The following is a 57,671-nucleotide window of genomic DNA, read 5'->3' as shown; positions in this document are numbered from 1 at the left end:
CGGGCCCGGCGACGTAGTGCGTCGCCGGGAACAGGTGCACGGCGTCCTCCTTGCGCACCACGTCCCCCGTGAGGGGGTGCAGCGTGCTGAGCGCGTCGATCTCGTCCCCGAAGAGCTCGATCCGGATCGCGAGCTCCTCGTAGACCGGGATGATCTCGATCGTGTCCCCGCGGACACGGAAGGTCCCGCGGGTGAAGGCCAGGTCGTTGCGCGTGTACTGCATCGTCACGAACTGGCGCAGGAGGTCGTCCCGGTCGACCTGCTGCCCGACCTGGAGCTGGACCATCCGGTCGACGTACTCCTGGGGTGTGCCGAGGCCGTAGATGCAGGACACCGACGCCACCACGACGACGTCCCGCCGCGTGAGCAGGGAGTTCGTCGCGCTGTGCCGCAGACGCTCGACCTCGTCGTTGATGGAGGAGTCCTTCTCGATGTAGGTGTCCGTCTGCGGGACGTAGGCCTCGGGCTGGTAGTAGTCGTAGTAGGAGACGAAGTACTCGACGGCGTTGTTCGGGAGCAGCTCGCGGAACTCCGTGGCCAGCTGTGCGGCGAGGGTCTTGTTCGGCGCCATCACCAGGGTGGGACGCTGCACCTGCTCAACGAGCCACGCGGTGGTCGCCGACTTGCCGGTGCCGGTGGCCCCGAGCAGGACGATGTCCTTCTCCCCCGCCGTGAGCCGGTCGGTGAGGTCGGCGATCGCGGTCGGCTGGTCACCGGAGGGGCTGTACTCGGAGACCACCTCGAACGGGGCGACGGTCCGCTTCAGGTCGGTCACAGGACGCATGGGTCAACGGTACGACGCGGCACCGACAACTGCGGCGACGGGGTCCTCCGGAGCACGCCCCGTGCCGGCGTCACGGCTTCGAGGTGGCCTGTCACACGCGGGGCGCCGGGGCCGGCCGGTGGTCCGCCTCCCGCCCCTCGGCAGCCAGCCCGGCGGCGAAGCGGGCGAGCAGCACGGCGAAGGTCCGACGGTCGTCCTCGTCCCAGGAGGACAGCTGCTCCTCGATCACGCCGGCACCGGCCCGGCGGACGAGCTCGCGCACCTCACGGCCGCGACCCGAGAGCCGGAGAAGCACTGCCCGGCCGTCCTGCGGGTCGGGCGTGCGGTCGACCAGACCCGCGCGCTCGAGCCGACGGACCTGGGGCGTCACCGTGGACTTGTCCACCCCCTGCCACGCGGCCAGCGCGGAGGCACGCATCGGACCCTGGGTCGCGAGGGCCTCGACGAGCCAGGCGTCGGTGGGCGTCAGACCGGCGGTCTCCTCGTGCGCCCAGAGCCTGGCCTGGACGGCCGCGCGGCTCGCCCAGCGCAGGACCGTCGCGAACGCCGCCTGAAGGTCGGCACCCACCCCTTCAGCCTCGCCCACCGAGCCCTCGGCCTCGCCCACCGAGGCAGGCTCGCGCTCGGCACCGGACGGCGCCGGACGGGACCTGGAGCCTGCCGCGGAGTCCGCCGCTCTGCCGGCCGCTGCTCGCTCGTCATGCCCACGCCGGCCCTGCCGGCCCAATGCTCGCTCGTCCGGGACTCCCTCTTGCTCCTGCCACATGTTAGTGAGATTACACCAACTAGTTTCTTGAACTCTCAACATGACAGCGCTATATTAGTTTGGCATGGCCAACCAACCTGACGGCAGACGGAGGAGCGACGTGGTCGATCGGACGCAGGACACCGCACCGCGGGACAGGCGCGACGACGACTCTCGCCCGCGGGACAGGCACAACGATGACTCCCGCCGGCCGGAAGGCCGGCCGTGGCGGACCGAGGGGCTCTCGGACGGCGGTCGTCCCCCGGAGTCGCCCCGGTGGGGCCGGGTCGCCGTGTGGATCGCCGTCGCATGGCTGGCGTTCTTCGCGCTCGCCAGCTTCCAGGACGCGGCCACCTCGCGGGTGGCGACCGTCTCGTACACCGAGTTCACGCAACAGGTGAGCGAGGGCAACGTCGAGGAGGTCTTCTCCCGCGGCCAGAGCATCGAAGGTGTCCTGACCGAGGCGGCCGAGCTGCCGGAGGGCGACGCGACCTACCGCCAGTTCGTCACCGAGCGTCCGACCTTCGCGCAGGACGATCTGCTCGCCGAGCTCGAGGCGAGCGACGCCGTCGTCCAGGCCACCCCGATCACGCAGGAGCGCGGGCTGCTCTCCAACCTGCTGATCTCGCTGCTCCCACTGGTCCTCATCGTGGCCTTCTGGGTCTGGATCTTCCGCCGCCAGGCCAAGAAGATGGGCGCCGGCGGTGCAGGCGGACTGCTCGGCGGGAAGAAGACCAAGCCGGTCGATCCCGAAGAGGTGCGCGTCAACTTCGACGACGTCGCGGGGATCGACGAGGTCAAGGACGAGATCTCCGAGATCGTGGACTTCCTCAGGAACCCCGACAAGTACACCCGTCTGGGCGCAAAGGTCCCCAAGGGCGTGCTCCTCGAGGGCGGCCCGGGCACCGGCAAGACCCTGCTCGCTCGCGCCACGGCCGGCGAGGCACAGGTCCCGTTCTTCTCCGCCTCGGCCTCCGAGTTCATCGAGATGATCGTCGGGGTCGGCGCCTCACGGGTGCGCGAGCTGTTCGCCGAGGCGCGCAAGGTCGCGCCGGCCATCATCTTCATCGACGAGATCGACACCATCGGCCGGTCCCGGTCCAGCTCGCGCTCGATGGGCGGGAACGACGAGCGCGAGCAGACGCTCAACCAGATCCTCACCGAGATGGACGGCTTCTCCGGCACCGAGGGGGTGGTGGTCATCGCCGCCACCAACCGCGCGGACGTCCTCGACGACGCGCTGACCCGCGCGGGCCGGTTCGACCGGAAGGTCACCGTCTCGGCACCCGACCAGGTGGGGCGTGAGCAGATCCTCGCCGTGCACACCCGGGGCAAGCCGCTGGCCGCCGACGTCGAGCTCGCCCAGGTCGCCCGGACGACCCCCGGCATGACGGGCGCCGACCTGGCGAACCTCGCGAACGAGGCGGCCCTCCTCGCCGCCCGGCGCGAGCAGGACCAGATTCACGCCAAGGACTTCGCCGACGCGCTCGAGAAGGTCCAGCTGGGCTCCGAGCGTTCCGTGGTCATGCCGGAGGAGGAACGGCTGCGCACCGCCTACCACGAGGCAGGCCATGCACTCCTCGGCATGCTCCAGCCCGGCGCCGACCCCGTCCGCAAGATCTCGATCATCCCCCGCGGCCGGGCCCTCGGCGTGACCCTGTCAACGCCGGAGACGGACCGCTACGGCTACGACGTCGCCTACCTCAAGGGCCGGATCATCGGCGCCCTGGGCGGCATGGCCGCGGAGCAGGAGGTCTTCGGCGTGACCACCACCGGCGCGGAGTCCGACCTGCAGACCGTGACGGCGATCGCCCGCCAGATGGTCGGCCGGTGGGGCATGTCCCCGACGATCGGAGCCGTCCAGGTGTACCCGGACGAGGGCGACGCCCGGCAGAACGGCGCCTCGGAGTCGCTGCTCGAGGCCGTCGACGCCGAGGTCCGGGCGCTGGTCGACGAGTGCTACGACGAGGCGCGCCGGCTCCTGCGGGACAACCGCGACCGGCACGACGCGATCGTCGCGGCCCTGATGGAGCACGAGACGCTCGACGAGACGGAGGCCTACGCCGCTGCCGGGCTCACCCAGGCGCCGGCACGTCCGCTGCTCGTCGGCGCCGCACCCGGGTCACCCGGCCGGCCGGCGGACGAGTCGGCGGCTCACTGAGGCGGAGAGCTCAACCGGTGGCGTCCGCCACGTCGGCGGTCCCCTGACCGATCGCCTGGACCGAGGAGCCGGGGACCCAGGAGACGTCGCCCTGGTCGGCGTTGATGCCCCGGGCGGTGACGAAGAGCAGGGTCGACAGCCGGTTCAGGTACCGACCCGCCTCACGGTTGACCACCTCGGGGTACGCCTCGACGGCGCGCCAGACGGCGAGCTCGGCACGTCGTACGGCGGCCCGTGCCTGGTACATCAGCGCCGCTCCGAGCGTGCCGCCGGGCAGCACCATCCCGCCGAGGTTCTCGGAGCGCTCCTCGAAGTACTGGATCGCCCGGTCCAGCCGCTCGACGTAGCCGGGCACGATCGTGATCACCGGCTCGTCACCGAACGTCGACACCCCGAGGTCGGTGACGAGGTCGAGCAGGTCGTTCTGCACGCTCAGCAGGGTCGTAGCGATCTCCCGCTCCAACGGGGCTGCGGCCATGGCCACCCCGATCGCCGCGTTCGCCGCGTCGACCTCCGCGTACGCCGTCACCCGGGCGTCCGACTTCGGCAGCTCGCCGTGGCTCCCGAAGAAGATCCGCCCGGTGTCGCCGAGGTGCTCGGCCGGTCCTGGGTCGCCGTCGTCATTCATGGGTGCCACGATACTGACCGCAGGCGGTACCGCAGAGGCAGCCGGTGCACCGTCGTCGGTCCGGCCTCACCTGACGGAAGGAAACCCGATCGCATGGTCACCCAGCCGCCGGAGGATCTACCCGGGATGCCAGCGAAACCGTCCGAGGCGCCGCGCGGATGGTCGACCGTCGACAAGCCGGTCTTCTTCGTCGCCGTCGGGCTCGTGGTGATCATCTGTCTCCTCGGCGTGCTGTTCACCGAGACGGTCGGTGAGGTGGCGGGCGCTGCGCTCGGGTGGGTGACCACCACCTTCGGCTGGGTGTTCATCCTCGCGGCCGCGGGCTTCGTCGCGTTCTCTGTGGTGCTCGCGTTCGGTCGGTTCGGGAGCATCCCGATCTCCCAGGAGGGCGAGACGACCGAGTTCTCCCGGATGTCGTGGATCGCCATGATGTTCAGCGCCGGCATGGGCATCGGCCTGATGTTCTTCGGTGTGTACGAGCCCGTCACCCACCTCGCCTCGCCGCCCCCGTTCGTCGACGCCGCGCCGGAGAGCGCCCAGGCGGCCGAGTCGGCCATGGCCTACACGCTCTTCCACTGGGGCCTGCACCCGTGGGCCATCTACTCGGTGGTCGGTCTAGCGCTGGCGTACTCCACCCACCGGATGGGCCGCGGCAACCTCATGAGTGCGCCGTTCCAGGCCATCCTCGGGCGCGAGCGGATCGAGGACCGGGGCTGGGGCCGGCCCATCGACATCCTGGCGATCCTGTGCACGAAGTTCGGCTCGGCCACCTCGCTCGGCCTCGGGGCCCTGCAGATCGCCGCGGGGCTCTCGCTGCTGCGCACCGGTGAGTTCGAGGAGAACCCGAGCGCCCGCCTCCCTGTCATCATCATCTGCGTCCTGACCGTCGGGGTGATCATCTCGGCGGCGAGCGGGGTCTCGCGCGGCATCAAGTGGCTGAGCAACACCAACGTCGTGCTCGCCGCCGCCCTGCTGGTGTTCGTCTTCGTCGTCGGTCCCACCGTCTTCATCCTCGACCTCGTGCCCGCCTCGCTCGGCACCTACTTCGCCAACCTGGTGCCGATGAGCTTCCACTCGGCCGTCTTCGGCGGTGGTGACTGGCTCGCCAGCTGGACGATCTTCTACTGGGCCTGGTGGATCTCGTGGACACCCTTCGTCGGGACGTTCATCGCGCGCATCTCCCGCGGGCGCACCATCCGCGAGTTCGTCCTCGGCGTCCTCCTCGCGCCCACCGGCGTGAGCGTCATCTGGTTCGCGGTCTTCGGCGGGGCGGGCATCGACCTGCAGATCAACGGCGTCGACATCGCAGGCACCGGCAGCGAGGCCGCCGGATTCTTCGCGATGCTCGCCGAGTACCCGTTCTTCACCGGCGCCGCCCTCGTCGTCATGGTGCTCACGGCGGTGTTCTTCGTCAGCGGCGCCGATGCCGGCTCGCTGGTCATGGGCACGCTGTCCTCCTACGGACGCGAGACTCCCTGGACCCCGGTGGTGATCGTCTGGGCCATCCTGACCGGCGCGGTCGCCGCAGTCCTGCTCTTCGTCGGCGGCCTCGGTGCCCTCCAGACGTTCACGATCCTCGCCGCCACGCCGTTCGTCCTCATCATGGTCGGACTGTGCGTCTCGCTCTACGTGGACCTCCGCCGGGACCCCCTGCGCCTGCGCAGGGCAGCACCGGTCCGCCAGGCCATCGCCGTCCCGTCCGACGTCCCGTTCGCCGACCCGACGGCCGACGGGCCGCTGGACCGGGGACCCAGGTCGCCGACGGAGACCTAGGCCCGGCCGCGCCGGCCTCGGGCCCCTGTCCGGCGCGTCAGCCGCGGACGCGCGCGTCCCGCTCGGGCACGAGCCGCTCGCGCCACAGCCGGCCGACGGCGTCGACCAGCTCCTCGGCGGTGCCGGAGTTGTCGAGCCAGACGTCCGCGACGGCCCGCCGGGCGGCGTCGTCCGCCTGGGCGCGGACCCGCGCCCGTGCGTCCGCCTCGGACATCCCGCGGTGGTTCACGAGCCGCGCGACACGGGTGTCCTCGTCGGCACCGACGACCAGGACGAGGTCGTAGCGGTCCGAGAGGCCCTTCTCCACGATGAGGGGGACGTCGTGGACGACGACGGCGCCCGGCCCGGCCTCCGCCTGCAGCCGGGCGCTCTCCGCCGCCACGAGCGGGTGGGTGATCTGCTCGAGGCGCGAGCGGGCAGCCGGGTCGGCGAAGACCCGCGTCGCGAGCGCCCGCCGGTCGAGCGCGCCGTCCGGGCCTAGGATCTCGGTGCCGAAGGCGCCCACGACGGCGGCGAGGCCCGGCGTGCCGGGTGCCACGACCCGGCGGGCGAGCACGTCGGCGTCGATCACCGTGGCACCGAGGCGGGCCAGCTCGGCGGCGACCGTCGACTTGCCCGAGCCGATCCCGCCGGTGAGGCCGACGACGAGCATCAGTCCTCGGGGTCGTCGGGGTCGATGGGGGCGTGGTGGTCGAGCGCGACTATGCCACGCTTCCAGTAGCCGTCGACCTTGGTGTTGCGGCGGTCGAAGGCGGAGTCGTTGCGCAGCCAGCGACGCAGGGGCACGAGCGAGCCGGCCTCGCCGGCGAACCAGGCGAACCCGGTGCCGGGACGCACGGCCGCGGACCGGGCGGCGTCGGCGAGCACGGTGGTGCTGCCGGGATCGGCACCGGCGCGGTCCAGGACCTGCACGTGATGCTCGGGCCGGGCAACCTCGGCGAGGTACTCCCCCGCCGACGGGTGAGAGGCCTCGACGAGCACGTCCACCGGCACACCGGCCGGGACGAGCTCGAGCCATCGAGCCAGCGCGGGCAGCGCGGTCTCGTCGCCACCGAGCAGGAAGTGATCGGCATCGGTGGGGACCAGCTGGGAGCCGCGCGGGCCGCCGATCGCGAGCGGGTCGCCCGGGCGGGCGGCCGCCGCCCAGGCGGAGACGGGGCCGGCGTGCTCGTGGAGGACGACGTCGATGTCCAGCTCGCCGGGACGGACGGCGCGCGGGGTGTAGTCGCGCACGGTGGCCGGGACGGCCGGTCGCTGGATGCCGCCGTCGGGCCCGACCGTCGGCACGTGGAGCTCGCCCGTCGCCGGGTCCGGGACGAAGAGCTTGACGTGGTCGCCCGGTCCGGTGGCGACGAACCCGGCGAGGTCCGCTCCTCCGACGGTGAGTCGGAGCAGGTTGCCGCCGAGGCCGGTGCGGCGGAGCACCGTGAGGCGGCGGAAGACGAGCGGGTGGCGCAGGCGGTCGCGCACCAGGACGCGCTGGCCGGTCCGGTCCGCGTGTGCGAGGTTCTGGGTCATACCGGCACCATAGCCCGTCCCACGACCTCCAGGTAAGGCAGTCCTAACCTCGGACAGCAGCCCATCTGCTGCAGGTCTCGCCGCACCGGGGCAGGATGGGGAACGACACACGAAGCCGGGCAACGAGGGAGATGAGCATGACACTGACGAGCAAGGCCAGCACCACCTGGAACGGCAACCTCTTCCAGGGCAGCGGCCAGACCACGCTGGAGAGCTCCGGCAAGGGCACGTTCGACGTCAACTGGAAGGCCCGCACGGAGGACGGCACGAAGACGACGAACCCGGAGGAGCTCCTCGCCGCGGCCCACGCGACGTGCTTCTCCATGGCGTTCTCCAACGAGCTCGACTCCAACGGCACGCCCCCGACGAAGCTGGAGACGACGGTCGAGGTCACCTTCGACACCGAGGGCGGCCCCAAGGTCACCGGCAGCCACATCATCGTGCGCGCGACGATCGACGGGATCTCCGAGGAGGACTTCCAGCGCGTCGCCAACGCCGCGATGGAGGGGTGCCCGGTGAGCCAGGCGCTCAAGGCCATCGACATCACCCTGGACGCCACGCTGGCCTGACAGCCGGGCAGGAGAGCTCGACAGGCCGACGGCGCCGCCCGGGTCGGGTGGCGCCGTCGGCGTGTCTGAAGTGGTCTTCGACCACGACGGCGGCCCCTGGTCAGTCGCCGGCCGCACCGCCCCGGCGCCGGAACTCCGCACGTACCGCTGCGCCGTCCGCACCGCCGGCGAGCAGCGTCCACAGCAGCACCCGTGCCTTGCGCGGGCTGAGCGGCCCGGCCATGACCGCGCCGCGTGCGAGGAGGTCGACCTCGGAGCCGGCGTAGCCGTACGTGCGGGTGGCCGTCGTCCCGGAGCCGGTGCGCGAGCCCACCACCACCGGCAGCCTGAGGACGGCCCGACCGACGGCGTCGGCCACGGGCTCCGGGACGTGACCCGCGCCGGAGCCGGCGAGCACGAGCCCGTCGTACCCCGCCTCGACGACCAGGTCCACGACACCGCCGTCGTCGCCGATCCCGGGCTCGAGCAGCGCGACCCGGACCGCGGTGCGGGACGGCTGCGGGAGGGCCGGCGGTCGCGACCGCGCCGGGACCAGACCCGGCACGTACTCGCTCTCCACGACCCGGCCGACGGCTCCGCCGCCCGGCGAGGCGAAGGCGCCGGTACCAGTGGCGCGGGTCTTCGTGACGGCGGCCGCGAGGTGGGCGCTGTCGTCCATCACCACGAGCACGCCGAGCCCACGCGCACCCTCCGAGACGGCGACGGTCACGGCGGCCAGCACGTTGGCGGGGCCGTCCGCGCCGGCGACGAGCGGCGGACGCATCGCGCCGGTCAGGACGAGGGGCTCCGGCCGGTCCCACAGGAGGTCCAGGAGGTAGGCGGACTCCTCCATCGTGTCGGTGCCGTGCGTGAGGACGACCCCGGCGGCGCCGTCGGCGACCTGGGTCCGCGCCCAGCCGAGCGCAGCGACGAGATGCTCGGGAAGAAGCGACGCCGAGGGCAGGCGCTGCAGGGTCTCGGCCGTGACGTCCGCCATCTCGGTCAGACCCGGCACCACCGCGACGAGCGTCGCGGCGTCCAGGTGCGGCGTGACGCCCTCGCCGGAGCGGGCAGGGGTCATGGCGATGGTGCCCCCGAGGGCACCGACCGCAGCTCTCGGTCTCACGCTCCCACCCTCCCACGCCCGGGCACGCTCGACGGCCGCCGCGCGTCGTCCACCGACCTCGCCCCCTTCCCGCGCAGATCACCCGGGTAAACCCGTAGGCAGCGCGCGCCGATGGGCGTACCTTTCGGCTACCCGGGCATCAACGGTGATGCCCCGTCTCCTTCCGGAGGCTCTCGTGCGTACTCTCTACCGAGCCCTGGCCCTGCTGACCGCCCTCGGCGTGGCCGTCCAGGCGGCAGCGATCGCCTGGGGCGTGTTCACGATGATCAGCGAGGTCGAGGGCGGCGCCGTCATCGACTCGAGCTACGACCCCCAGGCGAACACGGGTCTCGCGACCCACAGCATGGGGGCCATGGTCGTCGCCGCCCTGGCCCTGCTCCTGCTGATCGTGTCCTTCCTCAACCGGTTCCCCGGCGCGAAGAAGTGGGCGGCAGCCACCTTTGCCGCCGTCGTCCTGCAGTGGGTGTTCGGGATCCTCGCCTTCTCGGTGCCTGGGGTCGGGATCCTCCACGGCGCGAACGCACTCGCCATCCTCGTGCTCGCCCTGCTCGCCTTCCGGGCCGCTGGGCGAGCCTCCGAGACCGTCCCGACGGCGGCTCGGCAACGCGCTCCCGTCAGGCCCTGATGACCGGTGTTGCCGGGCGGCCGTCGCTGCTGCGGCGCCCGGCGACCTGGGGCGCGGTCCTGCTCGCAGGGCTCCTCGCCGTGCTCGGCGCGGCGTGGGTGACGTCGCTCGTGCCGGGGACCGTCTCGGTCATGTCGATGGGCTACCCGGATCTCGGCGGCGGACCTCCCGTGGCTCACGAGATGCCGGACGGGACGAGCATGGCCGGGGCTGCGCACGCCGGTCACGACGAGCCCTCGGTCGCAGCCCTGGCCTCGATCGTCGACGTGACGGACCTCGCGGGCCCGCCCGACGGCGCACCGGACGTCCGGATGACGCTCACGGCCGAGGCCGGGACGATCGAGCTCGGCACCGGTGAACGGCTCGAGGGCTACACCCTCAACGGCAGCTCGCCAGGGCCGACGATCGAAGCCGTGCAGGGCGAGCTGGTCGAGATCACGCTCGTCAACGCCTCGGTGCCCGACGGGGTGACGCTGCACTGGCACGGCATCGACGTGCCGAACGCGGAGGACGGCGTGGCCGGGGTGACGCAGGACGCGGTCCCACCGGGCAGCAGCCACGTGTACCGCTTCGTCGTCGAGGACGCCGGCACGTTCTGGTACCACTCGCACCAGGTCTCCCACGAGCAGGTCCGCCGCGGCCTCTTCGGGGCCTTCGTGGTCCGCCCGGAGGCGCAGGGCGAGCTCGACGTCGTCCTCCCGGTGCACACGTACGACGGGCTGCGCACGGTGGCCGGGAGCTCCGGCACCTCGTTCCACGAGGTGCCCGGCGGCACGACGGCCCGCGTGCGGGTCGTCAACACCGACGGCGCCTCGATGCAGGTGTGGGTGGACGGGGCACAGTTCCGGGTCGTCGCCGTGGACGGACGCGACCTCAACGCCCCCACCGCGCTCGACGACGTCACGGTGCCTGTCTCCGGGGGCGGTCGCGTGGACCTGGAGGTGCCGGTGCCGGAGTCCGGGGCGGTGCTGATCGGCCTGGGCGGGGGCAGCCTGGTCGCGGTCGGGCCCGATGATCCCGGACGGGCACTCGCGGCGCCGCCGGCGGAACGGCTCGACCTGCTCACCTACGGCAGCCCGGCCCCGCTCGGGCTGGATCCGGCCGACGCGGACCGGCGCTTCGACTACACCATCGGGCGCCGGCCCGGCTTCCTCGACGGCCGGCCCGGGCTGTGGTGGTCCATCAACGGCCACCTCTACCCGGACGTGCCGATGTACCTCGTGCAGGAGGGCGACGTCGTCGTCATGACGATCACCAACAGCTCCGGCCAGGTGCACCCGATGCACCTGCACGGTCACCACGTGGTGGTGCTGTCCCGCGACGGAGTCGCGGCGACCGGGAGCCCGTGGTGGGTGGACTCCCTCGACGTGCACGACGGCGAGTCCTACGAGATCGCGTTCGTCGCCGACAACCCGGGCATCTGGATGGACCACTGCCACGACCTCCGGCACGCCGCGGACGGGATGGTCGCGCACCTCGCCTACGCCGGAGTGACCACGCCGTTCCTCCTCGGTGGCGAGGCGGCGAACCATCCGGAGTGACGCCGTCACGGCGCGGCTGACGCCGTCACGCCGCGGGCTGACGCCGATGATGCGGCGAGGCCCGCCGTCCCCTGGGGGGACGACGGGCCTCGTCGGTGGTTCACACGGACCCAGCGGTCCGACCGGCTGCCCGGAACGGGCGGCCAGGGCTCAGTGACCGGTGAGCTTCTCGCGCAGGGCGGCGAGGGCCTCGTCGGAGGCCAGCGTGCCCGCAGCCTCGGCCGGGGCCGAGCTGTAGGTGGTCGGGCCGGCGGGGGCGGAGCTGGAGCTCGAGGTGGTGCCGGTCTCGGCGGCCTCGGCGTCGGCGTCCGCGGCGGCGGCGACCTGCTTCTTGTGGGCCTCCCAGCGAGCCTGCGCCTGGGCGTACTCGTTCTCCCAGGCCTCGCGCTGCGCCTCGTAGCCCTCGAGCCACTCGTTGGTCTCCGGGTCGAAGCCCTCGGGGTACTTGTAGTTGCCCTGCTCGTCGTACTCCGCGGCCATGCCGTACAGCGACGGGTCGAAGTCGTCCGAGCTGGGGTCGACGCCCTCGTTCGCCTGCTTCAGCGAGAGGGAGATACGGCGACGGTCGAGGTCGATGTCGATGACCTTGACGAAGACCTCGTCACCGACCTTGGCGACCTGCTCGGGCACCTCGACGTGGCGCTGGGCCAGCTCGGAGATGTGGACCAGGCCCTCGATGCCGTCCTCGACGCGCACGAACGCACCGAAGGGGACCAGCTTGGTGACCTTGCCGGGCACGACCTGGCCGATGGCGTGCGTGCGGGCGAAGGCCTGCCACGGGTCTTCCTGGGTGGCCTTGAGCGACAGGGAGACGCGCTCGCGGTCCATGTCGACGTCGAGGACCTCGACGGTGACCTCCTGGCCGACCTCGACGATCTCGTTCGGGTGGTCGATGTGCTTCCAGGACAGCTCGGAGACGTGCACGAGGCCGTCCACGCCGCCCAGGTCGACGAACGCGCCGAAGTTGACGATGGAGGAGACCACACCGGGGCGGACCTGGCCCTTCTGCAGGGTCTGCAGGAAGTGCGAGCGCACCTCGGACTGGGTCTGCTCGAGCCACGCGCGACGGGAGAGCACCACGTTGTTGCGGTTCTTGTCCAGCTCGATGATCTTGGCCTCGAGCTCCTTGCCCACGTAGGGCTGGAGGTCGCGGACGCGACGCATCTCGACGAGGGAGGCGGGCAGGAAGCCGCGCAGGCCGATGTCGAGGATCAGGCCGCCCTTCACGACCTCGATGACGGTGCCGGTGACGACGCCGTCCTCGTCCTTGATCTTCTCGATGGTGCTCCAGGCGCGCTCGTACTGGGCGCGCTTCTTCGACAGGAGCAGCCGACCCTCCTTGTCCTCCTTCTGGAGAACCAGGGCCTCGATCTTGTCCCCGACGGAGACGACCTCGTCCGGGTCCACGTCGTGCTTGATGGACAGCTCGCGAGAGAGGATGACGCCCTCGGTCTTGTAACCGATGTCGAGGAGGACCTCGTCCCGGTCGACCTTGACGATGGTGCCCTCGACGATGTCCCCGTCGTTGAAGTACTTGATGGTCTCGTCAATCGCGGCGAGGAAGTCCTCGGCCGAACCGATGTCGTTGACGGCAACCTGGGGGGACGTCGGCTGCGTGGGCGTAGTGGTGGTCATTGAGCTGTGGACTCCGTTGGGACAGGAAGTAGTGCGGACAGGATGTTCTGGTTTTCTGATGTGCAGGCAGCACGGAAGGCATGACTGCGCCAACGGGCATCCTATCGACCGGCGTCCGTCACGGGCAACCGCCTTCGGCCGGGGCAGCTCGACGTCGGCGGTGACATCCCTCTCAGCACCGGTCGAGCCGCGGCCGTGTGTCGGCCTCGCCCCCCAGCACCGGCGTCCGCCGGAGCAGGTACCGCCACACTGACCGTATGGATCCGCAGAGCCCTGGCGTCGGTCACGCCGGCTACGAGAACGTCGACGGCGGCGCCGCCGCCCGTGCCAACGCCCGGTGGTGGAGCACCGCCTCGGCGGAGTACCTCGCCGAGCACGGTGAGTTCCTGGGTGCCGCCGACTTCTGCTGGTGCCCGGAGGGACTGCGCGAGGCGGACGCGCACCTGCTCGGGGACCTGGCCCGGCTGCGCGAGGCCCGGGTGCTGGAGGTGGGTTGCGGCGCGGCGCAGTGCTCGCGGTGGCTGGTCGGGCAGGGCGTCGAGGTCGTCGCTACCGACGTCGCGGCGGGCATGCTCGCGCGGGCCGCCGAGCTTGACGCCCGGACGGCTCTCACGGTGCCGACCGTGCTCGCCGACGCCCGCGACCTGCCGTTCGGGCCGGAGTCGTTCGACGTCGTGTTCACCGCGTTCGGGGCCCTGCCCTTCGTGCCCGACGCGCACCGGGTGCACGCGGAGGTAGCGCGGGTGCTGCGCCCGGGTGGACGGTGGGTCTTCTCCGTGACCCACCCGGTGCGGTGGGCGTTCCCCGACGACCCGACGGCGCACGGCCTGACCGTGAACCGGTCCTACTTCGACCGGACGCCCTACGTCGAGGTCGACGCCTCGGGCGAGCCGTTGTACGCCGAGTACCACCGCACCTTCGGCGACCACGTCCGGGACGTCGTCGCGGCGGGTCTGGTGATCGAGGATCTCGTCGAGCCGGAGTGGCCGACCGACAACGACAACGTCTGGGGCGGCTGGGGGCCGGTGCGGGGCGCGCTGGTGCCGGGCACGATCATCGTCGTCACCCGCAGGCCGTAAGGCCGGCCACGGGCCGGACGCCGCAAGACCGCCCCGACGGGACGCCGTAAGACCTCCCACGACAAGCCGAACGATTTGTACCGGATACCGGTACAAACGCTTCGGCCTAATCCGTCCCCGGCGCGTGGCAGGACTGGCTGCGGCGCGCTGGCCGTCGCGCGTCCTGGCCGCCTTCTCCGTCGCGCGTCCTGGCCGGCGTTGCTCAGTGCGCGGCGTCCCGCCAGGACCGGCCCGTGCCGACGGCCGACAGGACGGGACGCCGCAAGAGCGCACGCCAACCACGACAAACCGAACGATTTGTACCGGATACCGGTACAAACCCTTCGGCCTAATCCGTCCCCGGCGCGTGGCAGGACTGGCTGCGGCGCGCTGGCCGTCGCGCGTCCTGGCCGCCTTCTCCGTCGCGCGTCCTGGCCGGCCTCGCTCAGTGCGCGGCGTCCCGCCAGGACCGGCCTGTGCCGACCGAGACGTCGAGCGGGACCGACAGGTCGGCCGCGGCGCCCATCTGCTCGCGCACCAGCGCCTCGACCTGCTCGGCCTCGCCCGGGGCGACCTCCAGGACGAGCTCGTCGTGCACCTGGAGCAGCAGCCGTGAGCGAAGGCCCGCCTCGTCCAGGGCACGCCGGGTGCCCTTCATCGCGACCTTGATCAGGTCCGCCGCCGAGCCCTGGATCGGGGCGTTGAGGGCCATACGCTCGGCCATGTCGCGGCGCTGGCGGTTGTCGCTCGTCAGGTCGGGCAGGTAGCGGCGCCGCCCCATGATCGTCTCGGTGTAGCCGGTCTTGCGGGCCGCGTCGACGACCCCGGTGAGGTAGTCCCGGACCCCGCCGAAGCGCTCGAAGTACTCCTCCATCAGCCCGCGGGCCTCGCTCACCTCGATCTTGAGCTGCCGAGACAGGCCGAAGGCGCTGAGCCCATAGGCCAGGCCGTAGCTCATCGCCTTGATCTTGGAGCGCTGGGCCGGCGTGACCTCGTCGGTGGGCACCCCGAACACCCGCGAGCCGACGAAGGAGTGCAGGTCCTCGCCGGAGTTGAAGGCCTCGATGAGCCCGGCGTCGCCGGACAGGTGCGCCATGATCCGCATCTCGACCTGGGAGTAGTCGGCGGTGAGCAGCGACTCGAACCCCTCCCCGACGACGAAGCCCTCGCGGATGCGCAGCCCGTCATCGGTGCGCACGGGGATGTTCTGCAGGTTGGGGTCGGTGGAGCTCAGCCGTCCGGTGGCGGCGATGGTCTGGTGGAACGTGGTGTGGATGCGTCCGTCCGGCGCCACCGACCGCAGGAGCCCCTCGACGGTCTGGCGCAGCCGGATCTGGTCGCGGTGCGTGAGCAGGTGCTCGAGGAACGGATGCTCGGTCTTGACGTACAGGTCCGCGAGCGCGTCGGCGTCCGTCGTGTACCCGGTCTTCGTCTTCTTGGTCTTGGGCATCTCCAGCTCGGTGAACAGCAGCTCCTGGAGCTGCTTCGGGCTGGCGAGGTTGACCTCGCGGCCGATCGCCTCGTAGGCCATCGCGGCGGCCCGCTCGACGGCGTGGTCGAAGTCGTGGCGCTGGGACTCCAGGTTCTCCGTGTCGGCGGCGATGCCGGCCTTCTCCATGTCCTGCAGGACCCGGAGCACCGGCAGCTCGAGCTCCTCCAGCAGGTGCGCGGCACCACGGTCCGCCAGCTCCTGGCCGAGGACGTCGGCGAGCTCGACGACCGCGCCGGCCCGCAGCCCGGCGACCCGGTCCACCCCGTCGGCATCGAGGGAGAGCATGGCCTGCCCGTCGGTCTCCTCGTCCTCGCGCAGCTCACGCTTCAGGTGGCGCACCGTCAGGTCCGGCAGTGCGTAGCGCCGCTGGTCGGGGTGGCACAGGTACGCGGCGAGCGAGGTGTCGAAGACGACTCCGTCGAGGGCGAGGCCGCGGCCGCCGAGGGCGTGCCAAGCCACCTTCGCCTCGTGCACGGCCTTGCGCGAGGTGGCGTCGGCGAGCCAGGTGGCGAGGACCTGCTCGCTGGCCGGGTCGATCTCCGAGAGGTCGACGGTGACGGCGTGGCCGGCGTCGTCGGCGACGGCCAAGGCCCACGCGTCCCCGCCGCCCTGGGCGGCGCTGCCGGTGACGTCCAGGCCGAGGAGGTTGCCGTTGCGGGCGGAGAGCCAACCGTCCAGCCCGTCGGGCAGGTCCGCCAGCGCGACGACGTCGACCTCGAGGGAGGGGGCGGGCTCGTCGCTCTGCTGCGCCTCGGGCAGGGTGGCGAAGAGCCGCTCGCGCAGCACGTCGAACTCGAGGGCGTCGAAGACCTGGTGCACCTGCTCGCGGTCGACGGCCCGGCGCGCGAGGTCGTCCACGCCCAGCGGCAGCTCCACGTCGGTCAGCAGCCGGTTGATCTGGCGGTTGAGGATCACCTGGGCGAGGTTGTCGCGCAGGCTCTGGCCGGCCTTGCCGCCGATCTCGTCCGCCCGCGCGACGACGTTGTCCAGCCCGTCGTAGAGGTTGATCCATTTCGCGGCCGTCTTGGGCCCCACGCCGGGGACTCCGGGCAGGTTGTCGCTGGTCTCCCCCACCAGGGCGGCGATGTCCGGGTAGCGCTCCGGCCCGACGCCGTACTTGTCGAGCACCGCCTGCGGGGTCATCCGGGTCAGGGTGGACACACCCTTGACCGGGTAGAGCACCGTGACGTCCTCGGTGACCAGCTGGTAGGTGTCGCGGTCGCCGGAGATGATGAGCACCTCCATGCCGGCGGCGGCGCCGCGGGTGGCGAGCGTGGCGAGGATGTCGTCCGCCTCGAAACCGGACTTCTCCAGCACGTCGACGTTCATCGCGCGCATGATCTCCTGGATGAGCGGCACCTGGCCCTGGAACGGCTCCGGTGCGGCGTCGCGGTTGCCCTTGTACTCGGCGTACTCCTCCGTGCGGAACGTGCCGCCGGAGACGTCGAAGGCGACGGCCAGGTGGGTGGGCTGCTCCTGGGCCAGGAGATTGATCAGCATGGAGAGGAACCCGTACACCGCGTTCGTGTGCTGACCGGTCGATGTCGAGAAGTTCTCGGCCGGGAGTGCGTAGAACGCACGGAAGGCCATCGAGTGGCCGTCGACGAGCAGGAGACGGGGGCGCGCTGATTCGGTCACGGGTGACACCCTAAGCGTCATGACTGACAGCGATCTCCTCACCCGCCTGAGCGCGGCTGCCCGCGGCACCCTGATGGAGCGGCTCGGCATCGAGCTGCTCGAGGCCGAGCCCGGCAGGGTTGTGGCCCGGATGCCCGTGGCGGGCAACACCCAGCCCCAGGGGCTGCTGCACGGCGGCGCGACGGCGGCCCTCGCCGAGACCGTCGGCTCGTTCGCGGCGGCGATCCACGCCGGCCCCGGCCGGGCGCCGGTCGGCACCGAGCTCAGTGCCAGCCACCACCGCAGCGCCCGCGAGGGACACGTGACGGCGACCGCGACCCCGCTGCACGAGGGGCGGCGCACCGCGGTCTATGACATCGCGGTCGTCGACGACGCCGGCCGCCGGCTGACCACGGCGCGGCTGAGCTGCATGATCCTCGACGTCGAGCCCTGAGGCGGGGGCTGGCGCGATGATGGGGGGCCCCTGTCTGAGCGCGCCGACTGGACGGGTGCGTGCATCGATCATCGCCATGCGCCCCAAGATCGTCCTTCCCGGAGGGCTGAGCGCCGCCGAGGTGCAGGAGGTTGAAAGCATGACGTCGGTGATTCGACGTGCGACACCCGACGACGTCGCCCGGTCCCCGGTGGCTTGGTTGAGGCCGGACGGCTGGCGACCCGACGGGCATTCGTTCGTCCAGCTGAAAGACGGTCAGGTCGTGGGCGCGGCGATGCGGTGTCCGAACGGGCTGCACCCGACTCGCGACAACGCGTGGCTGGCGTTACCGGCAGGTGGATCGAGCGCGTTGCTCGATGCGCTCATGGACTTGGGCGGGCTTCCCTTGTCAGTCAAGGCTCGGCCCGGGACCTGGGAGCACGCTGCTGCGGTCGCGGCGGGCGGTGCGCGGTACCAGCACTGTCCGGCCGAGCTGGTCATCACCGGAACGGCATCGCTTCGGGCCTGGTGCGCTGACAACCGGGCTGCCCCGGTCGTGCGCGCCTCCACGTGGACGCCAGAGGACCTCAACGCGGCGTGGACGCGGCTGTACGAGGTAGTGCACTCCTCGTGGGCACCGACCGCGAAACGGTCGACGCTGCTTGCCGAGTTCGCGCCCATGATCGCGGAGGAGCTCGATACCGAGCGGACCGTCCTGAGCCTCGTCGGTGCAGAACTGGTCGCCGCGTGCTTCGTGTTCGGCACGTCGGACGACCCGGCGGTCGAGGCCGTCACCGAAGCCTTGTTACCGGAGCACCCGCATGCTCGGCGAGCCGTCGCAGCCTGCATGGCCAGCGTTCTCAGCGCGGCGGACGGCGTCCCGGTGATGTTCGACGGGCACACCAGCGACCCACACTTCTACCCGCTGCTGAGGGCGCTTCCGGATGTCCGGGCGAGCGCACAGACCCCGCTCGATCTCCTGGAGGTCACGTCGCACGCGCGGTAGGGCGAGGCACCACCACCTGGGCCATGACATCTCCGGCCGGTGGAGGACCAGCTCAGGGTAACTCGTCGTCGTGCAGCGAGGTGCTCGACAAGAGAGCGACGGCCCGGCTCCCTCGCGGAAACCGGGCCGGGCCAGCGCTGCGGGTCTGCTACTTGGCGCCGACCTGCTCGATCACGGCGTCGGCGACCTCGCGCATGGTCAGGCGGCGGTCCATGGAGGTCTTCTGGATCCAGCGGAAGGCCTCGGGCTCGCTCAGCCCCATCTTCGTCATCAGCAGGCCCTTGGCGCGGTCCACGCGCTTGCGGGTCTCGAACTGCTCGGACAGCGAAGCGACCTCGGACTCCAGCGAGGTGATCTCCTGGTGGCGCGAAATGGCGATCTCGACGGCGGGCAGCAGGTCCGCCGGAGTGAAGGGCTTGACCACGTACGCCATCGCGCCGGCGTCGCGGGCACGCTCGACGAGCTCCTTCTGGGAGAACGCGGTGAGCATGACGACGGCGCAGGTGCGGGCGCCGATGATGCGCTCGGCGGCGGTGATGCCGTCCATCACGGGCATCTTGACGTCCATCACGACGACGTCGGGCTCGAGCTCGGTGGCCAGCGCCACGGCCTGCTCGCCGTTGGCGGCCTCCCCGACGACGTCGAAGCCGGCCTCGGTCAGCGACTCGACGATGTCGAGCCGGATGAGGGTCTCGTCCTCGGCGACGACGATCCGTCGCCGGCTCGTGGGCTCGGGTGCCGCACCGGCTTCGGGGCCGGGCAGGTCGACCGCTGCCGTGTCCGTGCTGGGGGCGTCCTCGTTGGGGGCAGCCTCGGCGCTGCTCTCGTTGTTCGTCACGAACGCAAGCCTATAGCGCGGGTCGGACGGCGCACCTACGCAGACGGCGTGACTCATGCCTCACCCGCGATCCGGCCTGACGGCACCCGGATCCGTGTCGGCGGGCTTCGTCGTGCTGTGCTCCCGGCGGGACTCGAACCCGCATGCCTCTCGGCGCCGCATTTTGAGTGCGGTGTGTCTGCCAGTTCCACCACAGGAGCGTGTGTTGCGGGCGGCGCCCACGATATCGCGACCCGAGGGCGGTCCTGAACGCTGGACAAGGTGCTGGACGCACCGGCCCTGCCCGGCCACCGGACAAGAGTGCAGGCGCACCGGCCCGCGGACCGAATGACGAGGTCCGGGACGCCGCAGCCCCGCCGGCACGGGGCGGGCGGGGCTGCGGCGATGCGCGGAGCGGGGCGTCGATCAGGCCTTGGTGTAGTGCTCGCCGATCTTGTGCACGCGGATCGAGTTGGTCGAGCCGACCTTGCCGGGGGGCATGCCGGCGACGATCACCACCCGGTCTCCCTCCTCGGCCAGACCGGTGGTCTGCAGGAGCTGGTCGACCTGGTTGACCATGTCGTCGGTGTGGCTGACCTCGGGCACCGTGTGCGTCTGGACGCCCCAGCTCAGGGCGAGGCGGTTGCGGGTGTCCGTGTCGGGGGTGAACGCGAGCAGCGGGATCGCCGAGCGCAGGCGCGACATCCGGCGGGCGGAGTCACCCGACTGGGTGAACGTCACGAGGTACTTGACCTCGAGCATCTCGCCGATGTCGGAGGCCGCCTTGGTGATGACGCCGCCGCGGGTGTGCGGGCTCGTGCCCAGCGGGGCGATGCGCTCGCCACCGTTCTCCTCGGTGTTCTCGACGATCCGGGCCATCGTGCGCACCGTCTCGATCGGGAAGTCACCGACGGAGGTCTCGCCGGAGAGCATGACCGCGTCCGCGCCGTCGAGGATGGCGTTGGCGACGTCGGAGGCCTCGGCGCGGGTGGGCCGCGGGCTGGTGACCATCGACTCGAGCATCTGCGTGGCGACGATGACGGGCTTGGCGGACCGGCGGGCGAGCTCGATCGCGCGCTTCTGCACCAGCGGGACCTGCTCGAGCGGGAGCTCGACGCCCAGGTCGCCACGGGCGACCATGATCGCGTCGAACGCGTCGACGATCTCGACGAGGTTGTCCACGGCCTGGGGCTTCTCGACCTTGGCGACGACCGGCACGCGGCGGCCGACCTCGTCCATGATCGCGTGCACGTCGTCGATGTCCTCGGCGGAGCGCACGAAGGACAGCGCGATGAGGTCGGCGCCGACCTTCAGCGCCCAGCGCAGGTCGTCCTTGTCCTTGGTGGACAGGGCGGGCACGGAGACGGCGACGCCGGGCAGGTTCAGGCCCTTGTGGTTCGAGACGGGGCCGGGGACCTCGACGCGGGTGACGACGCGCGGGCCGTCGACCTCGAGGACGCGCACGGCGACCTTGCCGTCGTCGATGAGGATCCGGTCACCGGGGTTGCAGTCGCCCGGCAGGCCCTTGTAGGTGGTGGAGGCCAGCTCGGCGGTGCCGGGGACGTCCTCGGTGGTGATGGTGAAGGTGTCGCCCTCCTTCAGCTCCTCCTTGCCGTTGGCGAAGTTGCCGAGGCGGATCTTCGGCCCCTGGAGGTCGACGAGGACGGCGACGGCGCGGCCGGAGGCCTGCGCCGCGGCGCGCACGTTCTGATAGACCGCCTCGTGCTCCTCGACAGCCCCGTGGCTGCGGTTGATCCGGGCGACGTCCATGCCGGCGTCGACCAGCTCCTGGACCCTCTCGGCAGACGCGGTGGCTGGGCCAATGGTGCAGACGATCTTCGCTCTACGCATGATCCCTAGCCTAGAGCCTGCCGTCGTGATGCTGCCGCCGCAGGTCCCGGGTGCCATCTGTTGCCGCGGCGGCCCGGCCCGCTCCGTGCGGGGCGGGCCGGGCCGTCGTCGGGAGCCGGGCGGACGGGGCCCGGGCGGTTGTCGCTCAGGCCGAGACGGACACCGTCGAGGGCAGGATCGGCGCGGGCAGGTCGGTCTCCCCGCGCAGGAAGGCGTCCACGGAGGCGGCCGCCGAGCGTCCCTCGGCGATCGCCCAGACGATGAGCGACTGGCCCCGTCCGGCGTCGCCCGCGACGAAGACCCCGGGGACGGAGGTGGCGAAACTCTCATCGCGCACGACACGCCCCCGCCCGTCCACGGCGACGCCGAGCGCGTCGACGAGACCGCCCTGCGGCACCCCGGAGAAGCCCAGCGCCAGCAGCACGAGCTGGGCCGCCACGACCCTCTCGGTGCCCTCGACGACGACCGCGCGCCCCGAGCTGCGGTCGACGTCGGTGAGTCGCAGGTGGGTGACCTGCCCCTCCCCCGCCGACCCGTCGGAGAGCAGCTCGACGGTGGAGGTCGCGTAGACGCGCTCGCCGTTCTCCTCGTGCGAGGTCGAGGTGCGGAACACCTTGGGGTAGGTGGGCCAGGGCTGGTCGGCGGGACGCTCCGCGCTGGGCAGGGGGTTGATGTCGATCTGCGTGACCGAGCGCGCGCCCTGCCGGGTGGCGGTGCCGAGGCAGTCGGACCCGGTGTCGCCGCCGCCGATGATCACCACGTCCTTGCCGGTGGCGAGGATCTGGCCGGGCACGTCGTCCCCGGCCACCACCCGGTTGGCCTGGACGAGGTAGTCCATGGCCGGGTGGATGCCCCCGAGCTCGCGCCCCGGGACGTCCAGCTCACGCGGCACCGTGGAGCCGACCGCGAGGACGACGGAGTCGTAGCGCTCCAGGAGGTCCGCACCGGTCAGTGCGCCGTCGCCGGTGCCGCCGACGTCGACGCCGGCCCGGAAGCGGGTGCCCTCGGCCTCCATCTGCTCCAGGCGGCGCGAGACCTGGTCCTTCTCCATCTTGAAGTCGGGGATCCCGTAGGTGAGCAGCCCACCGATCCGGTCGTCCTTCTCGTAGACGGTCACCGTGTGGCCGGCTCGGGTCAGCTGCTGGGCCGCGGCCAGCCCAGCCGGCCCGGACCCGACGACGGCGACCGTGCGCCCGGTCAGTCGTTGCGGGACCTGCGGCTCGACGAGGCCCGCGTCCCAGGCGTTGTCGGCGATCGACTGCTCGATGTGCTTGATCGTCACCGCCGGCTGGTTGATGCCCAGCACGCAGGCCGTCTCGCAGGGTGCCGGGCACAGCCGACCGGTCCACTCCGGGAAGTTGTTCGTCGCGTGCAGGCGCTCGATCGCCCCGGCGAAGTCCTGCCGCCGGGTCAGCTCATTCCACTCGGGGATGAGGTTGCCCAGCGGGCAGCCGTTGTGGCAGAAGGGCACGCCGCAGTCCATGCAGCGACCGGCCTGGCGCACCAGCGCGGGGCCGTCCTCCTGCCGGCGGGTGTAGACCTCGCGGTGGTCCAGGATGCGCACGGGCACCGGACGGCGCTGCGGCAGCTCGCGCTCGCGGTGCTTGAGGAATCCGGTCGGATCAGCCACGGGAGGCCTCCATGATCGTGGCCCACACGTCGGGCGAGGCCGGGTCGAGGCCGTCCTCGGCCGCCCGGACCAGGGCGGCGGAGACGGCGGCGTACTGACGTGGCAGCACCTTGGTGAACCGCTCGGTCAGCGTGTCCGGCTCGGCCAGGAGGCGCGTGGCCACGGGCGAGCCGGTCAGCTCCGCGTGCCGGCGCAGGAGGTCGGCGACGATCGCCACGTCCTCGGCGTCCGGCGGGGAGAGCAGCAGCTCGCCGCCGGCGAGGGCGGCGGCGTTGACCTGCGCCGGGTCGAGGTCCAGGACGAACGCCGTCCCGCCGGACATGCCGGCGCCGAGGTTGCGCCCGGTGGGGCCGAGGACCAGCAGCGTCCCGCCGGTCATGTACTCGGCGGCGTGGTCCCCGACCCCCTCCACGACGGCGGTGGCGCCGGAGTTGCGGACGGCGAAGCGCTCGCCGGCGCGGCCGCGGAGGAAGATCTCCCCGGACGTCGCGCCGTACGCGACGACGTTGCCCGCGACGACGTTGTCCTCCGCCGCGAAGACGGCCCGCTCGTCCGGGCGCACCACGATGCGGCCGCCGGAGAGGGACTTGCCGACGTAGTCGTTGGCGTCGCCGACGAGGTTGAGGGTGATGCCGCGCGGCAGGACGGCGCCGAAGGACTGCCCCGCCGAGCCGGTGAGGGTGACGTCGATAGTGCCGTCGGGCAGGCCTACGTCGCGGTACCGCTTGGTCACCTCGTGGCCGAGCATGGTGCCCACCGTCCGGTTGACGTTGCGCACGGGTGCCTCGATGCGCACCGGCTCGCCGCGTTCGAGGGCGGGGGCGGCGCGGGCGACGAGCTCGTTGTCCAGCGCCCTCTCGAGCCCGTGGTCCTGGGCGCGGACCCGGCGCAGCGCCGAGCCCTCCCTGGGCTCGACCTTGGCCAGCAGAGGCGAGAGGTCCAGGCCGGAGGCCTTCCAGTGCTCGACGGCCTCGGCGGTGTCCAGCAGGTCGACCTGCCCGACCGCCTCCTCGAGCGAGCGCAGCCCCAGGGAGGCGAGCAGCTCGCGCACCTCCTCGGCGATGAACTCGAAGAAGGTGACGACGTGCTCGGCCTTGCCCGTGAACCGGGCCCGCAGCTCGGGGTTCTGGGTGGCGACGCCGACCGGGCAGGTGTCGAGGTGGCAGACCCGCATCATGATGCAGCCCTCGACGACGAGCGGGGCCGTGGAGAAGCCGAACTCCTCGGCGCCCAGCAGCGCCGCGACGACCACGTCCCGGCCGGTCTTGAGCTGGCCGTCGGTCTGGACGACGATCCGGTCCCGCAGGTCGTTGAGCACGAGGGTCTGCTGGGTCTCGGCGAGGCCGATCTCCCAGGGTCCGCCCGCGTGCTTGAGCGAGGTCAGCGGGGAGGCGCCCGTCCCGCCGTCGTGCCCGGAGACGAGAACGACGTCCGCGTGGGCCTTGGCCACCCCGGCGGCGACGGTGCCGACCCCGATCTCGGAGACGAGCTTGACGTGGATGCGCGCCGCGGGGTTGGCGTTCTTCAGGTCGTGGATGAGCTGGGCGAGATCCTCGATGGAGTAGATGTCGTGGTGCGGCGGCGGCGAGATCAGGCCGACGCCGGGGGTGGAGTGCCGGGTCCGGGCGACCCAGGGGTAGACCTTGTGCGCGGGAAGCTGCCCGCCCTCCCCCGGCTTGGCGCCCTGGGCGACCTTGATCTGGATGTCGTCGGCGTGGGTGAGGTAGTCAGCGGTCACGCCGAAGCGGCCGGAGGCGACCTGCTTGATGGCGGAGCGCCGTCGCGGGTCGTGCAGGCGGTCCGTGTCCTCACCACCCTCTCCGGTGTTGGACTTCGCGCCGAGCATGTTCATCGCGATCGCGAGGGTCTCGTGCGCCTCGGCGGAGATCGAGCCGTAGCTCATCGCGCCGGTGGAGAAGCGCTTGACGATCTCGGCCACGGGCTCGACCTCGTCGACGCTGATCGGTTCGCGCGCCCCGGTCCGCAGCCGCATGAGGCCGCGCAGGGTCATCAGGCGCCGCGACTGAGTGTTCACGCCGTCGGTGTACCTGCGGAAGATGTCGTAGCGGCGGGTCCGGGTGGAGTGCTGCAGCCGGAAGATCGTCTCGGGGTCGAACAGGTGCGGCTCGCCCTCGCGGCGCCACTGGTACTCCCCGCCGGCACGCAGGGTCCGGTGCGCCGGCGGGATGCCCGACGGCGGGTAGGCGGTCGCGTGGCGGGCGGCGACCTCGGCGGCGATGACGTCGAGCCCGACGCCGCCGAGCGGCGTGGGGGTGCCGGTGAAGTACTCCGCGACGAGGTCCGCGGACAGGCCGATGGCCTCGAAGACCTGGGCTCCGCGGTAGGACATCACCGTGGAGATGCCCATCTTCGACATCACCTTGAGCACCCCCTTGCCGAGCGCCTTGATGACGTTGCTGACGGCCTGGTCCGGGGTGACACCGCTGACGATGCCCTCACGGACGAGGTGCTCGACGGACTCCATCGCGAGGTACGGGTTCACGCACGCGGCGCCGTAGCCGATGAGCAGCGCGACGTGGTGGACCTCGCGGACGTCACCCGCCTCGACGATCAGGGAGATCTTGGTACGGGTGTGCCGGCGGAGCGTGTGGTGGTGGACCGCGGAGGTGAGCAGCAACGACGGGATCGGGGCCAGCTCCGCGGTGGACTCCCGGTCGGAGAGCACGATGAAGCTCACGCCCGCGTCGATCGCGTTGTCGACCTCGTCGCAGATCTCGGAGAGCCGGGCCTGCAGGGCCGCGCCGCCGCCGGACACCGAGTACAGGCCCTCGATGGTGACCGCGGAGAACCCCGCGCCGGTGCGCCGGGCCTTGTCGATGTACTTGATCTTCGCGAGCTGGTCGTTGTCGATCGTGGGGAACGGCACGACCACCTTGTGGGTGTGCTCCGGGGTGTCGGCGAGCATGTTCGGCTCGGGCCCGATCGCCCCGCCGAGAGAGGTCACCAGCTCCTCACGGATCGCGTCCAGGGGCGGGTTGGTCACCTGGGCGAAGAGCTGGGCGAAGTAGTCGAACAGCAGCCGCGGGCGCGCGGAGAGCACCGCCAGCGGCGTGTCGGTGCCCATCGACCCGATCGCCTCGGCGCCGGAGGAGGCCATCGGGGCGAGCAGGATCCGCAGCTCCTCCTCCGTGTAGCCGAAGGTCTGCTGGCGGCGCACGACCGAGAGGTGGGAGTGGTCGACGTGGTCGCGCTCGGGCAGGTCCTCGAGGTGGACCAGGCCGCGGTCGAGCCACTGCCGGTAGGGGTGTGCGTCGGCGAGGGACCGCTTGATCTCCTCGTCGTCAACGATGCGGCCGGTGCCCGTGTCGACGAGGAACATGCGGCCCGGCTCGAGGCGGCCCTTGCGCACGACCTTCTCGGGGGCGATGTCGAGCACGCCCGACTCCGACGCGAGGACCACGAGGCCGTCGTCGGTGACCCAGTACCGGCCCGGGCGCAGCCCGTTGCGGTCCATGACGGCGCCGACGAGGGTGCCGTCGGTGAAGGTCATGGCGGCGGGCCCGTCCCACGGCTCGACGATCGTGGAGGCGTACTCGTAGAACGCCCGCAGGTCCGGGTCCATGCTCGTGTGGTTCTGCCACGCCTCGGGGATCATCATCAGCACCGCGTGCGGCAGCGACCGGCCGGCGAGGTGGAGGAGCTCGAGGACCTCGTCGAAGGTGGCCGAGTCCGACGCGCCCGGGGTGCACACCGGCAGGAGCTGCTCGAGGTCGCCGAGGACGTCGGAGGCGAGCATCCCCTCCCGCGCGGACATCCAGTTTCGGTTGCCGCGCACGGTGTTGATCTCGCCGTTGTGCGCGACGATCCGGAACGGCTGCGCGAGCGGCCAGGAGGGGAACGTGTTGGTGGAGAAGCGCGAGTGGACCAGCGCGATCTCGCTGGCGAACCGTGGGTGCGAGAGGTCGGGGAAGAACGGCTCGAGCTGCGTGGTGGTGAGCATGCCCTTGTACACCAGGGTCCGCGCGGACAGCGACGCGAGGTAGGTGCCCGTCTCACGCTCCGCCCGTCTGCGCAGCCGGTAGGTCATCCGGTCCAGGTCGAGGCCGGCGACGCCGTCGCCGGCCACGAAGAGCTGGCGGAACGTCGGCATGGAGGCGAGCGCGCTAGGGCCGATCATCGAGGCGTCGACCGGGACGTCGCGCCAGCCGAGGACGTCGAGGTGCTCCTCGGCCGCCAGGGCCTCGATCCGTGCGACGGCGGAGTCCCGCTCGGCGGGGTCCGCGTCCGGTCCGGGCAGGAAGACGAGGCCGACGGCGTAGCTCCCCGCCGGGGGCAGCGGGAAGTCGGTGACCGCGCGCAGGAAGGCGTCGGGGACCTGGGTGAGCAGGCCAGCGCCGTCGCCGGTGTTCTCCTCGGCGCCGACGGCGCCCCGGTGGTCGAGGTTGTGCAGCGCGGCGAGCCCGGCGTCGACGATGTCCCGGCCCGGCGTCCCGCGCAGGGTGGCGACGAAGGCGACCCCGCACGCGTCGTGCTCGTTGAGGGGGTCGTAGAGGCCCTCGCGCGAACGTGCGTGGAAGGGGCCGGTCATCGCCTGGGCTGCATCCATCCGCGTGCTGTCCTCACCGCAGGGAGCCCCTGACGGGGACGCCCCGCATCGTCGAGCTCAATGATGTCGGTGGGTCGTCGTCGTCCCGTTGGTTGGTGCGGCGATATTACTCGCACATGACCGGGAAGTGACGCAAGGTGTCCACATTCTTGACACTCCCGCGCGGCGTCGCCGGTATGGGGCTTCAGCGAAGTGCCACGAGGGCACCGGTGTCAAGGGTCGACGGCCTGCTGGCGCGGGCGACTGCGAATGTGCGCGCGGGCCAGAGGGTTGGTGGCAGCTTCAGCCGTGGTTCGGCGTCGTGCCCGTGCCGGACACGCTCTCGTGGTTCGTGCGCTCGTCGTCGGAGTCCTCGCCCGTGCCGGACACGCTCTCGTGGTTCGTGCGCACGTCGTCGGAGTCCTCGCCCGTGCCGGACACGCTCTCGTCGTCCGTGCGCACGTCGTCGGAGTCCTCGCCCGTGCCGGACCCGGACCCCTCGCCTGCGCCGGACCCGAGCCCCTCGTCCTCGGCCTTCCGCACGTCGTCGGAGCTCACGTCGTCCGTGCCGGTCACGGCGTCGTCGTCGGCCGGCGCCCGTCCGGGGAGCCAGACGCTGTCGGGGACGTCCTTGGTGCGGCGTCCGATGAGCACGAACGCCACGAGGGCGACGAGGAAGATCAGCAGCGACGTCCACACGTTCAGCCGCAGGCCGAGCACGATCTCGGCGTCGTCGATGCGCAGGTACTCGATCCACACGCGGCCGGCGGTGTACAGCATGACGTAGAGCCAGAAGACCCGGCCGTGGCGGAGCTGGAACCGCTTCGCGGCCCACACCAGCACGACCGCCATGGCGAGGTTCCAGACCAGCTCGTACAGGAAGGTGGGGTGGAAGAGGGTTCCCGACGCGAAGTCGCCGACCAGGTGCGCGTCGTCGATCTGCAGGCCCCACGGCAGCGTCGTCGGCCTGCCGTAGAGCTCCTGGTTGAAGTAGTTCCCCAGGCGGCCGATCGCCTGGGCGACGAGGAGGCCGGGGGCGAGCGCGTCCGCGAAGGGCGCCATGCGCAGGCCCCGGCGGCGCAGCCCGATCCAGGCGCCGACGGCACCCAGGGCGACGGCGCCCCAGATGCCCAGTCCGCCCTGCCAGATGTACAGCGCACGCACGGGGTCGCCGTCGGGGCCGAAGTAGGCGTCCGGAGAGGAGAAGACGTGATAGATCCGCGCCCCGACGATGCCGAACGGCACCATCCAGAAGGCGACGTCGAGCGCGGCATCCTTGGGGCCGCCCTTGGCGGTGTACCTACGGTCGAGGATCCACCACGCCGCGACGATGCCGAGGAGGATGAAGATCGCGTAGGCGCGCACCGGCACCGGGCCGAGGGACCACTCACCCTGGGAGGGGCTGGGGATCCCGGCGAGCACGGGCGCGGACAGCAGTGACGTCGGGTGCACCCCCGAAGCGTACTTGGCACACCGGTGTCGCCGGTCCGCGCCCGGCGCTCCGGGTGACTGTCGCACCGTCGCGTCGACGGGCCCTTGGCCGGGTCCGCCACCTCCGACCGCGGCAGGGCCGGTCCGTCGACGGTCGGCCGCTCCCTCTCTGCCGCGTCGGGCCGTCGGACCGTCGGTTCAGCCGAACGCCTCCCCGAGCAGGTCGGCGAGCAGTGCCTCGTCGTCGGTCTCCAGCCCGCGGGCGGCGAACCAGGCGCAGACGTTGCGGCAGTCGCGCTGGAGGAGGTCGACGCCGTGCGGGTTGGCGACGATGTCCACGATCTGCGGGACGTCGATGAGCACGAGGCGCTCGCCCTGGGCGAGGACGTTGTACGGCGAGAGGTCGCCGTGGGCCAGCCCGGCGCGGGCGAGGACGCGCATGGCATCGAGCATCTGGCGGTGGTACCAGACGAGGAGGTCGTGGTCGGGGCGGACCTGGGCGAGCCTCGGAGCGGGTGCGCCGTCGGCCTCGATGTACTCCATGAGCAGCTCGGTGCCGTCGATCTGCACCGGGTAGGGCACGGGCACACCCTCGGACCAGAGCCTGCCCAGCGCCGCGAACTCCGCCATCGCCCACTGGCCGGCGGCGACGGCGCGTCCGTAGGCGCTCTTCCGCTCGAGGGCGCGGGCGTCGCGGCTGCGGCGGGTGCGGCGTCCCTCGAGGTAGGACTCGTCGCGGCGGAACGAGCGGTGCTCGGCGCTGCGGTAACGCTTGGCGGCCATGAGGACGGACGGGCCGGCGTCGTCGGGCACGGCGCGCTCGAGGAGGAAGACGTCGGCCTCCTTGCCGGTCTTGACGATGCCGAGCTCGGTGTCCAGGGCGGCCTGCTCGGTCACGACCCAGTCGGGTCGGGGCTCGGGACCGCGGCAGCCGCGCTCGACGTCGAGCCAGGTGGACCAGCGCCGTCCTGGCCCGAGGTCGTCGACGGCGAGCGCGTCGGTCCCGGCGGCGAAGATGTCGGGGCGAGAGGTGTCAGTGAGGTGGTGCAGGTGATCGAAGACGTCGGAAGACATCGGAGGTGCTCCTGAGGTGAGAGAGGTGCTGGCGCGCGTTGGTGTGCACGACGGGGTCCATCAGGTCACCTCCTCGTCCTCGGGCAGCAGCGGCTGCACAGGTCCTGCGGTCGGCCGGCAGAGCAGCGCGTTCGCCGACAGCACGGCTCCGGCGATCGGCCGGCGGTCCAGTGTGATCGGCCGCCGGCCCACCGGGCAACGGATTATTCGCCGGGTGTGGTGCGCCACCAGTCGTCGAGGACGGTGACGGGCGTGGTCCGCTTGTGCCGCGTCCGCAGGTACTGGTTCTCGATCCGTTCGGCGACGACGTCGTCCACCGCCCGTCCCTCGAGGTAGTCGTCGATCTCGTCGTACCGCAGGCCCAGCTCGGTCTCGTCCGACTGGCCAGGTCTCTCGTCGAGGAGGTCGGCGGTGGGGACCTTCGCCCACAGTCGCTCCTCGGCGCCCATGGCCCGCAGGATCTGCCGGTTCTGCCGCTTGTTCAGCCCGAACAGCGGCAGGATGTCAGCGGCGCCGTCGCCGAACTTCGTGAAGAACCCGGTCACCGACTCGGCGCCGTGGTCCGTACCGATCACCAGCAGGTTCTGGCCGCCGGCGAGCGCGTACTGGGCAACCATCCGCACCCGGGCCTTGATGTTGCCCTTGTTGAAGTCGGCGATCTCCTGCCCGGTCGCCTGGACGAACTCCTGCGCGAAGCCGTCCACTGCCGCACCGATGTCGAACGTGACGGTGCGGTCCGGGACGATGAACCGCAGTGCCGCCTGGGCGTCGTTTTCGTCGTGCTGGACCTTGTAGGGCAGGCGCTCGGCCACGAACTCCCCGGTCCCGCCCTCCTGCCGGAGCCGCTCGACCGCGAGCTGCGCGAGCCGGCCGGCCAGGGTCGAGTCGAGGCCACCGCTGATGCCGAGCACCAGGCCGTGGGCGCCGACGGTCCGGACGTACTCGCTCAGGAACCGGACCCGCGCCTCGATCTCCTGCTGGGGGTCGATCTCCGGCTTCACGCCCAGCTCGTCGATGATTGCTGCCTGCAGTGTCCGCATGCGGCCCATGCTAGAGCCGAAGGCGCTCAGGCGCCGTGCGCGCCGGCGGCGAGCTGCTCGCCGAGGGCCGCGAGGTCGCGCAGACCGGCGTCGACGTCGCCGTCCTCGCGCGCGAGCGTGCGCACGAACGCGGAGCCGACGATGACGCCGTCGGAGTACTCGGCGATCTCGGCGGCCTGCTCGCGCGTGGAGACGCCGAGGCCGACGCAGACCCGCTCGGCGCCGGCCTGGCGGGTGCGGCCGACCAGCTCACGGGCGTGGGTGTCCACGCTCGTCCGCGCGCCGGTGACACCCATGGTCGAGGCGGCGTAGACGAAGCCGCGGCACGCCTCGGCCGTCATGGCGAGGCGCGCGTCGGTCGAGCTCGGCGCGACGAGGAAGACCCTGTCGAGCCCGTGGGCGTCGGAGGCCGCGATCCACTCGCCGGCCTCGTCGGGGATGAGGTCCGGGGTGATCAGGCCGGCACCGCCGGCGGCGGCGAGGTCGCGCGCGAAGCGGTCGACGCCGTAGCGGTGCACGGGGTTCCAGTAGGTCATGACGAGCACCGCGGCGCCGGTGGCGGCGACCTGCTCGACGGCGCGGAGGACGTCGGCGGTGCGGGTCCCGCCGTCCAGGGCCGCCTGGGCGGCGCGCTGGATGACCTCGCCGTCCATGCCGGGGTCGGAGTAGGGCAGGCCGAGCTCGATGACCTCCGCGCCGGCGGAGACGAGGGTCTTCGCGGCGCGCACCGAGGTGGCGACGTCGGGGAAGCCGACGGGCAGGTAGCCGACGAGCGCCGCCCCGCCGCGGGCCTTGGCGGCGTCGATCGCGGCGCCGGAGCGTGAGGTGGTGGCCTGGGCCGGGGACGACGTGGTCATGTCACTCACTTCTCGACGCTTCCGGTGGCGCGGTACGGGGCGTCGTCCACGGCGCCGGTCTTGCTCGGGTCCTCCGGCCGGGCGGCGTGCTCGGCGTCGCTCTGCGTCTCGTCGTCGTCGAGAAGCTCGAACCACGCGGCCGCCGTCTCCACGTCCTTGTCGCCGCGGCCGGAGAGGTTCACGAGGATCGTCGGGGCGGGCTCCCCCGCGGCGGCGGCCTCCTCGCCGATGTGCAGCGCGCCGGCCAGGGCGTGGGCGCTCTCGATCGCCGGGATGATGCCCTCGGTGCGGCAGAGCAGCCGGAACGCCTCCATCGCCTCGGCGTCGGTGACGGGGCGGTACTCGGCGCGGTGGATGCTGGCCAGCCAGGAGTGCTCGGGCCCCACACCGGGGTAGTCAAGCCCGGCCGAGATCGAGTGGGACTCCTTGGTCTGGCCGTCCTCGTCCTGGAGCAGGAAGCTGCGGGCGCCGTGCAGCACGCCGGGCTCGCCGCCGGTGATCGACGAGGCGTGCCTGCCGGTCTCGACGCCGTCGCCGGCCGCCTCGAGGCCGACGAGGCGGACGCCTGCGTCGTCGAGGAAGGCGTTGAAGATGCCGATGGCGTTCGAGCCGCCGCCCACGCACGCGCACACGACGTCGGGCAGCGCGCCGGTGAGCTCGAGGACCTGCTCGCGGGCCTCGTCGCCGATGATCTTCTGCAGGTCGCGGACCATCGCCGGGAAGGGGTGCGGACCCGCCGCGGTACCGAAGATGTAGTTGGTGGTCTCGACGTTGGTGACCCAGTCCCGGAAGGCCTCGTTGATGGCGTCCTTGAGGGTGCGCGAGCCGGTCGTGACGGGGATGACCTCGGTGCCGAGCAGGCGCATGCGCGCGACGTTGAGCGCCTGGCGGCGCACGTCCTCCGCACCCATGTAGATCGTGCACTCGAGGCCGAGCAGCGCCGCCGCGGTCGCGGTGGCGACGCCGTGCTGACCGGCGCCCGTCTCCGCGATGACGCGCTTCTTGCCGACCTTGCGGGTCAGCAGCGCCTGGCCGAGCACGTTGTTGATCTTGTGTGAGCCGGTGTGGTTGAGGTCCTCGCGCTTGAGGATGATCCGGGCGCCGCCGGCGTGCTCGGCGAAGCGGGGCACCTCGGTGATGATGCTCGGCCGACCGGTGTAGGTGCGGTGCAGTCGGTCCATCTCGGCGAGGTAGCCGGGGTCGGTCTTGAGCTCCTCCCATGCCGCGGTGAGGTCGTCGAGGGCGGCGACGAGCGCCTCGGCGACGAAGCGGCCGCCGAACTCGCCGAAGTAGGGACCCGGCGCGTCGGCCAGCTGCGCTCTCGCGGTGTCCTCGCTCACCGGCGTACCGCCCGGATGGACGGGTGCGAGCCGGCCGCGACCATGTCCGCCACCGCCTGGCGGGGGTTGCCCTGGATGACCAGCGCCTCGCCGACCAGGACGGCGTCGGCGCCGGCGCGGGCGTAGTCGAGCACGTCGTGCGGGCCGCGGACGCCGGACTCGGCGACCTTGAGGATGTGGTCCGGGACGACGTCGACCACCTGGCCGAAGACCGCGCGGTCGACCTGGAGCGTGTGCAGGTTACGGGCGTTGATCCCGACGACGCGTGCACCGGCGTCGACCGCGCGCTTGGCCTCCTCGCGGTCGTGGGCCTCGACGAGGGCGGTCATGCCGAGCGAGTGCACCCGCTCGATGAGGGAGGTCAGCACGGTCTGCTCGAGGGCGGCGACGATGAGGAGGACGACGTCGGCGCCGTGGGCCCGGGCCTCCCAGACCTGGTACGGGGTGACGACGAAGTCCTTGCGCAGCACGGGCACGTCGACGACGGCGCGCACGGCGGAGAGGTCCTCGAGGGAGCCGCCGAAGCGGCGTCGCTCGGTGAGGACGGAGATGACGCTCGCGCCGCCCGCCTCGTACTCGGCGGCGAGGCCGGCCGGGTCCGCGATGTCCGCGAGGGCGCCCTTGGACGGGCTGGAGCGCTTCACCTCGGAGATGATCGTGACGGCGTCGTGCTCACCGCGCAGGGCCGCGACGGCGTCCTTGGCACCGGGCTGGCGCTGCGCCAGCTCCTTGAGGACGTCCAGCGGTCGCGCGGCCTCCCGCTCGGCCAGGTCCTCCCGGACCCCGGCGACGATCTCTTCCAGCACGGTCACGACGCGTCCTCCCCTTCGACTGCGGACCAGTCCATGGTAGGCGCGGCACGACGATGCCCGCTCCGCCCGTCCGAGGACTGGCGCAGCGGGCGTCGGGGCGCGCGGGCAGCGCGCCCGCGTGACGGTGCCCGGCGCCCGCGGGAGCGAGTGCGCCGGGCGCCGGTGGTGGTGCTGCGGGTCAGAGCCCCATCTCGCTGGCGAGCAGGGCGGCGTTGCCGATCCAGGCGAGCGCGCCGAGGACGATGGCGATGATGCCGAGGACGAAGCCGGCCTTGGCCTGGCCCACCTTGGTCGCGCGTCCCTCGGCGGCCGCCTTCTTCGCCTTGCTGCCCAGCACGGTCGCCGCGATGCCGAGACCGATGGCGACCAGCGGGATCCAGAAGGCGATGGCGCCGATGATGCCGAGCACGAGCGACGTGGTCGCCTGCCCGTCCTTCTCGGTGGTCGGGGCACCGAAGACGCCCTGGGCGGCGTAGCCGTAGCCCTGCTGGCCGTACGCGTCCTGGCCGGGATGGGCTCCGTACCGGGGCACCTGCCCGTACTGGCCGGTCTCCTGCCCGTACTGGGGCGCGTGCTGGCCGTACTGCGGTGCCGGCGGGACCTGCTGGCCGTACTGCGGTGCCTGCTGGCCGTACTGGGCCCGCTGCCCGTACTGCGGCGCGGGCGGGACCGGCTGGCCGTGCTGCGGGTCCTGACCGAACGGCGGCTGCTGGCCGGGCTCGGGGTTCTGGCCGTAGCGGGGCTGGGAGCCGTCAGAGCTCATGAAAGGGTCCTCCGTGGATCGTGCCGGACATGTGCTCCGGGCGGGCGTGCTGGGCGTCGGCGCGCTCGGCTGCTCGACGCCCGGCCAGGTTATCGGACGCCCAACGACTCATGCGGCGGCGGTCCGACCCACGGTCCTCGCACGCACGACAGGTGCACCGGTCCCGTGCCGAGTGCGGGGACGGCCTCGGCCTCAGGCGCTGTACCAGTCCTTGTTCTCGTCGTGCACGGCGGCCGCGGGCGCCGGCTGGCCCATGCCCATGCTCCGCAGGATCTGGCTGATCACCAGGGAGCCGAGGGCGACGACGATGCCGACGATGATCACCCACATCAGGTTGAGGATGAGACCGACGCCGAAGACGAGCACGCCCAGGCTGGCGCCGAGCATCAGGACCCAGGCGGCCGGGGTGCGTCCGTGGTTGGTGAACGGCGCGGCGGGCGGCAGCGTGTAGGTGTGGGGCTCGGGGGTCTGGGCCATGGGGGTTCTCCTCGGCGGCGTTCGTCGGTATCGCCACACCTTATCGGCTGACGGCACTCCCCGGCCGTCCCACGCGCGCAGACGGGACGGCGACCGTCACGGCGTGGTGGCCGAGGATGGCTGCTCGGGCGCGCCGGTACCGGGCCCGGCCGGCTGGGAGGGATCCTCGCCGCGGCCGAGGGCGTCCCAGTCGTCCATCGCCCGGGTGCGGTCGTCGGTGGCGCGGCTCGCTGCCGACCGCGGTCCCGGTGCCGGTGTGTCGCGCTCGAAGCGCCGCCCGGCGGCCTGCCAGCGCCGGCTCGCCACCAGGGTGACGACCCCGAGAACCAGGAGCGCGACGGCGAGGACGATCGCGAGGGCCGGCCATGGCGTCGTCGTCGCGGCACCGTCGAGCTCGGGGACGCCGGAGAGCTCGGCGGCCGCGGACCGGACCGGCGCCGCCGGGTCCGAGAGGAAGCCCACGGTCGAGGCGGCCACCAGGGCTGCCGCACCGACGAGGACCAGGCCGGCGAGCACGGCGCCGATCCGGCGGCCGAGCGCGGCGGCGAGCGCGGCCGCTGCGACCACGAGCGCGGCGGCGCCCACGCCGGGTGCCGCCGCCGAGCCGGGCACCGAGACGTCCCGTGCCCCCAGCACCGTGCTCGCCTCCCCGACGGCCCAGGGCAGCGAGCCCACGAGCAGCAGGAGCCCGGCGAGGACCAGCGCGGCGATCACGACCGGACGTCGCTCGAGCAGGCGTCGCGGCCCGGGCCGGGACCGGTCGGCACTCACGTCGGTCCCGCCTCCGTGGCGGCACGCAGACCGGCGGCCACCTGGACGGCCCGGACGGCGGCAGCGGCCTTGTTGCGGGTCTCCTCGTACTCCGTCGCCGGGTCGGAGTCGGCCACGATCCCGGCGCCCGCCTGCACGGTCGCCTGCCCGCCGGAGATGACCGCCGTGCGGATCGCGATGGCCAGGTCGGCGTTGCCGGCGAGGTCGAGGTAGCCGATCACACCGCCGTAGATGCCGCGCCGGGCGGGCTCGAGGGCGTCGATGAGCTCGATCGCGCGGGGCTTGGGCGCCCCCGAGAGCGTGCCGGCCGGGAAGGTGGCCATGAGGCAGTCCAGCGCCGAGGCGTCGGCCCGCTGCCGGCCGACGACGGTGGACGAGATGTGCATGATGTGGCTGAAGCGCTTGACCTCCATGAGGTCGACCACCTCGACGGTCTCCGGGCGGCACACCTTCGCCAGGTCGTTGCGGGCGAGGTCGACGAGCATCACGTGCTCGGAGAGCTCCTTGGGGTCGGCGAGCAGCTCCTCGGCGAGCTCCTTGTCCTCCGCCGGGGTGGCGCCGCGGGGGCGCGAGCCGGCGATCGGGAAGGTCGTGACCTGCCCGTCCTGCACCCGCACGAGGGTCTCCGGGCTCGACCCCACGACCGCGAAGGTCCCGGTCGCCGTGTCCCCGGCGGCGCCCGGCCCGTCCGGGACCGGGCCGCCGTCGAGCTGGAGGTAGTACATGTACGGGCTGGGGTTGATCGTGCGCAGCACCCGGTAGACGTCCAGCGGGTCTGCGACGCAGTCGATGTCGAGCCGCTGGGAGAGGACCACCTGGAAGACCTCGCCGTCGCGGATCGCCTCCTTGCCGGCGAGCACGGCGTTCTCGAAGTCGGCGCGGGGCGTGCGGAAGCGCAGCTGCGGGACGTCGGTGGGCACGTGGACGGCGGCGGCGCTGGCCGCCGGCCGGGTCAGGGCGGCGGCCATGGCGTCCAGCCGGGCGACGGCGTCCGCGTGGGCGGCGTCCACCCGCTCGTCCGTGTCGTCGAAGTTGACCGCGTTGGCGATCAGCCACACCGAGCCGTCGTGGTGGTCGACGGCGGCCATGTCGGTCGCCAGGCAGAGCGCCACCTCGGGGGTGTCGTGCTCGACCGGCGCGAGGGCACGCAGGGTGGGCTCCCACTGGCGCAGCACGTCCCAGCCGAGGGCGCCGACGAGCCCGCCGGTCAGCGGCGGCAGGCCCGGGATGGTCGGGGTCCGCAGCGCCTCGAGGGTGGCGTCGAGGACCTCCAGCACGGGCCCCTCGGCCGGGATGCCGACGGGGACGTCGCCGGTCCAGCGGGCGTGCCCGCCGCGGCTGGTCAGGGTCGCCCGGGCGGCGATGCCGACGAAGGACCACCGCGACCAGGCGCCGTCGTGCTCGGCGGACTCGAGGATGAAGGTGCCCGGGCGACCGCCCGCGAGCTGGCGGTACAGGCCGACGGGCGTGACGTCGTCGGCGAGCAGGCGCCGCACCACCGGGATGACGCGCCGGTCGGTGGCCATCTGCCGGAACTCGGGCAGCGCGGGCCAGGTCTGCCCCCACGCCACCTCGGCCGGTGCGGGGGTCGTGGCCGTCCGCGGCGCGCTCACGGGTGGTCCTGCCCGGGGGCGGACCCGACGACGGCGCCGAGGTCGCCGCCGGCGTCGAAGCAGGTCCGGGTGCCGGTGTGGCAGGCGGCACCCACCTGGTCGACGCGGACGAGGACGGCGTCGCCGTCGCAGTCGAGCGCCACGCTCCGGACGTGCTGGGTGTGCCCGGAGGTGTCGCCCTTGCGCCAGTACTCCCCGCGCGAGCGCGACCAGAAGGTCACGCGCCCGGAGGTCAGCGTGCGGTGCAGGGCCTCGTCGTCCATCCAGCCGACCATGAGGACCTCGCCGGTGTCGTGCTGCTGGACGACGGCGCAGACCAGGCCGTGCTCGTCCCGCTTCAGGCGGGCGGCGACGTCGGGATCGAGGTTGTTCGCGGGCACCGGACGATCTTGCCACGCGGCCCGTCCGCACCGTCGCGCCGCCCACGTCGCGGAGCCCACGTCTCAGAGCCACCGCACCGGGCCACGAGCGCCCCGCAGGCCCGGAGACGGGCCCGGGATTCTCGGGCGACGCGTGGCCAGGGTGCCGCTACCGTCGGACGATGAGCTCCTCCGCGTACCTGCGCTACCCGCACGTCCACGACGACCTCGTCACGTTCGTCGCCGCCGACGACGTCTGGCTCGCCCCCTCCGACGGCGGGCGCGCCTGGCGCCTCACCAACGACCGCACGCCGGTGCGCAACCCGCGCATCTCCCCGGACGGCACGCACGTCGCTTTCGTCTCGCACCGCGACGGGCACCCCGAGGTGATGGTCACCGACCTCGACGGCACCGCGCCGCGGCGCCTGACCTGGTGGGGCGCGAAGAACACCCTGGTGCTCGGCTGGACCGCGGACGGCCGGGTGCTGGCCGCCTCGCACGCCGGTGAGGCGAACGTCCGCCACCTCGTCGTGAAGGCGGTCGGGCTCGACGGCGCGGTGGAGCGGCTGCGCTACGGGCCGGCGTCGGGCGTCGCGGTCCGCGGCGACGGCGCGGTGGCCCTCGCCACCCCGGGCAGCCGGCCGCCCGCGCACTGGAAGCGGTACCGCGGGGGCACCGCGCCCCGGCTGTGGCTGGACCGTGCGGGCGACGGCGGCTGGGAGCAGCTGCTCGCCGACGAGCCGGCCTCGCTGGTCGACCCGATGTGGCTCGGCGAGCGTCTGCTGTTCGTCTCCGACCGGGCCGCCGCGTTCCCGGACCACGCCGACGAGCAGGCGAACCTGTGGGTGTGGGACGCCCCTGGCGAGGGCGCCCCGCGGCAGCTGACCCGGCAGGGGCCGGACGAGGGGTACGTGCGGGACGCGTCGACCGACGGCGAGCGGGTGGTGTGGCACAGCCGCGGCGACCTGTGGGTCCTGGACGACCTCGACGGCGTGCCGCGCCGGCTCGAGGTCCTGCTCCCGGGCGGCGCGCCGGCCACGTTCGCGGCGAGGCCGACGAAGAACCTCGACGTGCTCGTGCCCGACCGCGGCGGTGACGCCAGCCTGGTCGGCTGGCGCGGGAACGTCTTCCGGCTCAGCCACCGGGAGGGCCCGGCGCGCGCGGTCGCCGCCGACTCCGCGACCCGGTACCGCGAGCCGACCCTGCTCGGCCACGACCACGCCGTCATGGTCAGCGACGCCGGCGGTGCGGACCGGCTCGAGGTGCGCAGCCTCACCGGCGCGACGCCACCGGTGGAGCGGGCCGCCGGCCGGCTGGGCCGGGTGCTGCACCTCGCCGGCGACCCCGCCGGCCGGCGGCTGGCGACCGTCTCCCACGACGGCTGGGTCCGACTGGTCGAGGTGGCCGACGGCGCGGTGCGCGAGGTCCACCGGTCCCGGCAGGGCGAGGCGGTCTCACCGTCCTTCTCCCCCGACGGCCGCTACCTGCTGTGGGCCGAGCCCACGCACAGCGAGGGTGCGCTGCACCGGCTGATGATCCTGGACCTGGCGGCGGACGCCGGCGAGCCCGGCGCCCTCACCGCCGGGAAGTTCCACGACCACAGCCCCACGTTCAGCGCCGACGGCAAGTACGTGGTCTTCCTCTCCGACCGGACCTTCGACCCGACGTACGACACGCACGAGTTCGCGATGTCCTTCACCGGCTCCACCCGGCCCTGGCTGATGCCGCTCGCCGCGACCGAGCCGGCGCCGTTCGGTCCGAGCGCCGACGGGTGGCGGATCAGCACGCCCAAGGACGACCGGCAGGACGACGACGGCCGCCCCGGTGCCGGCGGCGCCGAGCAGACGCCGCGCAGCCCCGATCTCGACCTGGCGGGTGCCGAGGAGCGGATCATCCCGTTCCCGGTGCCGTCCGGCAGCTACCGGCAGCTGCGCGCGGCCAAGGACGGTGTGCTGTGGATCCGGGAGGCCGGCGAGACCGGCACCCTCGGCAGCCGCCGGGCGGCCGTCACGGGCGACCCCACGCCGGACGCGCTGGAGCACTGGTCGTTCCCGCAGCGCCGGGTGACGGTGATCCATGACGCGGTGGACGGCTACGGCGTCTCCGGCGACGGCGAGCGCGTCGTCGTGCGGCACAAGGACGCGGTCACCGTCCTCCCGTCCGGCCGCAAGGTGGAGGACGACGACCCCGAGAAGGTGACGGTCGACCTTGACCGGCTCCGGTTCGAGGTCGACCCGCACGCCGAGTGGCAGCAGATGTTCGACGAGAACGCGCGGCTCATGCACGACCACTTCTGGCGCGAGGACATGGACGGCGTGGACTTCGCCGCCGTCGTCGCACGCTGGCGGCCCCTGGTGGAGCGGCTGGGCAGCCACGACGACCTGGTGGACCTGCTGTGGGAGACCGTCGGCGAGCTCAACACCTCGCACGCCTACGTGATGGCGGAGGAGCCGCCCGGTGACCAGGACCGGCGGCTGGGTCTGCTCGGCGCGGACCTGTCACCGGCCGACGGCGGCTGGCGGATCGAGCGGGTCCTGCCGGGCGAGTCCTCCGAGCCCGACGCCCGCTCGCCGCTGCGCGCGGCCGGCGTGGACGCCCGCGCCGGCGACCTGGTGGTCGCCGTCGACGGCGTGCCGGTCGACCCCGCGCACGGGCCACTCGCCCAGCTGATGGGGGCGGCGGAGAAGCCCGTGGAGCTCACGCTGCGGCGAGACGGCGCGGACCGCCGCGTGGTGGTCGTGCCGCTGCCCGACGAGGAGGTGCTCCGCTACCAGGACTGGGTGCGCGGGCGCCGGGAATACGTGCGCGAGCGCAGCGGCGGACGGCTGGGCTACCTGCACGTGCCGGACATGATGGGCTACGGCTGGGCCCAGCTGCACCGGGACCTGCGGCACGCGGTGAGCGCCGACGCGCTCGTGGCGGACGTGCGCTACAACCGCGGCGGTCACACCAGCCAGCTGGTCGTCGCCCGGCTCGCCGCCCGCGTCGTGGGCTGGTCGAGCGGCCGGCACTACGCCGAGCCGGGCACCTACCCCGAGCACGCACCCCGCGGACCCGTCGTCCTGGTCGCGAACGAGAACTCCGGCTCCGACGGCGACATCGTCAACGCCGTCGCGCAGGCGATGGGCGTCGGCCCGGTGGTCGGCGTGCGGACCTGGGGCGGCGTGGTGGGCATCGACGGCCGGTTCGAGCTGGTCGACGGCACCAAGGTCACGCAGCCGCGCTACAGCACCTGGCTGCAGGGGAAGGGCTGGGCGGTGGAGAACTACGGCGTCGACCCGGACATCGAGGTGGTCCACTCCCCCGCCGACTTCTTCTCCGACGACGACCCGCAGCTCGACCGGGCGATTGCCGAGGCCCTTGCGCTCGTGGAGCAGCAGGGCACCTCGACGCCGCCGGAGCTGCCGGAGCCGAAGGTGCGGCGCGGCTGAGCCGGACGGGGCCGTCGACGTCTCCACTGACTGCGACGGCCCTGACGGTCCACCGACCTACCGGGTCTGGGCCACCCACGAGCGGTACATGTGGGCGTAGGTCCCGTCGCTTCCCACGAGCTCGTGGTGCCCGCCGGTCTCGACGACGTCGCCGTCGTCGACGACGACCACCAGGTCGGCGGCCTCGGCCGTGGACAGGCGGTGGGCGATCGTCACCGAGGTCCGCCCGTGGGTGAGCCGGTCCAGCGCCCGGTTGATCCGGGTCTCCGTGGCCGGGTCGACCGCCGAGGTGGCCTCGTCGAGGATCAGCAGGTCCGCGTCGGCCAGGTAGGCGCGGGCCAGGGCGACGAGCTGGCGCTCACCGGCGGAGAGCGACTCGCCGCGCTGGCCGACCGGGGTGTCCAGGCCGGCGGGCAGGGTGTCGGTCCACCCGTCGAGGCCGAGCGACGTCACGGCTTCGCGGACCTGCTCGGCGCTGCGGGCGGTCGGCCCGTAGGCGATGTTGGACCCGATGGTGCCGTCGAAGAGGAACCCCTCCTGCGGGACGAGGACCACCCGCGAACGCAGCTCGCGCAGGCGCAGGTCCCGCAGGTCGACGCCGTCCAGGAGCACCCGACCGCCCGTGGGGTCCATGAGCCGGGCGAGCAGCTTGGCCAGGGTGGTCTTGCCCGAGCCCGTCTCGCCGACGACCGCCACCTGGGTGCCGGGCTCGATCGTCAGGTCGACGCCGTGCAGGACCTCCGGGCCGCCCGGGTAGGCGTAGCGCACGCCCTCGAAGGTGACCCGCGCTGCCCGGTGCGTGCCGTCGCTGGGTGCGGCCACGACTCGCCCCGCGTCGACCCCGTCCGCGGCGGTGGCGCCGGTCGGCGCGTCCGCACCGCCACGACCACGGTGCCCCGCCCGGGAGAGGTCGACCGGCTCGTCGGGCTCGGTGACGTCGACCGGCGTCTCGAGCACGGCGATGACGCGGCGCCAGCCGGCGACGGCGTTCTGCAGCTCGTTGAGCATCTCGGTGGCGTTCTGCACCGGGCCGGTGAACATCTGCACGAGGAAGAGGAACGCGAGCAGCGCGCCGATGCTGATGTCGCCGCGCACCCCGAGGTAGGTACCCAGCACCACGACGGCGGCCAGCGCCACCGCGGAGAGGACCACGCCGGTGGAGAACGCGAGGGCCACGTACGTCTGGGCCCGCACCGCGGCCTCGCGGTGCTCGCGCACGGCGGTGTCGATGCGCCGCTGGGTCCGCTCGGACGCCCCGAAGGCGCGGATGGTCTCGGCCCCGACGACCGACTCGGAGATCGCCGAGAGCATCGCCCCGACCCGCACGCGCACACCGGCGTAGGCGACCGAGACAACCCGCTGCGCACGGGGCGCGAGGAAGATCATCGGCAGGAAGCAGGCCCACACCAGCAGGGCGAGCTGCCACGAGTAGACGAGCATCGCCAGCGAGGCGAGCATCAGCTGGCCCGCGTTGAGGACGAGCATCAGCCCGCCGCGCTGGACGAACATCGAGACGGTGTCGACGTCGGAGGTCACCCGGGAGACGAGCGAGCCACGCTTCTCGGTGGACTGGGTGAGGGTCGACAGGTCGTGCACGTGCCGGAAGGTCCGCACACGCAGCTGCGCGAGGCCCTTCTCGCTGGTGCGGTAGAGCCGGACGTTCACCAGGGCGCTGACCCGGCCGGTGACCAGCAGCACGGCGAAGCCGATCAGGCAGAGGAGGACGACGTGGGCGACGTCGGGGCCGCCGGCGGCGAGGATCCCGTTGTCGGTGGCCTGCTGGACGGTGACGGGGACGACGACGCGGCCGATGGTGGCGACGGCGGCCAGGAGCAGCGTGACGCGGATGCCCTCGACCATCGCGGGCGAGAGCTGGAGCCCGCGCCGCACGGTGGCCACGACCCCGAGCTCGCTGGCCGAGGAGATCTGCGAGCTCATCGTCGTCCCTCCCCGGCGGCGGCCCGGTGGGCCTCTCGCCCCGCGTCCCTCGCGGCCTCGCGCTCGGCGGTGCGGACGGCGTAGGCGGTGACGAGCTCGTTGTAGCCCGGGTCGCGGACGGTGAGGTCCTCGTGGGTGCCGACGCCCGCCACCCGGCCGGCGTCGAGGTGGACGACCTCGTCGGCCAGGGCGATGGTCGAGGTCCGGTAGGCCACGAGCAGGACGGTGGGCCCTCCCGCCCCGGTGGCGCCGAGGCCGGCGAGGATCTGCTGCTCCACGACCGGGTCGACGGCGGAGGTCGCGTCGTCGAGGATCAGCAGCCGGGGCCGGCGGACGAGGGCACGGGCGATGGCCAGGCGCTGACGCTGCCCGCCGGAGAGGGTCGCGCCGCGCTCGCCGACGACGGTGTCGAGGCCGTCGGGCAGGGCCCGGACGAACCCCTCGCCGCGGGCGGTGCGCAGGGCGGCCCAGACCTGGTCGTCGTCGAAGCGGCCGGAGTCGTCCAGGGTGATGTTGCCCCGCACGGTGTCGTCGAAGACGAAGGTCGACTGGCTGACGAGGGCCACCGCACGGGTGCGCCCCTCTGCGTCGATCTCGCTGGCGTCGTGTCCGTCGAGGAGGACCCGGCCGTGGGTGGGGTCCATGAGCCGGGCCACCAGCGCGGCCAGGGTGGACTTCCCGGCGCCGGTGGGACCGACGAGGGCGACGGTCCGACCGGGTGCGACGTGCATCGAGACGCCGCGGAGGAGGTCGACGGTCCCCGGCTGCTCCCCGGGGCGTCCGGCGGCCGCGCCCTCCGGCCCGACGGCGAGCCGGGCTGGGACGGTGAAGGTGACGTCCTCGACGCGCACGTCGAGGCCCTCGGTGCCGTCGAGGCCGACGGGACCGGTGGTGAGGGCGCCGGTCGCGTCGACGACGCGGGCGATGCGGTCGTGACCGACCAGCGAGCGGGGCAGCTCGCCCAGCACGAAGCCGATCGAGCGGATCGGCATGGTCATGACGGTGAGCAGGTAGGCCACGGTGACGACGTCGCCGGTGACAGCCGCGCCGGTCCGCACCCGCCAGGCCCCGACGGCGATCACCGCGAGGGTGGCCGCCGACGGGAGGAGCTCGATGACCGGGTCGAAGACCGCCCGGATGCGGCCCATGTTCACGTTGGCGTCCCGCAGCTCCTCGGTGGAGGCGGCGAAACGCTCGGTCTCGACGTCGGCGGTGCCGAGGGACTTCACGAGCAGGGCGGCCTCGAAGCTCTCGTGCGCGACGTCGGAGACCTCGGCACGGAGGCGCTGGGACCGGGTGACGGCCGGGGACATCCGCCGTCGGAAGAAGGCGTTCGCGATGACGATCAGCGGCAGGACCGTCACGCCGATGGCACCGAGCAGGGGGTCGGCCAGGAACATCGCGGCGGAGGCGACGACCATCATGACGGCCACGCCCAGCGCGAACGGCAGGGGCACGAATACCCCGGAGGCGGCTTCCGCGTCGGCGTTGGCGTTCGAGAGGAGCTGGCCCGTGGGGTGGCGACGGTGCCAGCTCATCGGCAGCCGCAGGTACTGACGGGTCACGCGCAGGCGGTGCACGGCCTGGATCTCGTACGCCGCCCAGCCGGCGTAGATGCGTCGCAGCGCCACGCCGGCGGCGGTGACGAGGCCGACGACGAGCAGCACGGCGCCCGCACGCCACGCCTGCGAGGGGCTCACCGTGCCCTCGGCGACGGCGGGGGCGATGACGGAGTCGGTGATCTGCCCGAGCAGCCAGCCCGAGGCGACGGTGCCGACGCCGTACACCGCGGAGGCGATGATGGCGATCGTCGACGTGCGCGGCGAGTCGGCGATGCCGCGGCCGAGCAGGGCGAGGCTGCGCCGCAGCGTGCCACCGGCGAGGGTGTACGGCCGTCGGCCGTCGGCGCCGCGCGAGGGCGTCGGCGCGGCCTCGGGCGCGGGGACAGGCACAGCTGGGTCCTTCCAGGGCGAGGAGGTGGTCCGGGAGATCCGGCACCCCGATCTTCCCACACGAGGCCACGCCAGGGCGGGGCGGCTGCGGGAGCAGCACGGGCCGGGGCGGCTGCGGGAGCAGGCCGGCCCGGGGCGGCTGCAGGAGCAACACGGGCCGGGGCGGCTGCGCGTGCAGCACGGGCCGGGGCGGCTGCGGGAACAGCCCGGGCCGGCCGCTCCCCCGACCGGCCCCCCGGCAGCCGAACCCGCCGTGACGTGGCACCGTGGGGACGAGGTGCACCCGACCGGACGCACCGTGAGCAGTGGAGGGGTCATGGCCTGGATGGAGCTCGAACGCCAAGCGCTGGCGGAGACGTTGCGCGACGCCGACCCCGACGCGCCGACCCTATGCGAGGGCTGGACCGTGCGGCACCTCGCCGCGCACCTGGTGCAGCGTGAGCACAGCCCGCTGCACGACGCCGTGGACAAGCTCTCGCACCGGGAACCGGGGAGCGAGCGCTACCTGACCCGGCTGGTGGAGGAGGCCCGGACCGAGGACGGCTACCTCGCTCTCGTCGAGCGGTTCGCGGCGGGCCTGTCACCCCGGTCGCCGATGCGCTGGGCCGGCGACCGCGCGCACCTGCTCGAGTACGTGATCCACCACGAGGACGTGCGGCGAGCCGGCAGCGACCCGGCCGAGCCGCGGGTGCTGCCGACCGATCTGGTCCGTGCGATCTGGGAGCAGGTGCCGACGATGGCGAGGCTCGGCTACCGCTCGAGCCCCGTCGGGGTGGTCTTCGCCGTGCCGGGCGGTCCCCGGAAGGTCGTGAAGAAGGCGCACGACGCCGTGGTGGTCGTCGGCGATCCGGTCGAGCTCGCGCTGCACTCCGCCGGCCGTCGGGCCGCGGCCGACGTCGACGTCGTCGGCGCCCCGGAGACGCTGCGGCGTTTCGAGGACGACTTCCCGGTGACTCCGGCCGGCTCGTCGGCCCCCTGACCACCACCGAGGCCAGGGACCACCTCGCCCCGCCCGGCTTCGAGCGGGCTGCCGCCGGACCGTCGAGAATGCCCGCCGCGCGAGAGAGACCGGCGGCAACTCTGGTGCACGGGGCGTTCGCGGATCTACCGTTGATCGCGTGGGCCCCTCTGCCGTTCGGGGCGCGCGGGCCTGCTCGAGAGAGAGGGTGCGCGATGAAGCGCTCGGCGCGAAGGAACCCCTTCGCGGCACGAAACACGATGGTCCTGAGGTTCCTCACGCTCGGCGTCGCCGCCCTCCTCGGCGTCGTCGGCATCACCGGCACCGCCCACGCCAAGGGTGACGAGATCGGCGGATCGGGCAGCGAGTACTTCCTCAACGACGCGCTCGCCGGGCCGGCCAACCACCACTTCCTCTACGGCCGGTCGAGCGACCGTGCCTACGTCGGGGACTGGAACGGCGACGGCGTCGACTCCCTGGCGGTGCGCAGGCAGAGCCAGTACTTCCTGCGCAACGCCCTGGCGGGCGGCGACGCGGACGCCGCGGTGGTGTACGGACGCGCCTCGGACGTCGTGCTGGTCGGCGACTGGGACGGCGACGGAGACGACACGCTCGCGGTCCGCCGTGGCAACGTCTACCACATCAAGAACAGCCTCAGCGGCGGGCCGGCCGACCGGCTCGTGCCCTACGGGCGGGCCGACGACGTCGTCCTCGTGGGCGACTGGGACGGCGACGGGGTGGACACGCTGGCCGTACGTCGCGGCAACGTCTACCACGTCAAGAACAGCCTGAGCGGCGGTCCCGCCGACCAACTCGTTCCGTACGGGCGGGTCTCCGACGAGGTGGTGGTCGGAGACTGGGACGGCGACGGTGACGACTCGCTGGCGGTCCGGCGCGGCAGCCTGTACCTCTTCAAGGACGCCCTGGGCGGCGGCGCGGCCGACCGGGAGGCGGTCTACGGACGCGCCGGCGACGCCGTGTTCGCCGGGGACTGGAACGCCGACGCCGTCGACACCCTCGGGGTCCGGCGCGGCAGCTGCCAGCCCGTCGGGACGACGGCGGACCAGACGTCCGGGACCAACCCCTTCGCGGACCTCAGCACGGTCACGGGCGCCTCGATGCGCGTCAGCGAGCACGGGTGCTTCGACCGGGTCGTCCTCGAGTTCCGTGGCCCGGGTGAGATCCCCGGCTGGACGGCACAGTACGTGGACCTGATCCGGAACGAGGAGACCGGCGAGTCCGTCCAGCCCTCGTTCGAGGGCGGTGCCTTCATCCACATCGTCTTCGGTGCCTGGGACACCGGTGAGCCGGCGGACCGGCCGCCGTTCTCCGGACCCCGCCGGGTCCTGCCGGAGGACTTCCGCGCGCTCCGCGAGGCGCGGGCCCTCGGCGGTTTCGAAGGTGTCAGCGACTTCGGCATCGGGCTCGACCGGGTCCGCCCGTACCACGTCGAGTGGCTGGAGAATCCCGTGCGGATGGTGGTCGACGTCTACACGGGGTAGCGGAGACCGACGGGGACTACCGCAGCTGGATCCCGGCCGGGACCACCGCACCGGGCTCCGGCCGGGACTACCGCACCGGGCTCCGGCCGGGACCACCGCACCGGGATCCGGCCGGGACTACCGCACCGGGATCCCGGCCAGGCGCATGTGCTCCTTGACCTGAGCGACCGTCAGCGTCCGGAAGTGGAACACCGACGCGGCGAGGACGGCGTCGGCGCCGTGCTGCGCCGCCTCGGTGAAGTGCTCGGCCGTGCCGGCACCGCCCGAGGCGATGAGCGGGATCCGGACCTGAGAGCGGACGTCGTCGAGCATCTGCAGGTCGAACCCTGCTGTGGTGCCGTCGGCGTCCATCGAGTTGAGCAGGATCTCCCCCGCCCCGAGGTCGGCGCCGCGGACGGCCCACTCGACGGCGTCGATGCCCGTGCCGCGGCGTCCGCCGTGGGTCGTGACCTCGTAGCCGGACTCGGTCCGGGTGTCACCGGTGCACCGGCGGGCGTCGACCGAGAGCACGAGGACCTGGCTGCCGAACCGCTCGGCGATCTCGCTGATCAGCTCGGGCCGCGCGATCGCGGCGGTGTTGACGCCCACCTTGTCCGCACCTGCCTTGAGCAGGCGGTCGACGTCGGCCACCGAACGGACGCCGCCGCCGACGGTCAGGGGCACGAAGATCTCCTCGGCGGTGCGGGCGACGACCTCCATGGTGGTCGCCCGTGCCTCGGCGGAGGCGGAGACGTCCAGGAACGTCACCTCGTCGGCGCCCTCGCGGTCGTAGGTGCGGGCCAGCTCGACGGGGTCGCCGGCGTCGCGCAGCCCCTGGAAGTTCACGCCCTTGACGACGCGCCCGTCGGCGACGTCGAGACAGGGAATCACCCGCACCGAGACACTCATCGTTGCTCCTCCACCAGCCGTCCCACCGGATCCACTGCCGATCAGGTTAGCTGCGGAGTACCGTCGCGAGGATGACGGTCCACGAACCGGAGTCGACGGTGCCGGGCGGCCGCACGGACGGAACCGACGGTCCGTACGGCACCGAGGGTTCAGCTCGCCCCGCCGGCGCCGGTCGCGAGGACGGCACGGACGTCGCCGACCGTACCGCGGTCGTGGACACCGTCTGCGGTCTCGTGCGCACCGCCCTGGCAGGCCACGACCGCCGCGGGCCGCTCGTGCTCGGCATCGACGGGCGCTCCGGGGCGGGCAAGTCCGACCTCGCCGCGGACACCGCCGCCCAGCTCCGCGGGCTCCCGGACCTCGACGCCCCGGGCGCCGTCGCCGTCCTCGCGCTCGAGGAGACCTACCGCGGGTGGCACGGCCTCGCCGTCGGGCTCGGCGTCGTGGCCGCCGGGGTGCTCGAGCCGCTCTCCCGCGGCATCCCCGGTCGGGTGCGGCGCTACGACTGGCACGCCGGCCAGGTGGACGGACCCCTCGAGGTACCGGCCGCCGGCGCCCCGCTCCCCCGCGTGCTCGTCGTCGAGGGCTGCGGCGCGGGCTCGGCCGTCTGTGCGCCGTTCGTCGACCTCCTGGTCTGGCTCGACGCCCCCGAGACGGTGCGCCGCGAGCGTGCGATGGCACGCGACGCCGAGAGCTGGGCGGACCGGTGGGAGGACTGGCGGGCGCAGGAGCAGGCGCTGCTCGAGGCACGCGACGCCCGCACCAGAGCAGATCTGGTGGTCCGCACCGGCTAGCGGCGTCACCCCCCGGGGGAAACACATGATCGATGGCAAGGAACGGACGATCGAGAGCGCTGACGGCACACCGATCTGGACCGTCTCGGCCGGAGCGGGGCCACCGTTGCTTCTCGTGCACGGAGGGATGACCAGCTCGACGCGCTGGCACCACCTCTGGCAGTTCTTGACGCTCCACCACGCCGTGTCGGCGATGGACCGCCGAGGAAGGGGCCGAAGCGGCGACGGAGATCAGTACTCCCTCACCTCCGAGCTCCAGGACGTGGCCGTCGTGGCCCGCGACCTCGCCGAACGCCACGGCGGCCCCGTCGACGCCTTCGGGCACAGCATCGGTGCAGTGTGCGTTCTCGGTGCTGCTGCCGCCGGCGCACCGTTTCGGCGGATCGCCCTCTACGAGCCTCCGGGACCCGAGACGGTCCCCCGGCAGTGGGTGGAAAGGGCGACCGCGATGGTGGCCGGCGGGCAGCCCGGCCGTGCGATGGCCAGCTTCCTCATCGAGGTCATCGGCCTGAGCCCGCAGACGGTTGCTGCCATGCGCGACACGTCGGTCGCCGCGGACGCGCTCGAGGTCGTCGCCGCAACCCTTCCCCGCGAGGCGGAGGCACTGACCGCGGTAGACCTCGACCGGATCGCCGACAGCGTGCCGCAGCCCGTCCTGCTCCTTCTCGGCGGCGACAGCCCCGGCTGGGCCGGCACCATCACCGAACGGCTCACGGGCACGCTGTCCGACTCCACCGTGGTCACGCTCGACGGCGTGGGCCACGAGGGTGTCGACACCGCTCCGCAACGCGTCGCTGCGGAGCTGACCACGTTCTTCTCGGGGTGACGACGCCCCCCGCACATCGACCGGGCGGGGCCTCGACCGTCCGCTCGACGGGCTGGCTCCTCACCCCTGGGCGGGGCCCTCCCCCGGGTGGGCTCCTCAGCCTTGAGCGGACTCGTCACCCGAGTCCGCGGTTCCCGCGCCGCCGACCACGGAGTCCTCGTCGCCGCCGGAGGCCGCGAGGATGTCCACCACGAGCACGAGCGTGTCAGTGCCGTGCGCAAGGCCCGGCGGGATGACCAGCAGCACCTGGGAGCCGATCTGCTGGTCCACCAGCCCGGTGCGCAGCCCGTCGATCGTCTCGTCGATGTTGACCGTCTGCGGGACCTTGCCGGTCTCCCACGTCGAGTCGTAGGGCTCGCCGGAGTCCCACTCCACACCGGTGTACTGCACGGTGACGTCCTGCCCCGGTCGCACCTGGGCGCCCTCACCCCGGATCAGCGGGGCGATCACCAGCTCGTCGGGCGGATCGGTGTCCGGCACGGTGATGCTCGGCGCGCCGTCGTCGGCCAGGGTCACGGTCGGCAGGCCCTCGGGGGGCTCGACCGGCTCGCCCCGTGCCCGGGTGTAGCGCACGTCGATGACCAGGACGAGCATCCGCTCCTCGCCGTTCTCCACCACGGGCTGGCGCACGAGCAGCCGGCTGCCCTCCGTGGAGCCGGAGAGCACCGGGTACAGGTCCTCGCCGACGTCCTCGGGGGTGAGCATCAGCGTGCGGGCCACGCCGATCTCACGATCCTCGACCAGCTCACCGTCGTCGCCGTCGTAGGGGGTCAGCGTCAGCAGCACGGGCTCGCCGGACGCGAGCCGGCGCCCGTCGCCCTCGATGAGGGTCTCGACCTCGGACTCCTGCAGCGGCAGCGGCGGGTCGAACGTCACGACCGGCACGGACCCGAAGCTGCCGGAGACCGTGATGTCCTCGCGGGTCTCCTCGTTGCGCACGGGGTCCTCCGTGCAGGCCGCGACAGCGGCCGCGACCGTCAGCGCGGCGACGGCGGCGGCGATCCGTCGTCGGCTCCTGCCCCACGCGCGGCGCGTGCGCTCTCGGTACTGCTCCACGCGGGAAGCCTACGTCGCCCGGCGACCAGTCCGGCGTACCCGCCCACGTGCGTGCCCGGACCGGCGCCGGCGTCGGGACCGGTGCCCGGCCCGGCCACGCTCAGACCTCGAGCGCCGCTATGAGTGCGTCGACGCGCTCGTCCACCGGGGAGAAGGGGTCCTTGAGGACGGCCGTGCGCTGGGCGGCGTCGTTGATCTTCAGGTGCACCCAGTCCACGGTGATGTCCCGACGGCGGTCCTGGGCGGCCGCGACGAAGTCGCCCCGCAGCTTCGCCCGGGTGGTCGACGGCGGGGTCGAGACGGCGTCGGCCACCTCCTCGTCGGTGGTGATCCGGGCCATCAGGCCGCGCTGCGCCAGCGTGGTGGCCAGGCCACGGCGCGGGGAGATGTCGTGGTACGCCAGCGAGAGCCGCGCGACCCGCGGGTCGTCCAGGGCGAGGGTGTGCTTGGCGCGGTACCTCTCGATGAGCCGGGCCTTGACGGCCCAGTCGAGCTCGGTGTCCACCAGGGTCGGGTCCTCGCTCCGCAGCGCGCGCAGCCCCCGCTCCCACAGCTCCAGCACCCGCCGCTGGACTCCGCTCAGCTCGGCCGTGTGCCCGTGGTCGTCGAGGTAGCCGGTGACGCGGGAGTAGAACTCCTCCTGCATGTCCAGGGCGCTCATGCGCCGGCCGCTGGCCAGCTCGACCGGAACCTTCGCGGTGGTGTCGTGCGAGATCTCCCGGATGGCACGCATCGGTTCGGCGAGCGCCAGGTCGCGGACCTTGGCACCGTCCTCGAGCATGCCGAGCAGGAGGTCGGTCATGCCGACCTTGAGCATCGTGGTGGTCTCGGCCACCGAGGAGTCGCCCACGATGACGTGCATGCGCCGGTAGAGGTCGGCGTCGGCGTGCGGCTCGTCGCGGGTGTTGATGATGGGGCGCGACCGGGTGGTGGCCGAGCTCATCGCGTCCCACATCTGGTCCGCGCGCTGCGAGAAGGCGTAGGCGGCCCGCCCGCCCGGCCGGACGCGGATGTGCCCGGCACCGGTGAGCACCTGGCGGGTGATGAAGAACGGGACGAGCGCCTCGCCCATGGCCTGGAAGTCCCGGCGACGGCGGACGAGGTAGTTCTCGTGGCAGCCGAAGGAGTTCCCGGCGGAGTCCACGTTGTTCTTGAACAGGTGGATCGTGCCGGGCACGCCCTCCTCGAAGAGGAGGTCGTTGGCGTCCTCGGTCATCTCGTCGAGGATCATCTCCCCGGCACGGTCGTTGACCACGAGCTGGTGGACGTCGTCGCACTCCGCGGAGGCGTACTCCGGGTGCGAGCCGACGTCGAGGTAGAGACGGGCGCCGTTGCGCAGGAAGACGTTCGACGAGCGCCCCCACTGCACGACCTTGCGGAACAGGTAGCGGGCGGCGTCGTCCGCGGTCACGACGGCGGAGCCGTCGCCGTCGGCCGCAGTCCTGTGGGAGTCACCGTCCTGGACGGCCCCGCTCGCGGCTGCGCCCCGCCCGGTGGGCGGGGCGCAGGTGATGCCGTACTCGGTCTCGACCCCGAAGATCCGCCTGGCGGTCACTGGCCGCCCTTCTGCACGAAGCCCTGCACGAAGGACTCGGCGTTGGCCTCCAGCACGGAGTCGATCTCGTCGAGGAGGCTGTCGACCTCCTGGGTGCGTGCCTGCGCGGCGGCGGCGACGGGCGGGTCGATCGGCTCGGGGCCCGGGTCGTCGCGGCGGGTGGTCCGGCGCTGTTCCTGCTCTGCCATGTTCTGTGTCCCTCCTCGAAGGGGGTAGTGATCCGATCTTAGGACGCCGGTGGCGCGGTGAGGTTCGCGAGCAGCTCGGCGGCGGTGTCCGAGCGCTCGAGCAGTGCCCCGACGTGCTCGCGGGTGCCGCGCAGCGGGTCGGGCATCGGCACGCGCACGAGGTGCTCGTTGCCCGGCACGTCCAGCACCACTGACTCCCAGCTCGCACCGGCGACCTGGCCCGGGTAGCGCGAGACGACCTGACCGCGGAACCAGGCGCGGGTGTCGGCCGGCGGGGTGTGCTCGGCGGTCGCGACGTCGTGGTCGGGCACGAGCCGCTCGACCCGCCCGGCCGCCGCGAGCCGCCCGACGATCGAGCGCTCGGGACGCAGGTCGGCCCACTGCAGGTCCAGCGCGCGCAGCTTGGGGTGGTCCCAGGGCAGCTGCTCGCGCTCGCGCATCCGGTCCAGCAGGCTCAGCTTGGCGACCCACTCCACCTCGGCGGCCGCGCTGGCCGGGTCCGTGGAGAGCCTGTCGAGCACGCCGGCCCACCGCTCGAGCACGTCGGCGGTGGCGACGTCGACCCCACCGGCAGGCGCCGCCTGGTGCACGGCGTCCGCGACGACCTCGAGGTACTCGCGCTGGATCTCCAGCGCGGTCATCTCACGCCCGTCGCTGAGGGTCAGCCGGTGCGTCAGCGTGGTGTCGTGGCTGACCTCCCAGGTCTCCCCCACCGGGTTGGCGACCATCAGCGCGTCCAGGGCCATCGGTACGGCGTCGTTCTCCAGCAGCCACAGCACCAGCGAGGTGGTGCCCATCTTCAGGTAGGTGGAGACGTCGAAGAGGTTCGCGTCGCCGCCGATGACGTGCAGCCGCCGGAACGCGGAGGCGTCGGCGTGCGGCTCGTCGCGGGTGTTGATGATGGGCCGGTTGAAGGTGGTCTCCAGGCCCACGTCGTTCTCGACGTAGTCGGCGCGCTGAGACATCTGGAAGCCCGGGACCTGGCTGCGCTGCCCCAGCCCCACCCGGCCGGCGCCGCAGAAGATCGGGCGGGTGACGAAGAACGGCGTGAGGTAGCGGATGATGTCGCCGAAGTCGACCTCGCGGCGCACGAGGTAGTTCTCGTGGGTGCCGTAGGCCGCGCCCTTGCCGTCGACGTTGTTCTTGTACAGCACCACGTCCGGCAGCGCGCTGGTGGCGTGCAGGGCGTCCATCGCGCCGCGCATGACCATCTCACCGGCCCGGTCCCAGCGCACCGCGTCGAGGGGGTTGGTGACCTCGGGGCTGGAGTACTCGGGGTGGGCGTGGTCGACGTACAGCCGCGCCCCGTTGCTCAGCACGGCGTTGTTCGCCGTGGGGAGGGCGAGCTCGGCGGCGCTGGGCCGGCGCACGCTTGTGGTCCGGACGCCGTCGTCCTCGGCGGGCGGGGCCGGGTGCGCGGGGTCGTCGGTGAGCTGGGAGGGGTGCGCGGCGGCACGGTCGAGGCGGAAGCCGCGCGCGTCGGCGAGCGGGTCCTCGCCGGCGTAGTCCCAACGCACGTGCCCGCCGCGACCGGCACTGCCGGGGTTGGCGGCGTAGGCGGCGACGACGTGGGCCGACAGCACCATCGGGTTCGCGTCGGGGTTGCCGGGCTCGATGAGCCCGTACTCGGTCTCGATGCCCATGGGGCGGTGCACGCTCACGCGATCCTCCCGCTCACAGGTAGCCCGCGGCGGGCGTGATGGTCTCGATGCCCTCGGCGTCGATCGCGCGGCCGGGCCCGGAGGTGACCGGCTCCCCGGCAGGCACGGACCCGTTGTGCCCGGTGGCCGGCGCGCGGACGCCGGCGGCGGACGGGTCGGCGCGGCCGGTGCTCAGGGTTCGCAGGTAGGTGATCCGCTCGCCCTTCTTGCCGCTGACCCGGGCCCAGTCGTCCGGGTTGGTGGTGTTCGGCAGGTCCTCGTTCTCGCGCATCTCGGCGGCGAGCGCGCCGAGGAGGTGCTCGGTGCGCAGCCCGCGCCCGCCGGAGGCGAGCAGGTCCTTGATGGCCCGCTTCTTCGCGCGGTCCACGATGTTCGCGATCATCGCGCCGGACGCGAAGTCCTTGAAGTGCAGGACCTCCTTGTCGCCGCCCGCGTAGGTGACCTCGAGGAACTCGTTCTCCGGGCCGTCGTCGTACAGGGCGCCGACGACGGTGTCGATCATCGCGTCCACCGTCGCGGCCGGGTCGCCGTCGTGGCGGGCGAGCTCGTCGGCGTGCAGCGGCAGCTCGGTGGTGAGGTACTTGGCGAAGATCTCCCTGGCGCCATCGACGTCGGGCCGCTCGATCTTGATCTTCACGTCGAGGCGGCCCGGGCGCAGGATGGCCGGGTCGATCATGTCCTCGCGGTTGGACGCACCGATGACGATGACGTTCTCGAGCTTCTCGACGCCGTCGATCTCGCTGAGCAGCTGGGGCACGATCGTGGTCTCGACGTCGGACGAGACGCCGGTGCCACGCGTGCGGAACAGCGACTCCATCTCGTCGAAGAAGATCACCACGGGGATCCCGCGGGCGGCCTTCTCGCGGGCGCGGGCGAAGATCACCCGGATCTGCCGCTCGGTCTCGCCGACGTACTTGTTGAGCAGCTCGGGGCCCTTGATGTTGAGGAAGTAGCTGCGCGGCGACCCCTCGCCCGCCTCGCGCGCCCCCGGCTCGTGGCCGAGCGCCTCGTGGCCGACAGGCTCACGGACGCCCGCGTGCGCGACCCGCTCGCCGCGCTCGGTGCGCCGGGCCTCGGCGGTGGTGGCCAGCGAGGTGGCCACCGCCTTGGCGATGAGCGTCTTGCCGCACCCGGGCGGGCCGTAGAGCAGCACCCCCTTGGGCGGCTTGAGGCCGTGCTCGCGGTAGAGCTCGGGGTGCAGGAACGGCAGCTCGACGGTGTCGCGGATCTGCTCGATCTGTGGGCCCAGGCCACCGATGTCGGAGTAGTCGGTGTCCGGGATCTCCTCGAGCAGCAGCTCTTCGACCTCCGAGCGCACGACCCGCTCGGAGACGAAGCCGGTGCGCATGTCCGCCGTCAGGGCGTCGCCCACGCGCACGTTGGTGTTCAGCAGCGGACCGGCCAGGCGCATGACGCGCTCGTCGTCGCTGCGGGCGAGGACGAGGACGCGGTCGCCGTCGAGGACCTCCTTGACGGTGACGATCTCGCCGGTGGTCTCGAAGGTGCCGGCGCCGACCACCAGGAGCTGCTCGTTGAGCCGCACCTCCTGCCCCGGGCGCAGGGCCCCCAGCGGCACCGCGGCGGAGACGGCGACGCGCATCTTGCGCCCGCCGACGAAGACGTCGGCCTCGCGCTCCTCGAGGTGGCCGGCGAGGAAGGTGCCGTAGGAGCCGGGCGGCTGGGAGACGGAGTCGAGCTGGTCCTGCAGCTGCACGAGCCGCTGACGGGCGGTGTCGAGCGCCTGGGCGAGCCGTTCGTTCTTGCTCGCCAGCGAGATGGCCTGCTGCTCGAGCTCGCGTGCGCGTGCCTCGCTGAAACGGTCGGCCTCTGCCATGACGGTCCCTTCCTCGGTACCGATCCAGCCTATGCCGCACCGCCGACGGCGCACCGGGGGCGTCCACGTGACGGTGCTCTCAGGACAGCGAGCTCGTGGCCGGCCCGCACGGTGCGGCGTCCTGGCTGCGCCTCGCCCATCGCGTCACACCTGCTGTTCCCTCCCGACACCTGCAGTCGCGCCCGCAGGTGTGCCGGCGCGGACCGCAGGTTTCGGCGCGAGCCGCAGGTTTCAGCGCGGGCAGCGGGTTTCAGCGCCATCGGCGCTGTTCGTGTCTCGCCCGGTCCGGGCGCCCTACCGGTCGGACGCCGTGATCGTGAACTGGCGGTAGTACGTCGGGCGGTCGAGGTACGTCCCCGCATCTCCCCGGCCCGTCTCCCGCATGCCGAGGCGTCGAAGGATGCGGACCGAGCGTTCGTTGGCGTCGTACGCCTCCGCCCAGACCTCGTCGAGGCCGAGCTCACGAAATCCCCAGGACAGGCCGGCAGCAGCCACGCGGACACCGAGCCCACGTCCCCAACGCTCGCGACCACCGACGGTGAACCCGAGCTCACGACGCCCCGGCTCGTCACCGTGCAGGTCGACGTAGCCCACGAGCTCGGCCTCGACGACCGCGGCAAGGCGGATCAGGCCTGCGGGCGGCGTCCGGGCGACGTGCTCCCAGAAGTCCACATGCCGCTCGACGGACAGGCCCACGGTCCAGTCCGCCTCGCGGCAGAACTGGGGGTCGGCGGCCCAGGACCCGATGACGTCGGCATCGCGCACGAGAAGGGGGCGCAGCGTCACGGTCGGCGCCGTCGGTTCGGTCACGCCGTCACGGTCCCGCGACGTCGGGGCTCGCCGGCGTCACCGCCGTCGGGGCGTTCGCGGGTGAAGGCGCGACCGGTGCGCCCGCGCCGCCCGTCGGCACGTCCGGCGGGGCGGACGGGCCGGACGAGGACGGCGTGACCGGGGCGCCCGTGCCCGACGGCCGCGAGCCCGGCCGGCTGGCCATGCCGCTCTCCTCGATCTCGGCGC

At 72.7% G+C, this 57,671-nt stretch carries 44 protein-coding genes, 1 tRNA gene and 2 pseudogenes (2 of these 47 cut by a window edge); 13 read left to right on the top strand and 34 right to left on the bottom strand.

Annotated features, from left to right (window positions below):
- Together uvrB and GD748_RS10870 are read right to left on the bottom strand one after the other, a co-directional pair.
- On the bottom strand, positions 1–784 hold the start of the coding sequence (gene uvrB / locus GD748_RS10875; protein WP_152195236.1) for an excinuclease ABC subunit UvrB. 1,313 nt of this gene lie to the left of the window's left edge; the window shows 784 of its 2,097 coding nt (coding positions 1–784); its start codon is at positions 782–784; its stop codon lies off the left edge, out of view.
- Positions 785–875: 91 nt separating this feature from the next.
- Positions 876–1,391, bottom strand: a complete 516-nt coding sequence (locus GD748_RS10870; RefSeq protein WP_152195235.1) for a MarR family winged helix-turn-helix transcriptional regulator — start codon at positions 1,389–1,391, stop codon at positions 876–878.
- A gap of 223 nt (positions 1,392–1,614) precedes the next feature.
- On the opposite strand from GD748_RS10870, the gene ftsH reads away from it, so the two are divergent.
- Entirely contained in the window at positions 1,615–3,690 is a 2,076-nt protein-coding gene (ftsH, locus tag GD748_RS10865) for an ATP-dependent zinc metalloprotease FtsH (protein ID WP_152195234.1), read from the top strand.
- A gap of 10 nt (positions 3,691–3,700) precedes the next feature.
- Here ftsH and GD748_RS10860 read toward each other — a convergent pair whose 3' ends face one another.
- Positions 3,701–4,318, bottom strand: a complete 618-nt coding sequence (locus GD748_RS10860) for an ATP:cob(I)alamin adenosyltransferase (protein ID WP_152195233.1) — start codon at positions 4,316–4,318, stop codon at positions 3,701–3,703.
- A gap of 126 nt (positions 4,319–4,444) precedes the next feature.
- Between GD748_RS10860 and GD748_RS10855 the strand changes: the two genes are divergently transcribed.
- Positions 4,445–6,091, top strand: coding sequence for a BCCT family transporter (locus tag GD748_RS10855; protein WP_226921187.1), 1,647 nt, complete (start codon positions 4,445–4,447; stop codon positions 6,089–6,091).
- A gap of 64 nt (positions 6,092–6,155) precedes the next feature.
- Here GD748_RS10855 and coaE read toward each other — a convergent pair.
- A pseudogene (gene coaE, locus GD748_RS10850) lies at positions 6,156–6,743 on the bottom strand (dephospho-CoA kinase); the annotation flags it as partial.
- Positions 6,743–7,609 carry a siderophore-interacting protein gene (locus tag GD748_RS10845; protein ID WP_152195230.1) on the bottom strand — a complete coding sequence of 289 codons (867 nt, stop codon included), beginning with the start codon at positions 7,607–7,609 and terminating at the stop codon, positions 6,743–6,745. The pseudogene coaE and the gene GD748_RS10845, both read right to left, overlap by 1 nt.
- Positions 7,610–7,746: 137 nt before the next feature.
- Here GD748_RS10845 and GD748_RS10840 point away from each other — a divergent pair, with 137 nt between their 5' ends.
- The gene (locus GD748_RS10840; protein WP_152195229.1) at positions 7,747–8,178 is read left to right on the top strand and encodes an OsmC family peroxiredoxin; all 432 of its coding nucleotides are present in this window, start codon (positions 7,747–7,749) and stop codon (positions 8,176–8,178) included.
- Between the two features lie 100 nt (positions 8,179–8,278).
- Here the strand turns inward: GD748_RS10840 and GD748_RS10835 are convergent, their stop codons facing one another.
- Positions 8,279–9,283, bottom strand: coding sequence for an asparaginase (locus tag GD748_RS10835; RefSeq protein ID WP_226921185.1), 1,005 nt, complete (start codon positions 9,281–9,283; stop codon positions 8,279–8,281).
- Positions 9,284–9,458: 175 nt separating this feature from the next.
- Between GD748_RS10835 and GD748_RS10830 the strand changes: the two genes are divergently transcribed.
- Together GD748_RS10830 and GD748_RS10825 are read left to right on the top strand one after the other, a co-directional pair.
- Positions 9,459–9,908 (top strand): hypothetical protein, encoded by a 450-nt coding sequence (locus tag GD748_RS10830; protein WP_152195228.1) that lies wholly within the window; start codon positions 9,459–9,461, stop codon positions 9,906–9,908.
- Positions 9,908–11,449, top strand: coding sequence for a multicopper oxidase family protein (locus tag GD748_RS10825; protein WP_152195227.1), 1,542 nt, complete (start codon positions 9,908–9,910; stop codon positions 11,447–11,449). The genes GD748_RS10830 and GD748_RS10825 overlap by 1 nt, the downstream gene beginning before the upstream one ends.
- A gap of 150 nt (positions 11,450–11,599) precedes the next feature.
- On the opposite strand, the gene rpsA is transcribed toward GD748_RS10825, so the two are convergent.
- The gene (gene rpsA, locus GD748_RS10820) at positions 11,600–13,084 is read right to left on the bottom strand and encodes a 30S ribosomal protein S1 (RefSeq protein ID WP_152195226.1); all 1,485 of its coding nucleotides are present in this window, start codon (positions 13,082–13,084) and stop codon (positions 11,600–11,602) included.
- A gap of 257 nt (positions 13,085–13,341) precedes the next feature.
- On the opposite strand from rpsA, the gene GD748_RS10815 reads away from it, so the two are divergent.
- On the top strand, positions 13,342–14,163 hold the full coding sequence (locus tag GD748_RS10815) for a class I SAM-dependent methyltransferase (protein ID WP_152195225.1): 822 nt from the start codon (positions 13,342–13,344) through the stop codon (positions 14,161–14,163).
- 424 nt (positions 14,164–14,587) lie between these two features.
- Here the strand turns inward: GD748_RS10815 and polA are convergent, their stop codons facing one another.
- Complete coding sequence (gene polA, locus GD748_RS10810) at positions 14,588–17,293, bottom strand: DNA polymerase I (RefSeq protein ID WP_152195224.1); 2,706 nt, start codon at positions 17,291–17,293, stop codon at positions 14,588–14,590.
- Between polA and GD748_RS10805 the strand changes: the two genes are divergently transcribed.
- Both GD748_RS10805 and GD748_RS10800 read left to right on the top strand, forming a co-directional pair.
- Positions 17,292–17,705, top strand: a complete 414-nt coding sequence (locus tag GD748_RS10805; protein ID WP_152195223.1) for a PaaI family thioesterase — start codon at positions 17,292–17,294, stop codon at positions 17,703–17,705. The genes polA and GD748_RS10805 overlap by 2 nt on opposite strands.
- A 55-nt stretch (positions 17,706–17,760) precedes the next feature.
- Complete coding sequence (locus GD748_RS10800) at positions 17,761–18,690, top strand: hypothetical protein (RefSeq protein WP_152195222.1); 930 nt, start codon at positions 17,761–17,763, stop codon at positions 18,688–18,690.
- A 148-nt stretch (positions 18,691–18,838) separates the two neighbouring features.
- Here GD748_RS10800 and GD748_RS10795 read toward each other — a convergent pair whose 3' ends face one another.
- From GD748_RS10795 to hisI, 16 genes are all read right to left on the bottom strand, one after another.
- Positions 18,839–19,453 (bottom strand): ANTAR domain-containing response regulator, encoded by a 615-nt coding sequence (locus GD748_RS10795; RefSeq protein ID WP_226921322.1) that lies wholly within the window; start codon positions 19,451–19,453, stop codon positions 18,839–18,841.
- A gap of 193 nt (positions 19,454–19,646) precedes the next feature.
- A tRNA-Leu gene (locus GD748_RS10790) sits at positions 19,647–19,728 on the bottom strand.
- A 205-nt stretch (positions 19,729–19,933) separates the two neighbouring features.
- Entirely contained in the window at positions 19,934–21,358 is a 1,425-nt protein-coding gene (gene pyk, locus GD748_RS10785; RefSeq protein WP_152195220.1) for a pyruvate kinase, read from the bottom strand.
- A gap of 145 nt (positions 21,359–21,503) precedes the next feature.
- Positions 21,504–22,988, bottom strand: coding sequence for a glutamate synthase subunit beta (locus GD748_RS10780; RefSeq protein ID WP_152195219.1), 1,485 nt, complete (start codon positions 22,986–22,988; stop codon positions 21,504–21,506).
- Positions 22,981–27,555 (bottom strand): glutamate synthase large subunit, encoded by a 4,575-nt coding sequence (gene gltB, locus GD748_RS10775; protein ID WP_226921182.1) that lies wholly within the window; start codon positions 27,553–27,555, stop codon positions 22,981–22,983. Before gltB ends, GD748_RS10780 begins: the two co-directional genes overlap by 8 nt.
- A gap of 282 nt (positions 27,556–27,837) precedes the next feature.
- Positions 27,838–28,968, bottom strand: a complete 1,131-nt coding sequence (gene lgt / locus GD748_RS10770; RefSeq protein WP_152195666.1) for a prolipoprotein diacylglyceryl transferase — start codon at positions 28,966–28,968, stop codon at positions 27,838–27,840.
- Between the two features lie 195 nt (positions 28,969–29,163).
- The gene (locus tag GD748_RS10765) at positions 29,164–30,039 is read right to left on the bottom strand and encodes a serine protein kinase RIO (protein ID WP_152195218.1); all 876 of its coding nucleotides are present in this window, start codon (positions 30,037–30,039) and stop codon (positions 29,164–29,166) included.
- A 203-nt stretch (positions 30,040–30,242) separates the two neighbouring features.
- Positions 30,243–31,079 (bottom strand): ammonia-dependent NAD(+) synthetase, encoded by an 837-nt coding sequence (gene nadE, locus GD748_RS10760; protein ID WP_152195217.1) that lies wholly within the window; start codon positions 31,077–31,079, stop codon positions 30,243–30,245.
- A 26-nt stretch (positions 31,080–31,105) separates the two neighbouring features.
- A complete protein-coding gene (gene trpA, locus GD748_RS10755) occupies positions 31,106–31,936 on the bottom strand; it encodes a tryptophan synthase subunit alpha (protein ID WP_152195216.1) in 831 nt (276 codons plus the stop codon).
- A 5-nt stretch (positions 31,937–31,941) separates the two neighbouring features.
- Positions 31,942–33,276, bottom strand: coding sequence for a tryptophan synthase subunit beta (trpB, locus tag GD748_RS10750; RefSeq protein WP_226921179.1), 1,335 nt, complete (start codon positions 33,274–33,276; stop codon positions 31,942–31,944).
- Positions 33,273–34,088 (bottom strand): indole-3-glycerol phosphate synthase TrpC, encoded by an 816-nt coding sequence (gene trpC / locus GD748_RS10745; protein WP_152195215.1) that lies wholly within the window; start codon positions 34,086–34,088, stop codon positions 33,273–33,275. The genes trpB and trpC overlap by 4 nt, the downstream gene beginning before the upstream one ends.
- Before the next feature lie 178 nt (positions 34,089–34,266).
- The gene (locus GD748_RS10740; protein WP_152195214.1) at positions 34,267–34,851 is read right to left on the bottom strand and encodes a DUF4190 domain-containing protein; all 585 of its coding nucleotides are present in this window, start codon (positions 34,849–34,851) and stop codon (positions 34,267–34,269) included.
- Between the two features lie 192 nt (positions 34,852–35,043).
- Complete coding sequence (locus tag GD748_RS10735; RefSeq protein ID WP_152195213.1) at positions 35,044–35,328, bottom strand: HGxxPAAW family protein; 285 nt, start codon at positions 35,326–35,328, stop codon at positions 35,044–35,046.
- 96 nt (positions 35,329–35,424) lie between these two features.
- The gene (locus GD748_RS10730) at positions 35,425–36,099 is read right to left on the bottom strand and encodes a Trp biosynthesis-associated membrane protein (protein WP_152195212.1); all 675 of its coding nucleotides are present in this window, start codon (positions 36,097–36,099) and stop codon (positions 35,425–35,427) included.
- Positions 36,096–37,712, bottom strand: coding sequence for an anthranilate synthase component I (locus tag GD748_RS10725; RefSeq protein ID WP_226921176.1), 1,617 nt, complete (start codon positions 37,710–37,712; stop codon positions 36,096–36,098). Before GD748_RS10725 ends, GD748_RS10730 begins: the two co-directional genes overlap by 4 nt.
- Positions 37,709–38,092: a phosphoribosyl-AMP cyclohydrolase gene (gene hisI, locus GD748_RS10720; RefSeq protein WP_152195211.1), complete on the bottom strand. Its 384-nt coding sequence runs from the start codon at positions 38,090–38,092 to the stop codon at positions 37,709–37,711. The genes GD748_RS10725 and hisI overlap by 4 nt, the downstream gene beginning before the upstream one ends.
- Positions 38,093–38,253: 161 nt before the next feature.
- Here hisI and GD748_RS10715 point away from each other — a divergent pair, with 161 nt between their 5' ends.
- The gene (locus GD748_RS10715; protein WP_152195210.1) at positions 38,254–41,502 is read left to right on the top strand and encodes a S41 family peptidase; all 3,249 of its coding nucleotides are present in this window, start codon (positions 38,254–38,256) and stop codon (positions 41,500–41,502) included.
- A 57-nt stretch (positions 41,503–41,559) separates the two neighbouring features.
- Here the strand turns inward: GD748_RS10715 and GD748_RS10710 are convergent, their stop codons facing one another.
- Positions 41,560–43,440, bottom strand: coding sequence for an ABC transporter ATP-binding protein (locus GD748_RS10710; RefSeq protein ID WP_152195209.1), 1,881 nt, complete (start codon positions 43,438–43,440; stop codon positions 41,560–41,562).
- Positions 43,437–45,392, bottom strand: a complete 1,956-nt coding sequence (locus tag GD748_RS10705) for an ABC transporter ATP-binding protein (protein WP_152195208.1) — start codon at positions 45,390–45,392, stop codon at positions 43,437–43,439. Before GD748_RS10705 ends, GD748_RS10710 begins: the two co-directional genes overlap by 4 nt.
- 316 nt (positions 45,393–45,708) lie before the next feature.
- On the opposite strand from GD748_RS10705, the gene GD748_RS10700 reads away from it, so the two are divergent.
- Both GD748_RS10700 and GD748_RS19510 read left to right on the top strand, forming a co-directional pair.
- Complete coding sequence (locus GD748_RS10700; protein WP_152195207.1) at positions 45,709–46,371, top strand: TIGR03085 family metal-binding protein; 663 nt, start codon at positions 45,709–45,711, stop codon at positions 46,369–46,371.
- Positions 46,372–46,610: 239 nt separating this feature from the next.
- Positions 46,611–47,852: an AMIN-like domain-containing (lipo)protein gene (locus GD748_RS19510; protein WP_193312918.1), complete on the top strand. Its 1,242-nt coding sequence runs from the start codon at positions 46,611–46,613 to the stop codon at positions 47,850–47,852.
- Between the two features lie 117 nt (positions 47,853–47,969).
- Here GD748_RS19510 and hisF read toward each other — a convergent pair whose 3' ends face one another.
- A complete protein-coding gene (gene hisF, locus GD748_RS10690; RefSeq protein WP_152195663.1) occupies positions 47,970–48,740 on the bottom strand; it encodes an imidazole glycerol phosphate synthase subunit HisF in 771 nt (256 codons plus the stop codon).
- 71 nt (positions 48,741–48,811) lie between these two features.
- On the opposite strand from hisF, the gene GD748_RS10685 reads away from it, so the two are divergent.
- Positions 48,812–49,534 (top strand): nucleoside/nucleotide kinase family protein, encoded by a 723-nt coding sequence (locus GD748_RS10685; RefSeq protein ID WP_152195206.1) that lies wholly within the window; start codon positions 48,812–48,814, stop codon positions 49,532–49,534.
- 25 nt (positions 49,535–49,559) lie between these two features.
- On the top strand, positions 49,560–50,360 hold the full coding sequence (locus GD748_RS10680; RefSeq protein WP_152195205.1) for an alpha/beta fold hydrolase: 801 nt from the start codon (positions 49,560–49,562) through the stop codon (positions 50,358–50,360).
- Between the two features lie 96 nt (positions 50,361–50,456).
- Here GD748_RS10680 and GD748_RS10675 read toward each other — a convergent pair whose 3' ends face one another.
- From GD748_RS10675 to GD748_RS10645, 7 genes and pseudogenes are all read right to left on the bottom strand, one after another.
- Positions 50,457–51,416, bottom strand: coding sequence for an FKBP-type peptidyl-prolyl cis-trans isomerase (locus tag GD748_RS10675; RefSeq protein ID WP_152195204.1), 960 nt, complete (start codon positions 51,414–51,416; stop codon positions 50,457–50,459).
- 100 nt (positions 51,417–51,516) lie between these two features.
- Positions 51,517–52,971, bottom strand: a complete 1,455-nt coding sequence (pafA, locus tag GD748_RS10670; RefSeq protein ID WP_152195203.1) for a Pup--protein ligase — start codon at positions 52,969–52,971, stop codon at positions 51,517–51,519.
- Entirely contained in the window at positions 52,968–53,159 is a 192-nt protein-coding gene (locus GD748_RS10665) for a ubiquitin-like protein Pup (RefSeq protein WP_152195202.1), read from the bottom strand. Before GD748_RS10665 ends, pafA begins: the two co-directional genes overlap by 4 nt.
- Positions 53,160–53,197: 38 nt before the next feature.
- Positions 53,198–54,820 (bottom strand): depupylase/deamidase Dop, encoded by a 1,623-nt coding sequence (dop, locus tag GD748_RS10660; protein WP_152195201.1) that lies wholly within the window; start codon positions 54,818–54,820, stop codon positions 53,198–53,200.
- A 157-nt stretch (positions 54,821–54,977) separates the two neighbouring features.
- Positions 54,978–56,654, bottom strand: a pseudogene (gene arc / locus GD748_RS10655) (proteasome ATPase); the annotation flags it as partial.
- A 294-nt stretch (positions 56,655–56,948) separates the two neighbouring features.
- A complete protein-coding gene (locus GD748_RS10650) occupies positions 56,949–57,464 on the bottom strand; it encodes a GNAT family N-acetyltransferase (RefSeq protein WP_152195199.1) in 516 nt (171 codons plus the stop codon).
- 4 nt (positions 57,465–57,468) lie between these two features.
- Positions 57,469–57,671 carry the end of a tRNA (adenine-N1)-methyltransferase gene (locus tag GD748_RS10645; protein ID WP_193312942.1) on the bottom strand. The gene runs 994 nt beyond the window's last position, so the window shows 203 of its 1,197 coding nt (coding positions 995–1,197); its start codon lies beyond the right edge, outside the window; the stop codon is at positions 57,469–57,471.

The organism is Georgenia subflava (assembly GCF_009193155.1).
GTDB lineage: Bacteria > Actinomycetota > Actinomycetes > Actinomycetales > Actinomycetaceae > Georgenia > Georgenia subflava.
This window is presented reverse-complemented; position numbering and strand designations above follow the sequence as displayed.

What these genes read in the sequence shown, in the direction of transcription:
- GD748_RS19510 (WP_193312918.1), top strand. Translation starts at nt 46,611, where the DNA reads ATGGTCCTGAGGTTCCTCACGCTCGGCGTCGCCGCCCTCCTCGGCGTC.
- trpA (WP_152195216.1), bottom strand. Translation starts at nt 31,936, where the DNA reads ATGACCACGTCGTCCCCGGCCCAGGCCACCACCTCACGCTCCGGCGCC.
- hisF (WP_152195663.1), bottom strand. Translation starts at nt 48,740, where the DNA reads ATGAGTGTCTCGGTGCGGGTGATTCCCTGTCTCGACGTCGCCGACGGG.
- ftsH (WP_152195234.1), top strand. Translation starts at nt 1,615, where the DNA reads ATGGCCAACCAACCTGACGGCAGACGGAGGAGCGACGTGGTCGATCGG.
- polA (WP_152195224.1), bottom strand. Translation starts at nt 17,293, where the DNA reads ATGACGCTTAGGGTGTCACCCGTGACCGAATCAGCGCGCCCCCGTCTC.
- nadE (WP_152195217.1), bottom strand. Translation starts at nt 31,079, where the DNA reads ATGCGGACACTGCAGGCAGCAATCATCGACGAGCTGGGCGTGAAGCCG.
- GD748_RS10805 (WP_152195223.1), top strand. Translation starts at nt 17,292, where the DNA reads ATGACTGACAGCGATCTCCTCACCCGCCTGAGCGCGGCTGCCCGCGGC.
- GD748_RS10700 (WP_152195207.1), top strand. Translation starts at nt 45,709, where the DNA reads ATGGCCTGGATGGAGCTCGAACGCCAAGCGCTGGCGGAGACGTTGCGC.
- GD748_RS10765 (WP_152195218.1), bottom strand. Translation starts at nt 30,039, where the DNA reads ATGTCTTCCGACGTCTTCGATCACCTGCACCACCTCACTGACACCTCT.
- GD748_RS10710 (WP_152195209.1), bottom strand. Translation starts at nt 43,440, where the DNA reads ATGAGCTCGCAGATCTCCTCGGCCAGCGAGCTCGGGGTCGTGGCCACC.
- rpsA (WP_152195226.1), bottom strand. Translation starts at nt 13,084, where the DNA reads ATGACCACCACTACGCCCACGCAGCCGACGTCCCCCCAGGTTGCCGTC.
- GD748_RS10860 (WP_152195233.1), bottom strand. Translation starts at nt 4,318, where the DNA reads ATGAATGACGACGGCGACCCAGGACCGGCCGAGCACCTCGGCGACACC.
- GD748_RS10735 (WP_152195213.1), bottom strand. Translation starts at nt 35,328, where the DNA reads ATGGCCCAGACCCCCGAGCCCCACACCTACACGCTGCCGCCCGCCGCG.
- GD748_RS10840 (WP_152195229.1), top strand. Translation starts at nt 7,747, where the DNA reads ATGACACTGACGAGCAAGGCCAGCACCACCTGGAACGGCAACCTCTTC.
- GD748_RS10680 (WP_152195205.1), top strand. Translation starts at nt 49,560, where the DNA reads ATGATCGATGGCAAGGAACGGACGATCGAGAGCGCTGACGGCACACCG.
- GD748_RS10685 (WP_152195206.1), top strand. Translation starts at nt 48,812, where the DNA reads ATGACGGTCCACGAACCGGAGTCGACGGTGCCGGGCGGCCGCACGGAC.
- GD748_RS10815 (WP_152195225.1), top strand. Translation starts at nt 13,342, where the DNA reads ATGGATCCGCAGAGCCCTGGCGTCGGTCACGCCGGCTACGAGAACGTC.
- pyk (WP_152195220.1), bottom strand. Translation starts at nt 21,358, where the DNA reads ATGCGTAGAGCGAAGATCGTCTGCACCATTGGCCCAGCCACCGCGTCT.
- GD748_RS10845 (WP_152195230.1), bottom strand. Translation starts at nt 7,609, where the DNA reads ATGACCCAGAACCTCGCACACGCGGACCGGACCGGCCAGCGCGTCCTG.
- GD748_RS10665 (WP_152195202.1), bottom strand. Translation starts at nt 53,159, where the DNA reads ATGGCAGAGCAGGAACAGCGCCGGACCACCCGCCGCGACGACCCGGGC.
- GD748_RS10740 (WP_152195214.1), bottom strand. Translation starts at nt 34,851, where the DNA reads ATGAGCTCTGACGGCTCCCAGCCCCGCTACGGCCAGAACCCCGAGCCC.
- GD748_RS10855 (WP_226921187.1), top strand. Translation starts at nt 4,445, where the DNA reads ATGCCAGCGAAACCGTCCGAGGCGCCGCGCGGATGGTCGACCGTCGAC.
- GD748_RS10825 (WP_152195227.1), top strand. Translation starts at nt 9,908, where the DNA reads ATGACCGGTGTTGCCGGGCGGCCGTCGCTGCTGCGGCGCCCGGCGACC.
- GD748_RS10715 (WP_152195210.1), top strand. Translation starts at nt 38,254, where the DNA reads ATGAGCTCCTCCGCGTACCTGCGCTACCCGCACGTCCACGACGACCTC.
- gltB (WP_226921182.1), bottom strand. Translation starts at nt 27,555, where the DNA reads ATGGATGCAGCCCAGGCGATGACCGGCCCCTTCCACGCACGTTCGCGC.